The 57671-nt window shown below is 44.0% G+C and carries 42 protein-coding genes and 1 tRNA gene (2 of these 43 cut by a window edge); 29 read left to right on the top strand and 14 right to left on the bottom strand.

Annotated elements, in window-relative coordinates:
- Nucleotides 1–2, bottom strand: partial view of a beta-glucosidase gene (locus KUA46_RS13865; RefSeq protein ID WP_218487460.1) — a 2-nt sliver only. The gene continues 2353 nt to the left of window position 1, outside the view; a 2-nt sliver of its 2355-nt coding sequence is all that appears in the window; only part of the start codon is in view: it crosses the left edge, with 2 bases visible at nucleotides 1–2; the stop codon falls past the left edge of the window.
- 413 nt (nucleotides 3–415) lie between these two features.
- Here KUA46_RS13865 and rhuM point away from each other — a divergent pair, with 413 nt between their 5' ends.
- Nucleotides 416–1417, top strand: a complete 1002-nt coding sequence (gene rhuM / locus KUA46_RS13860) for a RhuM family protein (protein WP_218487454.1) — start codon at nucleotides 416–418, stop codon at nucleotides 1415–1417.
- A 260-nt stretch (nucleotides 1418–1677) separates the two neighbouring features.
- On the opposite strand, the gene trmB is transcribed toward rhuM, so the two are convergent.
- From trmB to KUA46_RS13825, 7 genes are all read right to left on the bottom strand, one after another.
- On the bottom strand, nucleotides 1678–2448 hold the full coding sequence (gene trmB / locus KUA46_RS13855; RefSeq protein WP_040553112.1) for a tRNA (guanosine(46)-N7)-methyltransferase TrmB: 771 nt from the start codon (nucleotides 2446–2448) through the stop codon (nucleotides 1678–1680).
- A gap of 95 nt (nucleotides 2449–2543) precedes the next feature.
- Entirely contained in the window at nucleotides 2544–3254 is a 711-nt protein-coding gene (locus tag KUA46_RS13850; RefSeq protein WP_153139644.1) for an ABC transporter ATP-binding protein, read from the bottom strand.
- A gap of 36 nt (nucleotides 3255–3290) precedes the next feature.
- The gene (locus KUA46_RS13845) at nucleotides 3291–4691 is read right to left on the bottom strand and encodes a DUF5687 family protein (protein WP_153139642.1); all 1401 of its coding nucleotides are present in this window, start codon (nucleotides 4689–4691) and stop codon (nucleotides 3291–3293) included.
- Nucleotides 4692–4970: 279 nt separating this feature from the next.
- Nucleotides 4971–5933, bottom strand: a complete 963-nt coding sequence (locus tag KUA46_RS13840) for a glycoside hydrolase family 43 protein (protein WP_118085853.1) — start codon at nucleotides 5931–5933, stop codon at nucleotides 4971–4973.
- A gap of 46 nt (nucleotides 5934–5979) precedes the next feature.
- Complete coding sequence (locus tag KUA46_RS13835; protein ID WP_153139639.1) at nucleotides 5980–7104, bottom strand: endo-1,4-beta-xylanase; 1125 nt, start codon at nucleotides 7102–7104, stop codon at nucleotides 5980–5982.
- Nucleotides 7105–7141: 37 nt separating this feature from the next.
- Entirely contained in the window at nucleotides 7142–8575 is a 1434-nt protein-coding gene (locus KUA46_RS13830) for an MFS transporter (RefSeq protein ID WP_022121255.1), read from the bottom strand.
- A gap of 65 nt (nucleotides 8576–8640) precedes the next feature.
- On the bottom strand, nucleotides 8641–9843 hold the full coding sequence (locus KUA46_RS13825; RefSeq protein ID WP_153139637.1) for an SGNH/GDSL hydrolase family protein: 1203 nt from the start codon (nucleotides 9841–9843) through the stop codon (nucleotides 8641–8643).
- Nucleotides 9844–10099: 256 nt separating this feature from the next.
- Here KUA46_RS13825 and KUA46_RS13820 point away from each other — a divergent pair, with 256 nt between their 5' ends.
- The 11 genes from KUA46_RS13820 to KUA46_RS13770 all read left to right on the top strand — a co-directional run bounded on the left by KUA46_RS13820 (nucleotide 10100) and on the right by KUA46_RS13770 (nucleotide 28745).
- On the top strand, nucleotides 10100–14020 hold the full coding sequence (locus KUA46_RS13820; RefSeq protein ID WP_218487453.1) for a hybrid sensor histidine kinase/response regulator transcription factor: 3921 nt from the start codon (nucleotides 10100–10102) through the stop codon (nucleotides 14018–14020).
- An 83-nt stretch (nucleotides 14021–14103) separates the two neighbouring features.
- The gene (locus KUA46_RS13815; RefSeq protein WP_218487452.1) at nucleotides 14104–16110 is read left to right on the top strand and encodes an alpha-glucuronidase; all 2007 of its coding nucleotides are present in this window, start codon (nucleotides 14104–14106) and stop codon (nucleotides 16108–16110) included.
- A complete protein-coding gene (locus KUA46_RS13810) occupies nucleotides 16103–17749 on the top strand; it encodes a DUF5597 domain-containing protein (protein WP_218487451.1) in 1647 nt (548 codons plus the stop codon). The genes KUA46_RS13815 and KUA46_RS13810 overlap by 8 nt, the downstream gene beginning before the upstream one ends.
- A gap of 305 nt (nucleotides 17750–18054) precedes the next feature.
- Complete coding sequence (locus KUA46_RS13805; RefSeq protein ID WP_089543290.1) at nucleotides 18055–18492, top strand: transposase; 438 nt, start codon at nucleotides 18055–18057, stop codon at nucleotides 18490–18492.
- A 2-nt stretch (nucleotides 18493–18494) separates the two neighbouring features.
- Complete coding sequence (locus KUA46_RS13800; protein ID WP_218487985.1) at nucleotides 18495–19397, top strand: IS3 family transposase; 903 nt, start codon at nucleotides 18495–18497, stop codon at nucleotides 19395–19397.
- Nucleotides 19398–20466: 1069 nt separating this feature from the next.
- Nucleotides 20467–21852 (top strand): transposase, encoded by a 1386-nt coding sequence (locus KUA46_RS13795; protein WP_094420941.1) that lies wholly within the window; start codon nucleotides 20467–20469, stop codon nucleotides 21850–21852.
- A gap of 186 nt (nucleotides 21853–22038) precedes the next feature.
- Nucleotides 22039–25200 (top strand): SusC/RagA family TonB-linked outer membrane protein, encoded by a 3162-nt coding sequence (locus tag KUA46_RS13790; RefSeq protein WP_218487317.1) that lies wholly within the window; start codon nucleotides 22039–22041, stop codon nucleotides 25198–25200.
- A 58-nt stretch (nucleotides 25201–25258) separates the two neighbouring features.
- On the top strand, nucleotides 25259–26818 hold the full coding sequence (locus tag KUA46_RS13785) for a SusD/RagB family nutrient-binding outer membrane lipoprotein (protein WP_334650062.1): 1560 nt from the start codon (nucleotides 25259–25261) through the stop codon (nucleotides 26816–26818).
- A gap of 137 nt (nucleotides 26819–26955) precedes the next feature.
- On the top strand, nucleotides 26956–27738 hold the full coding sequence (locus KUA46_RS13780) for a hypothetical protein (RefSeq protein ID WP_218487316.1): 783 nt from the start codon (nucleotides 26956–26958) through the stop codon (nucleotides 27736–27738).
- 240 nt (nucleotides 27739–27978) lie between these two features.
- A complete protein-coding gene (locus tag KUA46_RS13775) occupies nucleotides 27979–28122 on the top strand; it encodes a hypothetical protein (RefSeq protein WP_006847677.1) in 144 nt (47 codons plus the stop codon).
- 2 nt (nucleotides 28123–28124) lie between these two features.
- Nucleotides 28125–28745 (top strand): hypothetical protein, encoded by a 621-nt coding sequence (locus KUA46_RS13770; RefSeq protein WP_119237196.1) that lies wholly within the window; start codon nucleotides 28125–28127, stop codon nucleotides 28743–28745.
- 613 nt (nucleotides 28746–29358) lie between these two features.
- On the opposite strand, the gene KUA46_RS13765 is transcribed toward KUA46_RS13770, so the two are convergent.
- The gene (locus KUA46_RS13765; protein WP_218487315.1) at nucleotides 29359–31116 is read right to left on the bottom strand and encodes an ATP-binding protein; all 1758 of its coding nucleotides are present in this window, start codon (nucleotides 31114–31116) and stop codon (nucleotides 29359–29361) included.
- Nucleotides 31117–31997: 881 nt separating this feature from the next.
- On the opposite strand from KUA46_RS13765, the gene KUA46_RS13760 reads away from it, so the two are divergent.
- The gene (locus tag KUA46_RS13760) at nucleotides 31998–33488 is read left to right on the top strand and encodes an ATP-binding protein (protein WP_218487314.1); all 1491 of its coding nucleotides are present in this window, start codon (nucleotides 31998–32000) and stop codon (nucleotides 33486–33488) included.
- A 103-nt stretch (nucleotides 33489–33591) separates the two neighbouring features.
- Nucleotides 33592–33858, top strand: a complete 267-nt coding sequence (locus KUA46_RS13755; protein ID WP_420377586.1) for a DUF7724 family protein — start codon at nucleotides 33592–33594, stop codon at nucleotides 33856–33858.
- A gap of 112 nt (nucleotides 33859–33970) precedes the next feature.
- Here the strand turns inward: KUA46_RS13755 and KUA46_RS13750 are convergent, their stop codons facing one another.
- Complete coding sequence (locus KUA46_RS13750) at nucleotides 33971–35728, bottom strand: ATP-binding protein (RefSeq protein WP_334650063.1); 1758 nt, start codon at nucleotides 35726–35728, stop codon at nucleotides 33971–33973.
- 714 nt (nucleotides 35729–36442) lie between these two features.
- On the opposite strand from KUA46_RS13750, the gene KUA46_RS13745 reads away from it, so the two are divergent.
- The 7 genes from KUA46_RS13745 (at nucleotide 36443) to KUA46_RS13715 (ending at nucleotide 44422) form a co-directional block, all read left to right on the top strand.
- A complete protein-coding gene (locus KUA46_RS13745) occupies nucleotides 36443–37666 on the top strand; it encodes a site-specific integrase (protein ID WP_117663903.1) in 1224 nt (407 codons plus the stop codon).
- Nucleotides 37667–39160: 1494 nt separating this feature from the next.
- Nucleotides 39161–40615: a hypothetical protein gene (locus tag KUA46_RS13740; RefSeq protein ID WP_089545425.1), complete on the top strand. Its 1455-nt coding sequence runs from the start codon at nucleotides 39161–39163 to the stop codon at nucleotides 40613–40615.
- 725 nt (nucleotides 40616–41340) lie between these two features.
- Nucleotides 41341–41484, top strand: coding sequence for a hypothetical protein (locus tag KUA46_RS13735; protein ID WP_022120754.1), 144 nt, complete (start codon nucleotides 41341–41343; stop codon nucleotides 41482–41484).
- A 2-nt stretch (nucleotides 41485–41486) separates the two neighbouring features.
- Nucleotides 41487–42107 carry a hypothetical protein gene (locus KUA46_RS13730; RefSeq protein ID WP_022120755.1) on the top strand — a complete coding sequence of 207 codons (621 nt, stop codon included), beginning with the start codon at nucleotides 41487–41489 and terminating at the stop codon, nucleotides 42105–42107.
- 213 nt (nucleotides 42108–42320) lie between these two features.
- On the top strand, nucleotides 42321–42587 hold the full coding sequence (locus tag KUA46_RS13725) for a DUF2442 domain-containing protein (protein ID WP_218487312.1): 267 nt from the start codon (nucleotides 42321–42323) through the stop codon (nucleotides 42585–42587).
- Between the two features lie 122 nt (nucleotides 42588–42709).
- On the top strand, nucleotides 42710–42949 hold the full coding sequence (locus tag KUA46_RS13720) for a DUF7723 family protein (RefSeq protein ID WP_022120757.1): 240 nt from the start codon (nucleotides 42710–42712) through the stop codon (nucleotides 42947–42949).
- A gap of 279 nt (nucleotides 42950–43228) precedes the next feature.
- Nucleotides 43229–44422 carry an SGNH/GDSL hydrolase family protein gene (locus KUA46_RS13715; protein ID WP_420377694.1) on the top strand — a complete coding sequence of 398 codons (1194 nt, stop codon included), beginning with the start codon at nucleotides 43229–43231 and terminating at the stop codon, nucleotides 44420–44422.
- Nucleotides 44423–44473: 51 nt separating this feature from the next.
- On the opposite strand, the gene xpt is transcribed toward KUA46_RS13715, so the two are convergent.
- Nucleotides 44474–45040, bottom strand: coding sequence for a xanthine phosphoribosyltransferase (xpt, locus tag KUA46_RS13710; RefSeq protein ID WP_022120760.1), 567 nt, complete (start codon nucleotides 45038–45040; stop codon nucleotides 44474–44476).
- A 125-nt stretch (nucleotides 45041–45165) separates the two neighbouring features.
- Here xpt and KUA46_RS13705 point away from each other — a divergent pair, with 125 nt between their 5' ends.
- From KUA46_RS13705 to KUA46_RS13695, 3 genes are all read left to right on the top strand, one after another.
- Entirely contained in the window at nucleotides 45166–45327 is a 162-nt protein-coding gene (locus KUA46_RS13705) for a hypothetical protein (protein ID WP_153093583.1), read from the top strand.
- Nucleotides 45328–45443: 116 nt separating this feature from the next.
- Entirely contained in the window at nucleotides 45444–46901 is a 1458-nt protein-coding gene (locus tag KUA46_RS13700; protein WP_218487311.1) for an AAA family ATPase, read from the top strand.
- Nucleotides 46902–47087: 186 nt separating this feature from the next.
- Nucleotides 47088–48074 (top strand): YqiA/YcfP family alpha/beta fold hydrolase, encoded by a 987-nt coding sequence (locus KUA46_RS13695; RefSeq protein WP_153081262.1) that lies wholly within the window; start codon nucleotides 47088–47090, stop codon nucleotides 48072–48074.
- A gap of 100 nt (nucleotides 48075–48174) precedes the next feature.
- Here KUA46_RS13695 and KUA46_RS13690 read toward each other — a convergent pair whose 3' ends face one another.
- Nucleotides 48175–49482, bottom strand: coding sequence for a nucleobase:cation symporter-2 family protein (locus tag KUA46_RS13690; RefSeq protein WP_119229427.1), 1308 nt, complete (start codon nucleotides 49480–49482; stop codon nucleotides 48175–48177).
- A gap of 206 nt (nucleotides 49483–49688) precedes the next feature.
- A complete protein-coding gene (locus KUA46_RS13685) occupies nucleotides 49689–50156 on the bottom strand; it encodes a nucleoside deaminase (protein WP_006847694.1) in 468 nt (155 codons plus the stop codon).
- Between the two features lie 277 nt (nucleotides 50157–50433).
- Here KUA46_RS13685 and KUA46_RS13680 point away from each other — a divergent pair, with 277 nt between their 5' ends.
- From KUA46_RS13680 to KUA46_RS13670, 3 genes are all read left to right on the top strand, one after another.
- A complete protein-coding gene (locus KUA46_RS13680; RefSeq protein WP_218487310.1) occupies nucleotides 50434–53919 on the top strand; it encodes a DEAD/DEAH box helicase in 3486 nt (1161 codons plus the stop codon).
- Nucleotides 53920–54107: 188 nt separating this feature from the next.
- Nucleotides 54108–54575, top strand: a complete 468-nt coding sequence (gene greA / locus KUA46_RS13675) for a transcription elongation factor GreA (RefSeq protein WP_022120765.1) — start codon at nucleotides 54108–54110, stop codon at nucleotides 54573–54575.
- Between the two features lie 185 nt (nucleotides 54576–54760).
- Complete coding sequence (locus tag KUA46_RS13670) at nucleotides 54761–55162, top strand: HIT family protein (RefSeq protein WP_022120766.1); 402 nt, start codon at nucleotides 54761–54763, stop codon at nucleotides 55160–55162.
- An 80-nt stretch (nucleotides 55163–55242) separates the two neighbouring features.
- Here KUA46_RS13670 and KUA46_RS13665 read toward each other — a convergent pair whose 3' ends face one another.
- Complete coding sequence (locus KUA46_RS13665) at nucleotides 55243–56331, bottom strand: mannose-1-phosphate guanylyltransferase (RefSeq protein WP_218487309.1); 1089 nt, start codon at nucleotides 56329–56331, stop codon at nucleotides 55243–55245.
- A 229-nt stretch (nucleotides 56332–56560) separates the two neighbouring features.
- Between KUA46_RS13665 and KUA46_RS13660 the strand changes: the two genes are divergently transcribed.
- Together KUA46_RS13660 and KUA46_RS13655 are read left to right on the top strand one after the other, a co-directional pair.
- Nucleotides 56561–56645 (top strand) — tRNA-Leu (locus KUA46_RS13660).
- Nucleotides 56646–56877: 232 nt separating this feature from the next.
- A protein-coding gene (locus KUA46_RS13655) for a glycoside hydrolase family 28 protein (protein ID WP_218487308.1) crosses the window boundary here: on the top strand, nucleotides 56878–57671 show its 5' portion. The gene runs 781 nt beyond the window's last position; 794 of the gene's 1575 nt are visible here — the first part of the coding sequence; the start codon lies at nucleotides 56878–56880; its stop codon lies off the right edge, out of view.

The raw sequence follows: 57671 nt of genomic DNA, 5'->3' as shown, positions 1-57671 counted from the left end.
ATCATTTTGTCGTTTATTTCGTTAGTTATTACTTTTCTGTTCTTTTAGTCGTTTCGTCAGTTCCATGCAGTCCCTGAGAATACTGCATTTCTTCAAAAACTTGCTGCAAATATAATAAAATAAGGTGGAAACGCCAAGCATTTCCACCTTTTTTTCTTGAATTCAACAAGATTATTCCCGGATTTAACAAAAGGTATAGGAAGAACATAACATACTATACATATCCCCAACCTAAGACTAGTCCTGATATTTAATCTGGAAGTAATCAAAAACAAGACATTCCTTCCATTTCAATCTTTCGCAAATTTCGTCAAAAAGAAGAAAAAATACTCGAAAACCTTGTAGGAATCATATAATAATCGTATCTTTGCCAAATTATCCAAAAATTGGGTACTAGAGTAAGGACATTTAAATAATGAAAGGTATGGAGCAGAGAAAATCTTCCATCGAAATCTATCGTTCCCCAGAGGGAAACATAGAGCTGAATGTAAAATTAGAGAATGATACCGTTTGGCTTACACAAAGCCAAATGGCAGAGTTGTTTGCTGTTGACAGAACATCTGTTACACGACACATTCGCAACATTTACAAGAGTCAAGAACTAGACGAAAAGTCAACTTGTGCAAAAAATGCACAGGTTCGTTTTGAGGGTAAGAGACAAATCATTCGTGATATTCCTTATTATAATCTTGACATGATTATTTCGGTAGGGTACAGAGTGAATAGCAAGAATGCGACCTCTTTCCGCCGTTGGGCAACCTCTATCTTGAAGCAATACATTATCAAGGGTTACGCCATCAACCAGAAACGCCTAGACAATTACAACGAACTGAAAGAAGTGGTTCGTTTGATGTCACGTGCGATTACATTACAAGATCAGGATTCAGAAGGCGAATATAACGGACTGTTCAATGTCATCAGCGACTATGTTTATGCCCTGGATACTCTCGACAAATATGATTATCAGACATTACTCATAGACAAGACGACTCAAGCCGAGCCGTTCCATGCCACCTACGAAAATGCAATGGAAGCCATCAATGCTTTGAAAGAAAAGTTTGGAGGCAGTAAATGGTTTGCCAATGAGAAGGATGATTCATTCAAGAGCAGCATAGGTCAGATTTACCAAACCTTCGGCGGTGAAGAACTCTACGCTTCGGTAGAAGAAAAAGCAGCCATGCTGCTCTACCTTGTCGTAAAAAACCATTCATTCAGCGATGGCAACAAGAGAATTGCGGCCATGCTTTTTCTTTGGTTTATGGAGAAGAATGGCATTCTGTATGCAGAAAATGGACATAAGAGAATTGCCGACAACACACTCGTTGCCCTGACTCTGATGATTGCAGAAAGCAGAACTGAGGAAAAAGATGTTATGGTAAAAGTAGTCGTCAACTTGATTAACAAAGACAATCAATAAGAATTGCTATTTTAAAACCGCACAACAGCTGTTCTACGCATGCACAACAGCTGAAAGACAAGCGCACAACAGCTGATGTGCGACCGCATATCAACTGTTGTGCGCTTCGAGATACTTACTGTTCCAACAACTTCTATTGTATCTCCGAACAACTTCAGTTACTTCTTTCAGATACTTATGACGCATTCTTCAAACGCCAATAACGCTTGAGGAAAGGCATTCAAAGCATTGCGGAAGCTTATTCAAAGCATTGTAGAAATCTACTTCGCTGTATCCTTTGAGCTTCGCTTATCACGGCGATAACTGCGATAATCATCCAGCGGAATCTCAATATCAGGTTCCACCAGCTCACCCTCACGTGGCAAAGCGAACTTCTGATACTTGATGTTCAAGCCACGCTCTATCCACATACTCTCATAATAGGTCTGGATAGAGAGAATCTTACGGGTTTCCTCATCGATGCCCTCCTGATGATAGAGGTCCTCTGTGCGGAAGAGCACAGGCAGATGGTTGCCATCCACCATATAAGTGGTATAGGTGAAGAGGAAGTTGGAGTCCGTCTTCAGATGGATGATGCCGCCATCCACGAGGAAATGGCGATAACGGTTCATGAAATAAGTAGATGTAAGACGCTTACGAGGATTCTTCATCTGCGGGTCAGAGAAGGTGAGCCAGATTTCCTGCACCTCATCCGCAGCAAAGAAGCGGTCGATAATCTCGATGTTGGTACGGAGGAAAGCCACGTTCTTCTGTCCTTCCTCTATCGCCTTCTTGGCACCGGTCCACATACGTGCGCCCTTGATATCCACACCGATGAAGTTCATTTCAGGATAGAGTTTGGCAAGTTCCACGGTATATTCACCCTTGCCACATCCCAACTCCAGCACGATAGGGTTATCATTGTGGAAATACATCTCACGCCACTTGCCCTTCATATCGAAAGGCACGTCATCTACTACACTATATGGATACTGGAACACGTTCTCGAAACGCTCCATATCCGCAAACTTAGCTAATTTTCCTTTGCTCATTGATTCTTTTTTCTTCGTTTGGGTGCAAAGGTAAGCATTTAACGATAATTATACAAATCATATCATGGAATTTGTATAATATTAACGGAAAAAGTTTATTCCGCCTGAATACCGAAGTACTCGTTGAGTTCGGCGATGGCAGCACCATCGGCATTAGGAAAATCCTTCACCAGCTTGCCTTTCTCCAGCAGGAGGATGCGGGTAGAGATGTCGGCAACGAAGTTGAGGTTATGGCTGGAGATGATGACCGTGATGGCCTGCTCCTTGCAGATGCGCTGAATCATATGGGCGATAGTCATCTGAGAAGATGGGTCGAGATAGTTGAACGGCTCATCCAGAAGAAGAACCTTCGGATTAATAATCATCGCTCCAATGATACCAATCTTCTGGCGGTTGCCCTGAGAAAAATCACGGAGATACTTTTTGGTTCCCATGATTTCATCGTGCATAAAGCCCTCAAACTGAGCCAATCGCTCCTGCAGGGTTTCATCGTCAATGTGATAAACATCAGCGATGAAATCGAAGTATTCCTCAGGGGTGAGGAAGTCGATGAGGAATCTGCCGTCGATGTAACTGCCGGTATATTCCTTCCAGGTCTCACTCTCGTTCACCTTTTGTCCATTGCTTTCCACGAAACCGTCATCAGCCTGAATCAGGTCGAGAATCAGGCGGAGCAAGGTGGTCTTGCCCGCACCATTATTACCTACGAGTCCTATCAACTCACCCTTTGCAACACCCAGATTATCAATATCGAGTACAGTATTGCCATTATATATCTTTTTGAGATTCTGAATCTTGATATCCATTATTCTAATGTTTAATGTGTAGTGTTTAATGTTTACTTAGCTTTCCATAAACTTCTCCATGCGCTTATACTTGTTCTTCTCGAAGATGGCAGCAATCTTGGCGATGAACCATTTGTGGATGGCGATGCTGATGACTGCCAGCGTTACGCAGGTGATAAACCATGCTGTCTCACCGAAGAAATAATAGACTGCACAGACACCAGCCAGCGGGAAGAGAAAGGCGATGGCATAAAGATTAATCTTCAGATTCGCTCCCTGCATGCTGAACATGGAAGTCTGGAATATCTCCAGACGGGAAGAGAAGAGTGCCGTAGGCAGATTGAAGAGATTGATGAATACTGCCAGACAGAAACCGCTGATAAGCACCAGAATTCCGATTCCTGCCTGCAGGAAAAGGAACGGAAGGGTAAGCAGCAAAGCGACAGCACTCACCACCATATAATAATAGAAGCAATTCTGCAGCATCTGTTTAACCTTGACAGGCTTGGTCATCAAACCATGGAAGAAGTTTGCCTCTATGCCAAAGGTCCATTGCGACAACACCACCGATGGCAGCAGGATGGCACCCGCCACATAGAGGGTAGTCATAGCCACCTTGTCCCCCATTTCCTGTCCCGCTTCTGCCGGGAGCAAGGCAAAGAGATAGGCATCGAAAAGGAAGATGGCAGTAATCATAATCACCATCGTACGGACACGCTTTGCTCTCAATGTGCCGATATATTGCAGACTGAAGAGGTTGATATGGCTGAAACCACGGAACCTGGAAACCTTCTGCTTCTGCTCGTTATAAATCTTTTCGTGATAAAGATAGAAGGTAAGTCCGGCGAATACCGCTCCGGCAAGGAAGAAGATACCCACCCATCCCATCCATACCGGGAAGAAGGAAGCCACAAACATATACCCTATCAGCACGGCAAACATTCCCATCCATCCCAATATCAAGGGCCATTTCAGAATCCACTCCGTAGCCTTGCGGTAACAGGTGATGTAGATGCCGTTGACAAAAGAGAACTCCAGGAACAGGAAGAAGCTGGCTACAACCTCACTTGCCGGCAGGAAATAGATAAATACCGGAAGCATAAGCACCGGAAGCACATAGTTCCAGAAACTCACGAGATTGGTAGTGAGCAGGAACTTGTTCCAGATTTTCTCCGGCACAGGGCGCGACTTCACATAATCATCCATCGCCGTAATATCCCGCTTCATCACCATCTTCATGATAATGTCTGGAATCAGCATACCGACAACGATACCGGCTCCCAACAGGGCAGGCATGTCTTCGCCCCCAAGTTCTCCCCCATTCTCGGTGAAGCTGAGAAAAAAGCTCACGCCCATCACCACATACAGGAAGATGATGTAGCACGCCACGAAGGCATCTCGCTTGTGGAAGTTACGGCGCTGCTGCAACCACCAAAGCCTTAAAAGTAATCTCAACATAAATTATTCTTTTTATGGTTTACGGGCACAAAGGTAAATAAAAATATCCGAAATCTCCTACAAAATGATAGAAATAACTTAAAAATAACATTAGATGAAAAGTAAGAGAAAACAGAAAGAGAAGAAAAGAAAGAATAGGAACATACGCAAAAACGGCATCTCCTCACGAAGATGCCGTTTCTTCCAAACTAACATTAACTTATATATCAACTATTCATCAAAACTATTATAAACCTAAAAGTCAACTCTAGCGTATGTCATCTAATACTTATAATACTCTTATTCAGGCTGAACCGGCAAGATGTTATCATCCTCATCATAGAAGAGAGGAGCCACCTTTACGCTGCGAAGCCAGGTTGTATCATTTGATGGCACACAGTCGTGATGGAACAAATACCACTGTCCCTTGTACTCACAGATACTGTGATGGGTTGTCCAACCTACTACCGGTTCCAGGATGACGCCCTTGTAAGTGAACGGACCATAAGGATTATCACCTACAGCATAGCAGAGATAATGAGTATCACCGGTAGAGTAGCTGAAGTAATACTTGCCCTTATACTTATGCATCCAGCTGGCCTCGAAGAAGCGATGAGGATCATCAGCTGGCAATACATTACCCTCTTCGTCAACGATGACAACAGGCTTTGGCATTTCTGCAAACTGCTGCACATCATCAGTCATCATGGCTACACGAGATGGTAACGGATTCTCCTTGCCCTCTGGAAGATGCTCATCCTTCAGTGCCTTGTTGTCCTTGTACCACTGAAGCTGACCGCCCCAGATACCACCGAAGTAGCAGTAAATCTTGCCATCATCATCCTTGAACACGCAAGGGTCGATGCTGTATGACTTGCGGATAGGGTCGGCATTCGGAACGAAAGGACCTTCAGGCTTATCAGCCACAGCCACACCGAGATGGAACACGCCATTATAATCCTTGGCAGAGAAGATGAGATAGTACTTGCCATCCTTCTCTACAACATCGTTGTCCCACATCTGCTTCTCAGCCCATGGCACATCCTTCACATCGAGAATCACACCATGATCGGTTACCTCACCATCCATCACATCGTCCATAGAGAGAACATGATAGTCTTTCATCTGGAAGTGACCGCCATCATCGTCGAAGCTTTCGCCGCTATCCCAGTCATGAGATGGGTAAACATACAGGCGACCGTTAAACACATTGGCAGATGGGTCTGCCATATAATCCTTTGGGAACAAATATCTTGCTTTCATTGTTGTTTATTATTTTAAGAGATGTACAATATTATCTAAAGAGATTTTACTTAAAGAGTTTTACGATTTCCTTCACCACTGGCTTCACCTCGTTGTTGCGGTCGATGAGCAGTGGATAGTTGGTTCTGCCAGGGATAGGCCAGCCATTCAACCAAGAGTGACCATCGTTGACACCCCAGAAGGTAACACGACTGATAACATCCTTATGGCGCTCTACAATCTTAAAGAGATCGAGATAACGCTGGTTGAAGAGTTTCTGCGCCTTCTTGTCAAGTCCCTTCACGTATGGATTGTACTTCTTCTGAAGTTCAAACTTCTGGCTGATTTCCGCTCCGCCGAATCCTTCCGGATTAGGAAGCATATTCATATCCAGCTCAGTCAGCATCACCTTCACGCCTTCACCAGCAAAAGCCTCGATGCTCTTCTCATACTCAGCATAGTCAGGATAATCGAAACCATTGTGGCTCTGCATACCTACTGCATCGATACGGAGACCCTTAGCCTTCAAATCGCGAACCAGCTTGCAGATAGCCTCTCGCTTGGCTGGCTTCGAAGTAGAATAATCATTGTAGTAGAGTTCTACGTTTGGATCAGCCTCATGAGCAAAGCGGAAAGCCAGTTCTATGAACTCCGGACCGATAATCTTATAATATAGAGACTTGCGGTAAGAGCCATCATCCTCGAAAGCCTCGTTCACAACGTCCCAACCCTTTACTCTACCTTTATAATGAGTAACCACATTCATAATATGGTTATACATTCTGCCGATAAGCACTTCACGGCTTACCAGATTACCCTTATCATCGGTAAACATCCACTTAGGTGGCTGAGAATGCCAAACCAGACAATGACCTATCAAGGTCTTGCCGTTCTTCTCTGCCCAGTCAGCGAGTTTATCGCCATCAGTGAAATCAAAGCGATTCACCTCCGGATGATTCTTCTCACCCTTCATACAGTTTTCGGCAACTACCTGGTTAAACTGTTTCTTCACTACTTCCTCACCTGCAGGGTCTTGTCCATTAGGCAAATCGGTATTAATGGCAGCACCTACCAGGAAGTACTTACCCATAGTTTCCTGGAATGTTGGGATTTGAGCTGCTGAGTTCGCTTTTTGAGCGAAAGCTGTTGAAGCAAGCATCAGCCCCAGTGCCAGAGTTGTGATCTTTTTCATATCTTATATCTATTTTTCTCGTTAATAATTATAGTCTCTAGTTTTCTTCCTTGTGTCGGGCCTCAATCTTCTTGTTGATGTCGTCGATGACCTCATCGGTCAACTCATATTTAGAGATGATGAACATCGCCAAGCCCAGCAAGATGGCAGGGATTACGCATACCAGCCAGCGGATACCTTCCTGTGCCAGAGGAGTCTGCTGCTCCAAATCGTTCATGAAGTAAGCACCGGCAGCATTACCTACCGACATCATGGCGAAGGCTGTAATGAAGAAGAGCGCCACGATACGGAGAGGACGGTTATGGAAGAATTCTGTCCACAGGTCACTCACCTTAACATTCTTGGTTTCCTTCTCATCCATTACCACACGTTCCTTGGTTTGGGTAAAGCAGAATACCAGAAGGGCGAAACCTACCAGGGCAAAAATCAGCATGGCAACAAACCAAGCATTACTGTCGGTAGGAAGAGAGTTGCCCTCCTGAGCAGCTGCAGCCTGATAACCGGTCCATGCAAGAACTGCACCAGGAATAACACCACCCAGAGCCATACCTGCCTTATAGAAGATACCGGTCAGGGCATTGACGATGCCGGCAATACGCTTGCCGCTGGTAAATTCTGCAAAAGAGATAACCTCCGGAATCAGAGCCCACATATATCCTGTAGCTACGATTACGCCTGTTGATTTGATAAACTGAGCGATATAAACCAGCGTGATATGATCCTTTACAGGTCCCATCTTGCTGATGATATAAAGCATCGCCATACCCACGATAGCCACAGTAAGGAAGATGTAGAACATATTCTTCTTGCCCACCTTTTTCTTGATGGCAGGAACCAGTGGCATAAAGATGAAAGATGGCAAAGAGCCCAAACCCATGAAGAGCGCCATTTCGATAGGGAGATCCTTGGCTGCAGCGAGCATCGCTACCAGGATTGGAACACCTGCCGATACACAGAGTCCACCCACATTTGCCATGAACATACGTACAGAGGTAAGAATGGTTATCTCGTCTGTATCGCGAGTCAGCGAAGAGTTCAAGGCTCCGTAAGGTACATTAATCAATGTATAGAGCATAGACAAGCCTACGTATGTTACATAGGCATAGATAAGTTTGATGGTTTCTGTCTGTCCTTCCATACCATTCCAGAAACAGAGGATGGCAAGTACAGTGAGTGGCAAACCCGCCAGGACGAGATATGAACGATACTTACCCCAACGCGGATTATGCTTATCTACATAAGTTCCCACCAACGGGTCCCAGAGTACATCGACCAAGCGAACCACCAAGAACATGGTGGCAGCAACACCAGGATTAAGTCCATAGATGTCGGTGTAGAAGAACAACAGATACATGCAGATGGTCTGGTAGATGAGGTTTTGCGCCAAGTCTCCAGATCCGAATCCGATGCGTTGTAGCCAATTCAGTTTGTAGAATCCTTTAGATTCCTGTGTTACAGATGTCTGTTCCATATTTTATTCTGTCATTAAGTTTACACCTTATTATATATATAACATAAAAGATGCATATAATATATTTACTTCAATTTCTCTGCGGCAAACTTGCCCATTGCCTCATATCCCTTCGGATTGAGATGCAGCCAGTCGTCAGAATACTCAGCCTTCAGACGCTGAGGGTCTTTCGGATCGCGGGTCAGCTCATCGAAATCGATGACCTCGTCGAAGGCACCACTTTTTCTGATCCATTCGTTCACGGTCTGTCGCATCGCCTCATGCCAGAAAGAATACCAGCCGTTTCCCTTGGTTGGGGTGATGGTTCCGCCATACACCTTGATTCCCTTAGCCTTGGCTTTCGCTATCAGCACCTTGTAGCAGGCAATCAGGGTATCTGTTACATGCTCATAATTTCCGCTGCAGCTACCGATATCGTTGGTTCCCTCGAAGATGATGAGCTTATCTACGCCTGTCTGTCTCAGGATATCACGGTCGAAACGTTTCATGGCTGGTTCGCTCAATCCACCTTGCACCACGCAGTTGCCACCGATACCGAGATTCAATACGCCGTATGGCTTCTCTGCATTCAGGGCATCCGAGAGGAAATCGGTCCAGCGGTTCTGGTGGTTAGTAGTACTTCCACGGCCATCGGTAATAGAGTTTCCGAGGATAGCTACCACAGGGGTAGCCTTATCGGTCTTCACATCAATTGCAGAAAGATTGTACCAGTGGTCCACCTCCTCGCCATCATCAAAACTCTTATCCATCGGTTTAGGAGTACTATGCAAACCGTTTACTATATAAGATGTGGTACGTGAACCACGATGGGATGTTGCATTCACTGGAGTCTGCTTGCCATAGTCGATGGTAATCGTGAGGCGCTGTCCACTCTTCAAGGCATATTTCAAATCATCTGAGAAGATAGCCTTGCCAGGAGCAATGGTTACATTCTTCTTGCCATTAAACTTGAGATACTTCACGGTCTTACCATTCACAAACCAGTTGCTGTTCTTATCGGTATCTGCAATATACACCGATTTGATTTCTACCGGCTCCTTACTCTGCTCGTTGCTGAGCTTCACTCTGAGTTCCTCTCCGCCAAAAGATACATGAACCACCTGTCGACAAGAACGGTTGCTCAAGCTTTCCTTAGGCATATCTCCTTTACCAGTCCATTCCACTGCAGTAGCCCAAGATCCTTTCCATACCTTCTGGGCAAAAGCTACAGAACTTGACGTAGCCAATACGAGCGCCAGCGATAATATTTTGATTGCTTGTCTATTCATTTCATTGTTATTATGATGCTTTTAATGTTTCTATTGTTGTTGACGATGCAAATTTACTAATAAGTAATGAAATAACAGGTATTTAATAGTTACCATTACTTTTCTATTTGTTTCATACCTGCAAAAAGGGCACAAAAAGATAAAGAAACAAAAAGAAATGAAACATTTTGTTGCATTAGAATTTGTTTCTTTCATTGTTTTTTGTTACTTTTGCAGCCGTAACAACCTATTTTAAACAAGAAAACGGACAGGAAATATGAAGCATATCAGACATTGCCTAACGGCACTCTTCGCTATCACCATCTCGCTCATGGTATGGGCTGACAGTGGTGAGCTCTTCACATCGGGCAAACTGTCAAGTTCGCTTATCAACTGCATTGTGCAGGATAAATACGGATATATCTGGGTGGGAACCGAATACGGACTCAGCAAGTTTGACGGCTACCGCTTTACCAACTATCTGCACAACGAAGAAGACACAACCTCCATTACTGACAACATTATCTCCGACCTGCTGGTAGATAAGAAAGGTAATCTGTGGATAGGTTGTGCCAAGGGACTGATGCGCTATAATTATGAGACGAACGATTTCGCCCGTCTCCAGTTTCCTGATGGCAGAAAGCCACGTATCTATTCTATGGTAGAAAGTCACAATGGCGATATCCTGCTGGGTACTGCAGGATATGGTCTCTATTCTGTAAAAGACAGAAATACCCAGAAAGGAACAGACGACCTTTTCACTATCAGACAGGAAAGGCAATACGCTGAGCGCGATTCTGATGTATTCTTTACCCATATCTACGAAGATAAGCATCATTATCTCTGGCAGAGTAGCCACCTTTCTATCTTCACCCGTTTCATCAAGAAACAAGGCAAGGTGCAGCGCAAAGACTTCAAATCGCCATGCGGAGCACCTGTGGCTTTCATCCAACATCGTCCGCAGACCATGCTCATCGCCTGTATGTATGGCATCGTCTATTATGATTACCGCACAGGCCGCATCGCTGATGCCGGCTACGACTTTGGCGGTTATCAGAATAATGTAACCATCAACAATGCTACCTTCGACCACGAAGGCAACCTCTATATCAGCACCTCTGAGCACGGTGTCCTCATGATCAGAAAGGGAAGCAACAGGGTAGAACAGTTGGAGAACAGCAACAGCAGTTTCAATCTGGCTACCGCCTTCGTCAACGAAATCATCGAAGATAAGGACAACAATCTCTGGATAGGATGTTACAACAAAGGTCTGTACCTGATCAACCAGCGCCAGCAGGCTTTCAACAGCTGGAGTTTCTCTGCACAGAACTACATCATCGGCAGTAGCGTTTCATCTATTGCACAAGGCGAAAATGGTGAAACATGGTGTACTGTACAGAACAGTGGTGTGTTCTGTTTTGATGCTTCAGGCAAGATTATCGCCCACCCTCAGTCACCTGCAGGTACCGGCATCATCTATAAAGACCGACGTGGCGATTACTGGATCAGCAATGGTAGCGCACTCTACAGCTACAACCCTCATACAGGTACATACCAGCAGAAACTCACCTTTACCAGCGCCGGCATCTACTGTATGACTGACGATGCACAGGGCAACCTTTACATTTCTGTATACAGCAAAGGCCTATATATATATAATGTGGAAAGCGGCAAGGTTACCATTCTGAATATGCAGCAAAGAGGCGATAAAGGATTCCTCTGCAACGACTGGGTGCGAAGCATGGCACTCGATCATACAGGCCATTTATGGATAGGAACCTCTAATGGAGTTTCCTGTCTCAATACCCGAACGCTCAGTTTCAAGGATTTCGGATGGCTCAACATTCTGAAAGACAAACAGGCGAATGGTATCTGCGAAGGAAAGAACGGCGATATAATCATCGGTACCGAAGAAGGACTCTATCTGTTTGACAGAAAGAGCAACAAGACGAAGAACTTCCCTCATGCGGAAGCGTTGAAAGGCAAGCAGGTCTGCAGCATCATCAAAGACCAGAAGGGTGACTTGTGGGTAAGTACAACCATGGGCATCTGGCAGTACGAACAGAAGAACAGACAGTTTATCGGGCACATCAACGGCAACGGACTTACTACCCGTGAGTATGTACTGGGCTCTTCCATGCATACCGCCAGCGATCTTATCGCCTTCGGAACCAGTGATGGTATCACAACCTTCTATCCTGACGTAGTCAGAGCCAAGAAGATGGAATTGGGAGATGTACATCTCACCAACTTCATCATCGACGGAAAGCCAATCAACTGTATGGTCAAAGACTTCAGCATTCCTTACTCCCAGAATTCATTCACTCTGGAGTTCTCGCTGCTCAACTACAGGAACACCGATAATATCAGTTTCCAATACCGCATCAACGACGGCAAATGGAACAGCACCAATGAGGGAGCCAATGCCGTAGCATTCAACAAGTTGAAACCGGGCGACTATACGCTGGAGGTGAGAGCTACCAGCAATGGCAGATATTCCAAGAATCCTACCATCATCAACATCAAGGTATGCGACCCTTGGTATGCATCACCCGAGGCATATCTCCTCTATCTCCTGATCATAGCAAGCGTCATCCTATATGTTATCTATACATACGAGCGCCGCCGCAAGGCAGACCTGGAAGAGACCAAGATGCAGTTTCTCATCAATGCCACCCACGATATCCGCTCGCCGCTGACATTGATCATGGGGCCGCTCAACAAGCTGAAAACAAGATTAACAGATGCCGAAAGCAAACAGGATATCGATACCATCGACCGCAATGCCCAGCGCCTCCTGCTTCTGGTAAACCAGATACTTGATGAACGAAAGATAGACAAGAACCAGATGCATCTCCATTGCCAGGAGACTCCGCTCAAGGATTTCCTGCATGGCATCGTATCGCTCTACCGCTTCAATGCACAGGAGCGCAACATCACCCTTGAGCTCAAAGAAGACGAAAGCCTCAACAGCGATAAAGGCAAGCTGAAGGTTTGGATAGACCGCATCAACTTTGACAAGGTTATCTCCAACCTGCTCTCCAATGCCATGAAGTATACCTTTGATGGCGGCGAGATTACTGTTATCATAGGTAAAGACGAAAAGAATGCCACCATCAGGGTAGAAGATACAGGCATCGGACTGAAGGAAGAGAAGACCGACCGCCTCTTCGAACGTTTCTATCAGGGAAACAACAGCAGCGGTCTCCATATCGAAGGAACCGGTATCGGACTCAACCTCTGTAAGGCATTTGTAGAAATGCACGGAGGCAAGATCAAGGCCTACAACCGTACCGACGGCATCAAGGGTTCCTGCTTCGAAGTAAGCATTCCGCTGGGCAACAGCCATCTGCAGCCAGGCGAGATACTGGAAGAAGAAGACAAGAAGGAGCAGGAGATTACCAAAAAGAAAGTACAGGCCAACCGTAACTTCAATATCCTGATAGTTGACGATGACAGCGAGATTGCCCAATACATCAAGACCGAACTGAGCGACTGGTACCGCTTTGAGCGTGCCTGCAACGGCAAGGAGGGTTTGAAGATGCTGCTCACCGGCAAGTACGACCTCGTGATAAGCGATGTGATGATGCCGGAGATGGATGGAATCACCATGCTCAAGAGCATCAAGAGCAACAGCAACATCAGCGATATCCCTGTCATCCTGCTCACCTCAAAGAGCGAGGTGGAACACCGGTTGGAGGGACTTCGCAGAGGAGCCGATGCTTTCCTGGCAAAGCCTTTCGACATGGAAGAGTTGCATATCCTTATCGACAACCTGGTGGATAATGTGCGACGCATCCGCGGCAAATATAGCGGAGCACAGGGCCAGAAGGCGAAGATTGAGCAGATTCAGGTAAAGGGCAACAACGATGCCCTGATGGAACGCGTGATGAAATATATCAACACCCACCTTGCCGATCCCGACCTCAATGTAGAGAAACTTACCGAGGAGGTAGGTATCAGCCGTGCACAGCTCCACCGTAAACTGAAGGAGATTGCTGGTGTTTCTGCCGGAGAATTTATACGTAACCTCCGACTGGAACAGGCGGCACGACTCATCGAAGAGGGGCAGATTAATATCACGCAGGTAGCCTACTCTGTAGGTTTCAACAACCAGACCCACTTCTCTACCGTGTTCAAAAAACACTATGGCATGTCGCCTAGCGAGTATGCTGAAACAAAGAGAAATGAAAAATAAACGACCGCTATACATATAAAAGGTATTTTTTCGTATCTTTGCAGCAGAAACAATAACAATACAAACTAACGATCTGCAAAGATATGAAGAAATACCTCATTTTATTATTTACGGTACTTACATCACTCCATGTTTCTGCACAGAGTGATGGTTCACAGTTATGGCTCGGAAAGCAGTATGCTAACTCATGCCAAGTCATCTCACAGTTGCCTGATGATGCAACAGCCAAGATTGCCAAGCAGGAGTTGGAAAACAACTGGCGTGGCAAGAAAGTTGAGCTCAAGATAGACAAGAGTCTCAACCTGGGCGAGGGCTATAACATCTACGCCCGTCCTGCCCAGCAAGGCGACAACATTCAGTACGAAGCAACTATCACCGCCAGCAATCCTATCGGTTTGCTCTACGGTGCCTACGAGTTAATTCGACTTCAGAACACCGATGCCTACAACACAGGTAGCGGCAATCAGCAGAACTTCAGCAAAGCTATCGATGAGACCGAGAAACCAAAAGTGGGTCTCCGCATTCTCAACCATTGGGATAATCTCGATGGCAGCATCGAACGTGGCTATGCCGGAAAGAGCATCTTCAAATGGGAAGAAATCAAACTCGGCAAAAACGGTAAGGGCGGCAGCATCAGCAAGAGTCTGCACGACCGTCTCATCACCTACGCCCGTGCCAACGCCTCTTTGGGCATCAACGGCAGCGTGCTCAACAATGTGAATGCATCGCCAAAGATGATGACTGCAGAATATATTAATAAGGTGAAGGTCATCGCCAACATCCTGCGTCCTTATGGCATCCGGGTATACCTCAGCATCAACTTCGCTTCGCCTATGGCTTTAGGCTACACCAAGACTGCCGACCCACTGGATAAGAAGGTTCAGCAGTGGTGGAAGAAGAAGGCAAAAGAGATATATGCTACCATCCCTGACTTTGGCGGTTTCCTCGTAAAAGCCAATTCTGAAGGACAGCCTGGTCCTGGCGACTACCACCGCACACATGCCGATGGAGCCAACATGCTTGCCGATGCTGTCAAACCATACGGAGGCATCATCATGTGGCGAAGCTTTGTATATGGTGCTAACCATAAGGGAGAAGACCGTGTAAAGCAAGCTGTCAGCGAATTCAAAGGTATGGATGGCAAGTTCCGTGACAACGTAATTCTACAGTCTAAGAATGGTCCGCTCGACTTCCAGCCTCGTGAGCCATACGCTCCTATCTTCGACAACATCAAACAGACTCCACAGATAGCAGAACTTCAGATTACCCAGGAATATCTTGGTCAGTCTAAGCACCTCACCTATCTCGCTCCAATGTGGAAGGAATTCTTTGGCTTTGTTAATCCAGACAGACTGGTTGGAATCTCAGGTGTAGCCAATATCGGTGATGATGCCAACTGGTGCGGTCATCCGTTCTCTCAGGCTAACTGGTATGCTTTCGGCAGATTGGCATGGAATCCTTCACTTACAGCCGAGGAGATTGCTCACGAATGGCTCGTACAGACCTACGAAAACCAGGACGAGCGATTCACCAAACCGGTAGAGATGATGATGATGACTTCGCGCGAAGCTTGCGTCAACTATATGATGCCTTTGGGTTTGCACCACATCTTCAAGTTCGACCACCACTACGGTCCGGAGCCAGATGGTTTCATCGCAAGTTATCCTTTGGAATGGTGTCCGGTCTACTATCACAAGGCTGATGCTCAGGGTGTAGGTTTCGACCGGTCATCCAAAGGTACAGATGCTGTCGGTCAGTACCCAGAACCATATCGCAGTCTGTATGATAACATCGAGACCTGTCCTGAAGAATATCTTCTCTGGTTCCATCATGTGCCTTGGACTTACAAGATGAAATCAGGCAGCACCCTCTGGCAGGAACTCTGCATGAAGTACAACATGGGTGTGGCGATGGTAGAAGTTTACCGCGACTTCTGGCATACCTCAGCCAAGCAGTATATGAAGGGGCACGAGCAGGAATGGCAACATACAGATTCTCTGCTCAATGTACAGTTGGAGAATGCAAAGGAATGGCGCAATACCTGTCTCAAGTATTTTCAAACCTTTTCTAAAATGAAGATTTATGAATAAGATTGTATTATCTTTTCTTGCATTATTATGCTGCATCAACATACAAGCTGGAGTGAAACTGCAGAAGCAAGGCTCTGCAACCCAGCTTGTTGTCAATGACAAGCCGATGCTTCTCCTGGCTGGTGAGTTGAGCAACTCTGCCGCAACGAGTCCTGCCGACATCAGGAAAGCATTGAAACAGATGAAGAATAGCGGAGTCAACTCTGTCTTCGTTCCTGCATATTGGGAATTTGTAGAACCTAATGAGGGCAAATATGATTTTGCACTCGTAGACAGCGTCATCACAACTGCCCGTAAGCATGACTTGAAGATTGTCTTCCTATGGTTTGGTGCCTGGAAGAACTCCATGAGCTGCTATGCTCCACTATGGGTAAAGGAAAACACCAAGCGTTTCCCTCGTTCACTCACAGAGAATGGCAAGCCATTAGAGATATGCACAGCCTTCAGCGATAACCTGCTTCAAGCAGACAAGCGAGCATTCTGCGAACTGATGAAGCACATTAAAGCAGTAGACAGTCAGGAGAATACCGTTATCATGATGCAGGTAGAAAACGAAATCGGCATGCTCGAATCTGCCCGCGACCACTCTCCTCTTGCCGAAAAAGCTTACAGACAACCCGTTCCTGCTTCATTGCTCAAGGCACTCAAGCTCAAGAAGAAAGGTACATGGGCAGAAGTTTTCGGAACAGACCGTTATGCTGACGAGAAATTCCAAGCATATTATTATGCCAAGTATGTAGAGCAGCTAGCCTCAGCAGGCAAAGCCATCTACAATATTCCGATGTATGTAAATGCAGCAATGAACAGTCGTGGCAGAAAACCAGGCGAATATCCATCTGCCGGACCACTTGCCCATCTGATTGACATCTGGAAATGCGGTGCACCAAGTATCGACATCTTTGCACCAGATATCTATGATACCGGTTACAAGGGATGGGTAGAGAAATACAAGCGTGCCGACAATCCTTTCTTCACTCCAGAAGTGAAATGCGATATCAATAGCGGCGTAAAGGCATATTATACCTTCGGCGAAACAGATGCCATCAGTTTCAGTCCGTTTGCTCTCGATGAAGCTAACTACAAGGTGAAGAACAATCTCAGACGTTCATATAAGGTTATCGACCAACTCTCTCCTATCCTACTTCAGCATCAGGGAAAGGGAAAAAACTGGGGTTTACTCTTCGATCAGGAAGATAAAGAGCGCATCATTGAAGATGGAAATATTACCATGACCTGCCGTCATTTCTTCACGCTACCATGGGATCCTCGCGCTACAGATGGAAGTAAATGGCCAGAAGGCGGTGGCTTAATCGTGAAACTAGCCAAGAACGAATACATCATAACAGGTAATGGAATCGTCGTAGTTTTCCAGAGCAAGACAGAAAAAGCACAAGCTGAAGAAAAGAAACTTGGTGAGGACGGATTTGTTGACAACGGTGGAACCGAAACAAAGAAACGAACCGCTACTTTCAAAGGCAAGCGTATCGGTATCGGATATGTAGACCAGGTTGAAGTAGACAAAAACGGCAAATTACAGTTTATTCGTCGTGATAATGGCGATCAGAACCACCAGGGGCGCCATGCCCGCATCTCATGTGGAGACAACAAAATACTTCACATCAAGCTATACGAATACTAAATATATATATAATAAGGTATAAAGGGAATCTGCACTGGACAACTTCCGCATCGTGCCTATCACAGCCGTAAGCGTTTCTGATTTCTAATCCATCCACAGATTAGTAAAGACGAAACAAGATAATTAATCTTTTAAAGAGAAAAATCATGAAAATCTGTCGTAATCTCACTTTTTTCCTGAGATTACGACAGATTTCTCGTTTAAAAGTTGTCGTAATCTTGCTTTTTTTCTGAGATTACGACAGAATTCTCGATTTATGTACTTCCCTGAAAAAGGTTGTCACTTAGGAACAAACAGAAGTGACAATGAAACGTAAGACAAGAATTGAACGTGTGTATAATGAGGACACTGGTTGGTTTGAGACCCGTGAGGTAGAGTTGAATAGCTACTCTTTTACAGATGATGATCGTATCATGATAGTTCGAGAGTATATGGAGAGTGGGCTCCCAGCAGAAGAAATCATCAAGAAATACTATATAAGCAGTCGTACAGTGCTATTTTCTTGGATGGATAAGTTCTTAAATGAAAAAGATTTGTTATCTTTGCCGCCAGAAGACCAAAACCGTGACGATATGGCAAAGACAACAAATGAACAGTTGAAAGAGAAAGATGCAGAGATTAAGCGTCTCCGCAAGGCTTTGGAGTTAGAGAAGCTTCGCTCTAAGGCATTCTCCACCATGATTGACCTCGCAGAAGAAACCTTCAATATTCCTGTGAGAAAAAAATCTGGTACCAAACAGTAAGCTTGCTCCGCACAGAGTGCCAGAGCCAAGGTTTAGGCACTCTATGCGGGCTGTTTGGTTTCACCCGGCAAGCATATAATAAGCGCAATGTCTCTGACGGCTTTGCTGAAGAGGCCATTGAGTCTATCATCATTGAAAAGGCACGTGAGTATCGTAAGTCGAATCCTGGCTTAGGAGCTGCAAAGTTGCATGCCATATTGAAACAGATGTTTGAGGATACTGGCTGCTTCCCTGGTCGTGACGCATTTATTGAGATGCTGCGTAAGCATGGACTCATGGTACGTATAAAGCGCCGTAGGCGCTATAAGACAACAGATTCCGACCATAATTATCGCAAATACCCAAACCTGATTAAGGGAGTAGTTCCTACCCATCCGAACCAGATTTGGGCAAGTGACATCACCTATGTTGAAACCAATGAAGGTGTGTGCTATCTCTCGCTTATAACAGACCTGTATTCCCATAAAATCGTTGGATGGGCTGTTGGTCCAACATTAGAAACTGTATATCCATTAGAAGCGCTTAAAATGGCATATAAAAGCATTGATGAAGAAACTGCAAAAGGACTCATTCATCACTCTGACAGAGGAAGCCAGTATTGCAGTCAGAATTATGTATCTATCCTAAAAAGTCATGGCTCACAAATATGTATGACTCAAACAGGAGATCCTTTGGAGAATGCTATAGCAGAACGTGCAAACGGCATTTTAAAAACAGAATGGCTTTATAGAATGACAATTCCTACTCGTAAAGTATGTAAGAAGGAACTGACCAGGATTATTGCGTTTTATAACGACGAAAGACCGCATATGAGTATCGGTAATCAAACACCATCAGTTGCACATACTCAAGTGGGGCCACAGCAGAAAATGTGGAAAAATCCTTGGGAAAATTCTTCTAATTAGTTGAAAATGTGTATCTTTGCATTTGAAAGAATATCATCACCGTAACCTTTCTAGGGATAGCTCCTTAAAAAGAGTAACCTAGTTAGGTATAATGGGTATCCGCTGACAACCCATATAGTGATAAAAATAAAAATGCGTAACTCATTTAGTGATAAGAAAAATAGATAGTAACAAATTTAGTTTAACCATCCTAAAGGTGACAACTTTTTCACGTATAAGACATTAAGCCCCTAAAAGTCCTTAGGAAAATGTGATGATTTAACAGAAAAGTCCTTAGGAAAATGTGATAAATATACTTAAAAGTCCTTAGGAAAATGTGATTTTCCTTGCGTAATTCACTGTTTATTAGCATCTTTGCCAAAACATAATTTTTAGCGTATGGAAAGACTACTTATATCCCAATTGTTAAAATGGAAAGACAGTCACGGAAAGAAGCCACTCATACTGAAAGGTGCAAATCAAGTTGGTTCGCACCAGTCTCTTGCCATACGAGAGAAACAATAGTTCAAAAACCATCAACATCCCCCTCTATATGCTCTTTGTTCTAGACAAAGAATTAAAGGCAGGAAGTTAGTATTTCAGCGAAAGCGGCAGTTTTTGACAAAACTGCCGCTTTCGCTTGTTTTTCATAAGCAAATGTGTATAAAAACCGCATATTTATAATAAAATGTCGAGCAAAGTGCAACTTTTCTAGAAAAAAGTTTGGTGATTTCCTAAAAAATGCTTATTTTTGCAGCCGATTAAAAATATTATTAAATTTTAGTGAAGTTTGAGATACTTCCCTATATATAATAAGGTATCGCAACATACCCACCCCTACCAGTTCGGGATAAGAGTTGGAGACAAGAAATGAGCCCCCACGCTCAATAAAAGTTGGGAGGATATGTAGTGAGAAAGAAATATAAAACATTATATATTTATTAATTAGGGATGCTCGTAAATCAGTCAAAAACAACCTAACGATCTAATTGTCAGTGTTATAAGAATTTTGTATCTTTGCATAAAATAATAAAAAATCCCCCAAACTGCTTTGACCGGCCTGTTTTGGGGGAAACGAAAAATAATCGTCATGGCAAAGGTACTACAATTTTCTGAAATAACACCAGGTCTTGCGTTCACAGAGTTTGATTTTTACAAAGATTATGAAGAGTCGTTCAAAAAGAGTGAACTCGGACGCTTTCATGCCCTCCTTCCGTTGCGTGAGATGGCCATTAGATTCGGTTTGATTGACTCTGTTCCACGCAGAAAAGTCGGTCGCAAATCTTACTTCAGCCCTGAAGGCAAGGTGGCACTCATGTTCCTCAAGTCGTATACCGGATTGTCTGCCCCAAAACTTATGGAGCAGCTCAACGCCAACATACACTATCAGATATTCTGTGGCATCCGAATAAGTTCAGCCAATCCCCTGACCAACTACAAGCTCATAGATGATATTATCCTTGAACTGTCCAAGCGCCTGAAGATCCAGACTCAGCAGGAGTCATTGGCAGAAACATGGAAACCATACATGAGGAATCTTGATACAATCTATACCGATGCAACGTGCTACGAAAGCAGCATGCGTTACCCCACTGACACAAAGTTGCTATGGGAATGCGTAGAGAAGGTATATACAATGATGTGTGAGGCAAGTAAGGAACTCGGCATTCACCGCATGAGAACGAAGTACCTTGATGTTGCCCACGACAACATGGCCTATGTGAAGCAACGCCATCACACCAACAAGCGTACTCGCAGGATGATCCGTCGACAGTTGGATCTGTTAGGGAAGATTCTCAAAGAGTTAAGAAGACTCGACAGAGAAAATCCCTGCGCAGGAATCTTCTCCGATAAGCAACTCGCAGAAATAGAGACGATAACGAAGATATACCGTCAGCAGCATAAGCATCACGAGAGTGGCAATGCCAAGGAGAGCATTCCTAATCGTATCGTAAGCGTCAACAAACCATACATACGTCCAATCGTCCGTGGCAAGGAAGTAAAGAAGGTCGAGTTTGGAGCCAAGTGTAACAACATACAGGTTGATGGCCTGTCGTTCATCGAGAAGCTTTCGTTCAACGCATTCAATGAGGGTACTCGTCTTGTGCATTGTGTAAAGCTTGCAGAGAAACTCTTTGGAGAGAAGATCACCAAACTGGCTGGCGACTGCAGTTATTCTGGTAATGCCAACCGTTCTTTCTGCAGTGAACAAAACATAGTGACTTCATTCTCGCAGAAAGGCAGGAAGCGAGAAACCACGTCCACTGTCAGCATGGTCAAGAAAGAACTTGCCCGTGTACGAGCCACAGCAATGGAAGGATCCTTTGGAACGCAGAAGGAACATTACGGACTCAAGCGGATAAGCGGCCGAATCAAGAAGACAGAAATCCTAATCATCTTCTTCGGCATCCACACGGCTAATGCAGTACAACTGGCAAGAAGAATTGCAAAAGCGGAACTCCATCAGGCTGCTTAACCTCATATAGCATTATCCTCCATGCAAGGGATAACTATGCCCTGACAAGACAAGAATCGACTAAAATTACGATAAAACTCCGGAAATAAGCAGACGATGGCAACCTCGGAAGGCATACCCTCGTCTATAGATATTGAATTCTTAGAATTAAACGACAACCCCTAATTAATTAAACGAGAGAGATTTATGGAAAAAAGACTCATGACGTTTATTGCCTGCCTCTTCCTTAGTTTAGGAATGGCGTTGGCGCAAACTCAAGTTTCCGGTAAAGTAACCTCTGCAGAGGATGGTGAACCTATCATTGGTGCATCTATCAAAGTAGCAGGTACCAATACCGGTACAGTTACCGATGTTGATGGTAACTTCTCATTGAATGTTCCAGCTGGTGCAAAGTTGGAAGTAACATACCTCGGCATGTTGCCTCAGACTGTAAAGGCTGGACAAAAGATGAAGATTGTATTGGAAGCGGACAACAAGACTCTTGACGAGGTTGTGGTTACCGCAATGGGTATCTCCCGAGACAAGAAAGCCCTCGGTTATGCATCACAGAAATTAGGTTCTGAAGATTTGAACATTGCTGGTACTAGCTCTTTGGCTAGCGCTATGCAGGGTAAGTTGACCGGTGTTGATATCCGTCAGTCTTCTGGTGCTCCTGGTGCATCTGCTCAGATTGTCATCCGTGGTGCCCGTTCATTCTCAGGCGATAACACTCCTCTTTATGTTGTAGATGGTATGCCTATTGCTTCTTCTTCAGACTATGATACTGGTGCTTCTGTAACTGGTGCAGATAATGCAAACCGTTCTATCGATATCAACCCAGACGACATCGAGAGCATCGATGTATTGAAGGGTCAGGCAGCTTCTGCCCTCTATGGTATCCGTGCATCTAATGGTGTCATCATCATTACCACCAAGCGTGGTAAGGCAAATGGTGGTCGCCCTCAGATTACATTCTCTACCGACTTGAGTGCTCAGACTGTCAGCAAGAAGTTTGAGCGTCAGGATATTTATGCCCAGGGTAATGGCATAAATGCTTACAACCCATCATCTTCTATGACTTGGGGTCCTAAGATTGCTGATTTGGCTAACGATGCTACTTATGGTGGTAATACCGACAATAAATATACTCAGGCTTATGGCAAGCACGAGGGTATGTTCTACAACCCTAAGTATGCAGCAGCAGGTCTTGACGGTTGGGCTACTCCACAGATTTATGATAATGTAGGTGATTTCTTTGATACAGGTTTCACCCAGAACTCAAGCTTGAGTATTTCTCAGAAGAATGGCAACTTGGCTTATTCTTTTGGCATCGGTGATACATATCAGAAGGGTATCATTCCTTCTACAGGTATGATGCGTACCACAGCTCGTGGTGCTGTAGACTTCGAGATTAGCAAGGAGTGGAAGACAGGTTTCTCTGCTAACTACAGTTCTACCAAGATTACATCAGCTCCTGGTGCTAACAGTGGTATCATCAACGTGGTATACTCTGCACCTGCAGAATACAACTTGAAGGGTACTCCATATCATGTACCTGGCGACCCAACATCACAGGTATTATTCCGTTCTACATCATTCAACAACCCATACTGGTGGGCAGACAATGATGAGTATCGTCAGCACACCAACCGTGTGTTTGGTAATGCTTACGTAGAGTATCGTCCTAACTTCAACTGGGACAAGGAACGTTACAACCTCGTTATCCGTGAGCAGGCTGGTCTTGATGTATATACTACAGACAATGCTACTATCGCTGAGGTAGGTTCCGCATACAACAACAAGGGTGAGGTAGAGAATTATGGTGTTCAGCGCAACATCTTCAACAACCTCTTCACTGCCAACTTCACTGCTAAGTGGGGTGCTAACCAGGAGTGGGACTTCGGTGCATTGCTCGGTTCTGAGTTCAATCATGACTATGCTCGCACTTGGGATTACGATGGTACCAACTTCGTATTCTATGGTCAGCCTACAATGTCAAATACTACAGTAAAGGCTTATACATCAGAGTACAAGTCTCAGGAGCGTACCGTAGGTTTCTTCGGTCAGTTGTCTTTGAGCTACGCTAACCAGGTTTACTTGACTGTAACTGGTCGTAACGATATCGTATCTACCATGCCGCGTGGCAATCGTAGCTTCTTCTATCCATCCGTATCACTCGGTTGGATTTTCACAGAGCTTCCTGCGTTGAAGGGTAATCACATCCTCTCTTACGGTAAGCTTCGTGCCTCTTTCGCTCAGGTAGGTCAGGCTGGTCACTACTATGCTAACTACTATACTGTACCAACATACGGCAGCGGTATGTATCAGTTCACTCCTATCAGCTATCCTATGAATGGCGTAAGTACTTATGCTCCATACTATGTGAAGTATGACCCTAACTTGAAGCCACAGAACACAGTGAACTGGGAGTTTGGTGCCGACTTGAACTTCTTCGACAACCGCATCCGCTTGGAGTATACAGCCAGCTACCAGGACATCAAGGACCAGATCTTCGATGTACCTACAGCAGGTTCTACAGGTTATCAGTACCTCCGCACCAACGCTGGTGAGATGACTACATGGTCACATGAGTTTGCTATCAACGCAAGCATCATCCAGACCAAGGATTGGGATTTGGACTTGGGCGTTAACTATACACACTTGAACAATAAGGTTAAGTCTTTGGCTGATGGTGTAGAGAGCATCATGCTGGGTGGTTTCGTAGAGCCACAGATTCGTGCACAGGCAGGTTATACTTATCCAAACATCTATGGTGTAGCATTCCAGCGTGATGAGCAGGGCAGACTTTTGCTTCAGAATGGTCTTCCTATCGGTACAGCAGGTAGCCAGAACTTGGGCGAGTGTACTCCAGACTTCAATATGGGCTTCAACTTGAAGGCTCGTTGGAAGCGTCTTACTTTGACTGCAACCATGGATTGGCAGAAGGGTGGCAAGATGTACAATGGTACTATCTTGACATTGAACTACTTCGGTGCAACTAAGGAGTCTCTCCCATACCACGAGGGTACTATGGTAGCTGAGGGTATTGATATTGCAACAGGCAAGCCTAACACCATTGAGGTAAACAAGCAGGATTACTGGATGGCTTACAATAACGTGACTGAGGCAGGTATCTACGATCGTAGCTTCTTGAAGCTCCGTGATGTAACCTTAAACTATCAGTTACCTAAGTTGGGGCACTTGGACATCTCTGTATATGCTTTTGCACGCAACGTGCTCCTTTGGTCTAAGATGAAGGAACTTGATCCAGAGAGTTCTCAGGGTAATGGTAACATGAGTGGTTGCTTCGAGCGCTTCTCTTTGCCTAATACTTCTAGCTTCGGTGGTGGATTTAAGATTAACTTCTAATCTCTGAGCATTCACTCCCGAAATCATTAAAGTATCAAATAAAATAATAGATAAGACTATGATGAAATTTAAAAATATATTTGGTATTCTGGCTATCTCAGCAGTATCTATGATGACTGTATCATGCTCTGATGATATAATGGACAGAATCAACAGAGACGAAGCTCACCCAGGAGGGAACGCTGTAACCGCTAATATTCAGTTGAGTGATGCTATCGTTGCTAGTATTTTTACCACAAACTGTGGTAACTTTGCTTGGTATGCATCAATCTATACAGAGCAGACTTTCGGTACAGGTAATAACCAGGCAAAGAATGCAGAGTTGCGTAATGTCAATGAGATTGCCGCTAGCTCTACATTTGATAATGAGTGGAATGGTACATATCTGAACCTCAACAATATCAAGCAGCTGATTGCTAAATGTGATGAAGGTGGTGTCAGTGTTGGTCAGTCTGACATTCAAGGTATGGGACAGGTTCTTGCTGCCTACAACTGGTCTATCTTGACTGATTTGTTTGGTGACATTCCATGCTCTAAGGCTTTGACCGATGGCGTTTCTGCTCCAGCACTAGACAAGCAGGAGGACATTTACAATCACTGCTTCACCCTTCTTGATGCTGCCATTACGAACTTTGATAAGGCGATCGCAGGAAAGATGAAAAATGCTGGCGCTCAGGATGTTCTTTTTGCAAACGATAATGCAAAATGGCGCGGACTTGCTCATGCATTGAAGGCACGTCTTTACCTCCATGAATTGGGTCGTGCTACAGACAAGAACGCTCAGCTTACCAATGTGTTGACAGAAGCTAACGCTGCTATTGCGGATGGTTTTGATGGTGCAACTCTTAATGTATTTGATGGAAATGCCAATGTAAATTCATGGTCTGCATATTGGAATAGCCGTGACTATATTGCATCAACAACAACTGTTAACGATTTGTTGACAGCTCGTCAAGATCCACGTGAGCCAATTTATCACTATGACATTTACTATAATTTCTATGGTCCTAAAAATGGTTTCCAGCCTAGTACAACAATCTGTACTCCAGGTAATGAGTCGCAGGCAATGAGTCAATACTACAATGCACCAGAATGGTTGAGCTATGGTTGTGATGGTGGAGCAGTTGGTAGCCATATGTTCAGCAAGTCTGAGTTGTACTTTATCATTGCTGAGGTAAAAGCTCGTTTGGGGCAGGATGCAAAAGCTGATTTTGAGACAGCTGTTAAGGCATCTATGGAAGATTATGCAGCATCTAGCGGTGAGACCATCTCTGATGATGCCGTTTCTGTTTACCTTGCAGGTGAGACAGCAACCAAGTTTGCTGCTAATCCTTTGAACGAGATCTTGGTACAGAAGTATATCGCTCAGACTCGTGACGAGCAGTTGGAGACTTACAATGATATGCGCCGCTGCAATTATGTAGATGGTAGCTATCCAGTAGCTATGACCAACCCTAAGAACACTCAGGCTAATGCTAACCGTTGGCCACTCCGCTTGCCTTACGGCTCAAGCGATGTTCTTTCAAACCCTAACGTGAAGGAAGCTTTCGGTTCAGGAAATGATGCTGGTAAGTATATCTTCACCGAAAATGTATGGTGGGCTGGTGGTAACCGCTAATGCAAAAATATAAAAACAACAAAAGGTGTATCTTTCTTGTCCATCTAGGGGACTTTTAAGATACACCTTTTTAGATAATTACAAATCCATAAGCAATGAATTTTCTATCGAAACTTTCTTTATATGACATCTTGGCGATGATTGTACCAGGATTCATTATCCTTTTAGGGGGATTATCTATGTGTAAATTGTCATGGATGCCAAATACTTTTGAAGTTGACAATTCTATAATCTGGGCAATTTGGCTTATTGCTGCTTACCTTATCGGCATTATAAACCATGTACTAACATCACGAATATGGAATAAGACAAGAAATAGCCATGACTTTTTAGCTGAGACTTTACAGAATACAAAAAAAGAGATAAAAGACTATAAATACCTTCCTCAAAAAGAATATTCTTACACGAAGCAGTTACATGTTACCATTCCTTGCATTTATTTGCTAGCAGCTATTGTTGTTGCTTGCTTTTTACAAGCTAGCAGCATTAAGGTCGAAAACGTTTACATCTATATTCCGGAATTGCTTTCGTTGGCAGCATTTAGCTTTCTCTTATATTTTAGTTTTAAGGGAATAGATACATCGGTAGCTCCAAGTAAAGAAAATCACGAAATTTTAAATCGATATTACGAAGCCTATTATTACGCAAGCAAGAATGGATACAATAATGACGTTTCAATTATTGAAGGACAAGTCGCATTTATGCAAAGTATGATTATACCGATTTCATTATTTCTTATTTTGCCCAAAAGCTTATATCCATATATGCCTTATCCTGAATTCATCTGTATATTGAAAGGATTTTTGCTGCTGTTATGTATAGTGTTGATACTAGTTATACCTAACAGAGTTAAGAAAATCCATTACCTTATATGGTGCAATTTTGAATATCTCAAAAGGCTACCAGACGTAGCCCCCTAAAAAGGAGTTAAAACGCCTAGTATTATCAATAATTCCATTCTGATATACTAGGGAAAAGATAAACCCAACCTTTAAAGTCAAAGTTGCATCCTTGCCGCCCCATCACTGGTCAGACAAGGAAGCGACTTGCCTTTTATAATCCTCATTCTCAAACATTTTTCAATAATTCCTTGGAGCTTTCAGAAGAAAAGCGTATCTTTGCAGCACGAAAGTTGAATTATTAAAATAAGGAGGTAGAATATGGATTTATTTGATAGCAAAAGACAAGAAAGATTAGAGGCAGCAAGAAAGGCTTCTACTGCCAGTAAAGAAGCAGCACGCGCCTTTTTAATTAGGGCAGGAATTCTTTTACCTAATGGAGAAGTTGCACCACATTTGAGATAATTATGGATAAGTCTTTATATTCAAGGCGCTCCAACCTAGTAATAGGATTTCATGGCTGCGACAAGTCTGTTGTTGATGCCGTAGTTGCTGGTAAGACCGATCTTCTTTCCAGCACTAATGACTATGACTGGTTAGGTAATGGCATCTATTTTTGGGAAAATAATGAGGAACGAGCTTGGCAATGGGCTAAAGATTTAGCCAAAAGAAAGAACTCACAAATCAAAGAGCCTGCAGTTGTTGGTGCAATTATAGACTTGGGGTATTGTTTTGACTTAACAGATAGCACATATCTTCAGGAATTAAAGGCTGCTTATGAGTCTATGGTTACTGTTTATAAAGAATCAGGGATTGAATTACCGAAGAATACATCTATCGGAAATTCTACAGATTTATTGATTAGAAAATTGGATTGTGCAGTTGTACAAACTGCTTTAACATACAATCAGGATGCCAATGCCCATCCATACGATTCAGTAAAAGGAGTATTTTGGGAAGGACAGGAACTATATCCTAATGCAGGATTCAGAGAAAAGAATCATATTCAGATTTGTGTCTGCAATCCTAATTGCATCAAGGGTTATTTTCTTCCTAGAGGTATCAATCAGGATTATCCTAACCCATAATATAAAAAGGTGTATCCTTCTTGCCCCATACATCGGGCAAGCGAGGATACACCTTTTTTATTTTTATCTCCTTCACCCTCAAACATTTTCCAATAAATCCTTGCTTCTTTCAGAAGAAAAGCGTATCTTTGCAAAAAAAGGATCACCTGCAAATGCGTGTGGGCTCGAATAGATGCCTCTACTTAAAATTTCTGGCACATGTGCCACTTTTTTTAAGTGCAAAGATATGCGAAAGTAGAGTTCTAACCAAAAATTTTTAGATTTATTATACTAAAAAGGTGTGCGCACTAGCCGCTCTATCCTTAGATTATAGGGCATTCTTGCTATTGGACAGGTAACAAACCTGACCTCCCAGTTATCTGTCTTTACAAGCAAAAAGTGGTAGTTTTACCACTTTTCGTCACTTTCCCATTTTCTCGTTCCCCAAAAATGACATAAATGGGCTCAGGAGAGATTGTCTATACACGGACAATCTCCCCTGAACCGAAATACTATAAATGAATTGTGACTTTGTAATCACTGCATGTAGATCGAAAGGTCAAACAATAGAGGTCGTCGAAAAATTTCTTTTTATCTCTCTCAAACATTTTCGACCAATATGGTTGAAATAGTTTTATATCTCCTCGCAAGCCACCATTTCCGCTCCGCGGTAGATAACCACCAGCTTGTGGAGCTTTGTAGTCTTTACTGCCTCTCTGACCATATCACTGTCCGCATAGCGAGAGATTTGAGCTGAAGCCTCCTTGAAGAGCTTTTTTACTTGCTCATCTGTGGTTTGGCTCTTGCAATATTTCAACTCGATGATGTATGAATCTACCATGTCCTTGTAGATGTCACAGAGCGGAGAGAGGAAGATGTCGGCATAGCCGCCGTCATTGTCCAGCTCAGAGATAGGGCGATAGAACTTGTTCTGGCTTGTCATCGCCAAGGTGAAGCCATGCACGAAAGCCTCTCCCTTCTGCTTGTCTCGCTGGGAGGAGTACTTCTTCAGGCAGTCGGCTATATACTCAAAGTATGGCTTGAATTGTCCATCGTATGCCAGTTTGCTCTCCAGTTTACCCTTGCTATATCTATCATATACCAAATCGTTCTCCTTGTAGGTGTCGAGCAGGTAGGTGTACATCTGGTCTCGCACCACCTCATTCGGGATGATGAACTTGGTCTCACCCTTGTATGTTCCGTCTATCGTCACCAAGCCGAAATAGAACAGCAGGCTGAGGAAGTTGTCTGGGTCGTTGATTCGCTCGGCAGGGAAGTTCTCGTTGAGCGTGCCTATCACGAATCCCTGGGTTACCAACTGCTGGATGATACTAGCGTCGTGGGCGAACTCCTTGTCGTGGCGGATGAGCATTCGCAACTTGTCATAGTCGATACGGATGTTGGTCTCCACCATCTTTTTAGGGATTTGGTAATTGCTTCGGATGTAATTATCTACGAAGTTGAGCACCATTACCGAGTTGTACATGGTGGTCTCACCATATCTATCCTCTGCAAAGCAATAGTTGTCGTACCAAGGCTTCATCACCTTGATCAGCTCATCGGTAGTGTGATTGAATGGCAGGACGCTGCCGTAATAATCCAGCATCTCTCTCACTTCTTCCTCGGTAAATCCCGTCATCTCATTGAAGTCAGATGAGAGCGAATAGTTGGTTCCGATGTTGAATCCGCTGGTCAGGTCATCCATGGTCACAGGGCTTACTCCCGTGACGAACACTCTGCCCAGAGTATTGCCAGCCGCACCCTTGATGGTGTTGAAGAACTGGCGCAAGTATCCCTCTCCGTGAGTCTGGTTGCGATACCTCATAAGATGCTCCTCATGGGCGAGAATCATGTTGGTGAAGTTGTCGTACTCATCGATGAAGAGATAAATCTTCTTTCCTACCTCCTGGCATTTCTGGCAAAGAAACCTCAGTTGAGACACTGCATCTGTTAACTTTTCTAATCCTTCCTTGGTATTGGCAGGAAGAATATGTACATAGATGTCACAAAAGAAATTGAACACAAGGCTACAATGGTTGTCCAGTCCATCCTTATAATCATCCAATCCTGCTGCCACCTCGGCAAAATTGAGGTGGATGATGAGATATGTATTATGCTCTGGTGTAGGATTCTGCCCGATGTATAGCTTGCCAAAGATTTCCTCAAACTTGTCTTTCTTGTTGATGTCATAGTAATTCTCAAGCATGGAGAGGGTAAGGCTCTTGCCGAAACGGCGAGGGCGAATATAGAAGAAATACATATTGGATTCTTCTATTTGTTCGATGAAAGGAGTCTTGTCCACATAGTAACAATCTCTTTCTATAATATCCTCAAAATTCTGCATGCCGTATGGTATGCGCTTGCGATAAATGCGCTTTGGTCTTACTATCATAACTCAGTTTGATTATTCGTTTTTGAATCTGATGGCAAAGATAATACTTTATCTCCTAATCTCCAAAACTTTTCCCGAAAAACTTCTACCATACAGCTAGAACATTTTCCCAAGGAGAAACGATGGCAATAGTATTTATACCTATCGGATTTTGATGGAATGTTTGAGAAACAAAGATCCTTTACGCATAGTAACATGTTTTCTCAAATTTATTCCCACATTTGCCACGCTTATTATAAGTAGCTGATAATAAGAGAATAACGGGTGGCAGCAATGGGCTTTTCTATTGTCACCTTATTGCCACCTATTGCCACGTATTGCAAAAAGCAGCGTTTTTCGGGTGCTTTAGAGGCGTTTTGGGAGCTAAAAGGTTGAAAATATTGAGCAAAAACGCTTATTTTCTATTCAATTTTTAGTGTTTTTCTATGCTTTTTATCGAAAAACCTCCCACGATGCAGCAAAAATTACGTCCCGACGTAGCATTTCCTACGTCCCGACGTAGCAACAAACGCGTCCGGACGTAGCTACAGATACGTCCGGACGTAATTTTTCGAAAAGATCTTTGGTATATTCCATTTTAATTATTATCTTTGCAGCATGAAAGGTAAATCATTAAAATAAGGAGGCAGAATATGGACAAAAAGAAAAATGAAAACTTCTTTCTGAAACTTATTAAGATTAAGAAAGAGATACGTGATTGTGTACAAAATGGAAGAGACCTGAAAGATGTAGAGAAAAACTATGGTATCAGATTCTCTAAACCCCTATAGCATTAAAAGATGACTGACCTGCTGAAGATTGAATCAAGAAACTCATCGTAAGTGAGTATGACGCATTTCTTCGGGAGAAAATGAAGAAGACAAAGAAACAAAAAGGCAACTATGAACATAGAGGAACTTGAAAGGCTTATAGCCAACGATGAAAACGTACATTTGGAGTTGAAAAAAACTACAGGTGAGTTGAAGGATGGTATGCACACTGCCTGTGCATTCCTCAATGGTGCTGGCGGTTGGCTGGTGTTCGGTGTAGCCCCTAAGTCTCTTAAGATTCTCGGACAGGAGGTTACGGATAATACACAAAGAGAGATAGCCCAAGCGTTGAGTGGTCTCGAACCAGCAGTTTCGATTGACATTCAATACATTGACGTGCCCGATAGACTAGGCTGTCAAGTCATAGCAATGTATTTCGAAGCATTCGTTTGGGGAACGGCACCTTATACCTATCATGGTAGCCCATATTATAAGGTTGAAAGTACCACGAAGCTGATGCCTCGCAATATGTTTGAGGAACGGCTGCGTGCCAACAAACCAAACTATTATGCCTGGGAGAGACAGTCAGCTGATGACATAACCATTGATGATATGGACGAGAAACTCATCAGGGGAGCTATACGGCTCGGCGTGGAGAAGAACCGCATGCCAGCCACAGCTTTGACAGAGCCTCTTTCGGATGTACTCAGAAAACTTGAACTAATGAACGATGGCGTTCCCAATAACGCTGCTGCCGCCCTGTTTTCCACCAAATTAAGGGGCTACACGCAGATGCAGCTGCGTTTGGCTCGTTTCCGCGGAATCAATAAGATAGAGTTCATCGACAACCAAAGGGTGGAAGGAAATTTCTTCCAACTGCTTGATGCCGGTATGGCTTTCTTCTTGAAGCACCTGAACATGAGTGGCAAAATTGTTGGCTTCCGTCGTGAGGAAAATATGGAGGTGCCAGCCGAAGCGTTGAGGGAAGCCCTTACAAACAGCCTTTGTCATAGGCAGTTCGAGAAGTTCAACCTTACGCCAAGTATTGCCATATATGATGACCGCATAGAGATTGAGAATCCTGGTGTATTGCCGCCACAACTCAACACAGAAACAATCAAACAGTCACACAGTTCCTATCCATACAATCCCATCATGGCGGAAGTGCTTTACCGCACCACTTTCCTTGAAAGTTGGGGGTCTGGCGCATTCCGTATCATGGAGGCTTGCAAGGCACAGAATGCTCCAGAACCGAAGTGGAGCATCAACGGTGGCTTCATTTGCGTGACATTCGTGCGGCCTGTAACCGATCCGATGAAGACTCCTGTGGGGATGCAACTGGGATTAAATTTGAACCAAGTACGAACCAAGTACGAACCAAGTACGAACCAAGTTAAAGATTTAATTCTAGCTGTTTCTGAAGATTATTTATCAACAGGGGAAATGATGAAAACTTGTGGATTAAAGAGCCGACTGAGATTTAGGACAACCTATATTTTGCCAGCCCTCGACGAAGGGGCTATAGAGCGTAAATATCCTGATATCCCAAACCATCCTCGCCAACAATATAGGTTGACAGAACAGGCCATAGAATGGAAACGTGGACAAAAGAAAAGTTTATAGACTTTTTGGCCTTATTGAAGAAAGCGCAATCACGAATTGTGATTTTGAACGCAGGGCAATGAAAAATAAATAATGCTGAATAATTTAAAATAAGGAGGTAAATATGGACAACAAGAATCTTTCATCAGAAGCGTTGCTCTCTAACAACGGAGATATGACTTCTTTTCGATATGGCAATAGTAATATCCGATTTCGTACTCCAAAATGCCTCAAACGATACACAGAGGTCAAGGAATGGGATAATGAATATATTGTTTGTATAGGGCATTCTTGCTATTGGACAGGTAACAAACCTGACCTCCCAGTTATGGGCTCAGGAGAGATTGTCTATACACGGACAATCTCCCCTGAACCGAAATACTATAAATGAATTGTGACTTTGTAATCACTGCATGTAGATCGAAAGACCAAACAATAGATGTCGTCGAAAATTTTCTTTTTATCTCTCCCAAATATTTTCGACCTGTATGGTTGAAATAGTTTTATATCTCCTCGCAAGCCACCATTTCCGCTCCGCGGTAGATAACCACCAGCTTGTGGAGCTTTGTAGTCTTTACTGCCTCTCTGACCATATCACTGTCCGCATAGCGAGAGATTTGAGCTGAAGCCTCCTCGAAGAGCTTTTTCACTTGCTCATCTGTGGTTTGGCTCTTGCAATATTTCAACTCGATGATATATGAATCTATCATGTCCTTGTAGATGTCACAGAGCGGAGAGAGGAAGATGTCGGCATAGCCGCCGTCATTGTCCAGCTCAGAGATAGGGCGATAGAACTTGTTCTGGCTTGTCATCGCCAAGGTGAAGCCATGCACGAAAGCCTCTCCCTTCTGCTTGTCTCGCTGGGAGGAGTACTTCTTCAGGCAGTCGGCGATATACTCAAAGTATGGCTTGAATTGTCCATCGTATGCCAGTTTGCTCTCCAGTTTACCCTTGCTATATCTATCATATACCAAGTCGTTCTCCTTGTAGGTGTCGAGCAGGTAGGTGTACATCTGGTCTCGCACCACCTCATTCGGGATGATGAACTTGGTCTCACCCTTGTATGTTCCGTCTATCGTCACCATGCCGAAATAGAACAGCAGGCTGAGGAAGTTGTCTGGGTCGTTGATTCGCTCGGCAGGGAAGTTCTCGTTGAGCGTGCCTATCACGAATCCCTGGGTTACCAACTGCTGGATGATGCTGGCATCGTGGGCGAACTCCTTGTCGTGGCGGATGAGCATTCGCAACTTGTCATAGTCGATACGGATGTTGGTCTCTACCATCTTCTTAGGGATTTGGTAATTGCTTCGGATGTAATTATCTACGAAGTTGAGCACCATTACCGAGTTGTACATGGTGGTCTCACCATATCTATCCTCTGCGAAGCAATAGTTGTCGTACCACGGCTTCATCACCTTGATCAGCTCATCGGTAGTGTGATTGAATGGCAGGACGCTGCCGTAATAATCCAGCATCTTTCTCACTTCTTCCTCGGTAAATCCCGTCATCTCATTGAAGTCAGGTGAGAGCGAGTAGTTGGTTCCGATGTTGAATCCACTGGTCAGGTCGTCCATGGTCACAGGGCTTACTCCTGTGACGAACACTCTGCCCAGAGTATTGCCAGCCGCACCCTTGATGGTGTTGAAGAACTGGCGCAAGTATCCCTCTCCGTGGGTCTGGTTGCGATACCTCACGAGATGCTCCTCATGGGCGAGAATCATGTTGGTGAAGTTGTCGTACTCATCGATGAAGAGATAAATCTTCTTTCCCACCTCCTGACACTTCTGGCAAAGAAACCTCAACTTGGATACCGCATCAGGCTCCTGTTGTAATCCTGCCTTGGTATCAGCAGGAAGAATATGTGCATAGATGTCGCAGAAGAAATTGAATACAAGGCGACAATGGTTGTCCAATCCATCCTTATAATCATCCAATCCTGCTGCCACCTCGGCAAAATTGAGGTGGATGATGAGATATGTATTATGCTCTGGTGTAGGATTCTGCCCGATGTAAAGCTTGCCAAAGATTTCATCAAACTTGTCTTTCTTGTTGATGTCATAGTAATTCTCAAGCATGGAGAGGGTAAGGCTCTTGCCGAAACGGCGAGGGCGAATATAGAAGAAATACATATTGGATTCTTCTATTTGTTCGATGAAAGGAGTCTTGTCCACATAGTAACAATCTCTTTCTATAATATCCTCAAAATTCTGCATGCCGTATGGTATGCGCTTGCGATAAATGCGCTTTGGTCTTACTATCATAACTCAGTTTGATTATTCGTTTTTGAATCTGATGGCAAAGATAATACTTTATCTCCTAATCTCCAAAACTTTTCCCGAAAAACTTCTACCATACAGCTAGAACATTTTCCCAAGGAGAAACGATGGCAATAGTATTTATACCTATCGGATTTTGATGGAATGTTTGAGAAACAAAGATCCTTTACGCATAGTAACATGTTTTCTCAAATTTATTGCCACATTTGCCACGCTTATTATAAGTAGCTGATAATAAGAGAATAACGGGTGGCAGCAATGGGCTTTTCTATTGTCACCTTATTGCCACCTATTGCCACGTATTGCAAAAAGCAGCGTTTTTCGGGTGCTTTAGAGGCGTTTTGGGAGCTAAAAGGTTGAAAATATTGAGCAAAAACGCTTATTTTCTATTCAATTTTTAGTGTTTTTCTATGCTTTTTATCGAAAAAGAATGACTAAAAAAGCAAAAAATAGCAGATTTGAGCTTTTGTTTTGAGTTTCAAGTGGTTGTGGCAGTCGTTGGCTTTTTGTGGCATTCGTGAGGAAATGCGAAAATGGCGGATTTGAGAAGTAGAAACGCTTTCAAGTCATTACCTCAAAGAAACGCTCTAATAAGCATTTTTAACGGCTTCGGTTTTTACTTCTCAATTCTGCACAGGTTGTGAATTTGCCATGCAACTCTCATGATTTAATTTTGCACAGAACAAAAAGCAAGGAATTATGAGAAGTACATTCAAGACAGTCTTCTATGTAAACGGAAGCAAGGAGAGAAACGGAATTGTCCCTATCATGGGACGTGTGACAATCAACGGAACTATCGCACAGTTCAGTTGCAAGCTGAGCGTGACCAAGGCGATATGGGATGCCAAGGGCAACAGAGCCAAAGGCAGAAGCAAGGAAGCCAATGAGGTGAACTTTGCGCTTGATAACATCAAGGCTCAAATCGCTAAGCATTACCAACGGCTTTCCGACCGTGAGGCGTTCGTTACCGCTGAAATGGTGAGAAACGCATATCAAGGCATAGGTACGGAGTATGAGACATTACTCAGAGCTTTTGACAAGGAGAACGCAGCCTTTGCCCAACGCGTGGGAAAAGACCGAGCTGTCCGAACCTACCGCAAGTATCTGACGGTAAGAAAGTACGTTGCCGAGTTCATCAAATTTCAGTACAAGCGCAGCGATATGTCCATGAATGAGCTTACCGAGGAGTTCATCCGTGATTTTTGTCTGTATTTGAAGAATGTCATTGGACTCACGCAATCTACCATTTGGATATACTCCATACCATTGAAGCATATCGTCACGGCAGCACACTACAACGGCAAGATACAGAGAAATCCGTTTGCCATGTACCACGTTGACCCAGACCACAAGGAGCGTGAGTTCTTGACAGAGGAAGAATTGGACATATTGGCAGGAATAGAGTTGGAAAATCCCAACTTTGCTTTTGCGAGAGACTTGTTTATGTTTGGTTGTTGGACAGGTATCTCTTTCGTTGACATCAAGAATCTTACAGAGGACAATGTTGCCATTATAAGTGGGTCTCCATGGATAGTTTCTCAGCGTCAAAAGACAGGCGTACCATTCAAAATTAAACTGATAGATGCAGCCATACAGATAATTGAACGTTACAAGCCATTGAGAAAAGATATGCACTTGTTTAATATTGGCTCACTTGACATGGTAAACAAGCGTATAAAGAAAGTGGCAAAAATGTGTGGCATCAAGAAGCGAATTTCATTTCATGTAAGCCGGCATTCGTTCGCAGTTTTGGCTTTAAACTACGGTATGCCGATAGAGAGTGTAAGCAAGATACTGGGACATACGGACATCGCCACAACACAAATTTACGCAAAGGTGACAAGTACTAAATTGGAGCATGACATATCAGCTTTTGAAAGTCGAATCAAGGGGCATATGCCGACAATGGGGGGAATGGCATGAAAAGGACTGTAATCACCGTGGACGGAAATGGAATGTTATCCATTCCGTCCAACTTGCAAGACTTGTGGATGAGTGAGGGTGAATTGGTTGATATGCTTCATGTCACCGCCATGAAACTCCATGCTGTGATAAGGTCAATATACAAGGATGGTTTATTGACGGTGTCGGAAGTCCAACAGAAACAGGAAACTTCCAATGGCATTTGGCAAACGTTGTATGGCTTTCCGATGATTGTTGCCCTTTGCTTCCGTATAAACTCATACGGGGCAGCTCGGTTTCGTGCCACCATCTTCAAGAGATTGTACGGGGCAAAAGAGAAAAGTAGTGTCATTATCCTACAACTCAATAGAAGAACAACCGCCTTTAGTTGAATGTCCTCTTGCTTGTTTGTTGGCTTGGCGCTGTCGTACTGTCGTGAATAAGTACTGAAGCATAAGCGTGACATTCTTACTTGTAGGGGGATGAGTTCTGTTCATAAAAATGACGGACAAAACACCCCTTATTTTTGTTGAATTGTTGAATATGATGAAAGAAGTATTGAACATCAGGCATTTACGGCTCAACATATTCTCAACAAATCTCTCAACAAAAGAAAGATAATGTTGAAAAGAGAAAACCATGAACACCATTCCTTTCTTTCTTTTTTGCCCAGTAATTTGTTGTGTAGAGCTATTTGTTGAGAGTTTGTTGAGGGTATAAGTGGTTGGTTCTCATAAAGATAACACCTATCTTCAACAATTCAACGTTTTACATGCCCTCACTTGGTACGCTGTAAAATGTGCTTGTGGATTAATTGGCAACCGCTCTATTCTCCGAAATGGTTGCAGCAACGTTCCTTGGAGGCTTTGCGCCTCCAGCCACTTGGGCGAACCTCCGCAGTGTTTTAGCATGGCATTAGATTTATGCAGACTATACCGAGGACACACAGCACACATAACACACTCGGCATAGTTCACAAAGGAAATCAACAACACACAACTGAAACACTTGGCAAGTTTCACACTGAAAATATCACCTTTTCCTTTGCAAACTCCATGTACAAAGTAGCTTGTGTCTGTGACCTTGTTCTTTCAATGTGGCAGCTTTGATGTTTGGCGCAAATTGAGAGAATTAAGGTCTGCAACCTTGGGCATGGAAAGCCGAAAGGCAAATATCTCGTCTTTTGTTCTTAGAGGAGGGAGCGAGGTTATGTTTTGGGAACCCCAAAACGCCTCGCTCCACCATGAGGGCGAAGAAATTTTGCTCCCAACGGTTGCAGAAAGTGAGTGTACCAACTGTAGGCAGTGCATAGAAATATGTAAATAGATTTGTCAGGTGTAGTTTATTCTTCCTTTATTTGCACAAAAGTATGTTTTGAGTGTTATAAAAAATAAAAAAATGCACTATTACGTTGATACTTTTGTATTTTTGCACTCAGTTATCTTGGACAGCAGAATTTGAAACACTGAAAATCCGTAATCTGTCTATATGTAAAATCTTTAAATTTGGATTATTATGACTAAGAAGTTTTGGTTAATAGCACTCATCGTAGCTTGCACTGTTGTATTTGGCAGTTGCGATAAGTCTGAGGAATTGAGTGTTGAGCAATGTAAGTTGGATATGAATCTATTCAACCAAACCTATACTGTTAATGATGAGGGGTGCTGTGTGCTAAAAGGGAGAAAGCCAATAGCAGCAGAAGAAATACAGAGTAAGGTCAAGGGCTATGGTTGGGAGAGTATTGCCACTTATGAGGTACAGGAAAACGGAAAGTTGAGCAAGGAGGAATTTTGGAAAGACAGATTTGGTGGCAGCCCTACACACTTTTGGTTTGAGACATCACAGCAAGCTTTTAGTTATTTTTATAGTGATGCCTTGCCAGCCTTTTGTTTCAGTCGTGTATCATGGACTTATGACATGGACAAAGGCTTCATACTGTTTGGCAGCAACAAGCAGACAACAGACAGCAGATACATGCAGATTCTTAAGCTTGACGAGTCGAATGGCAAGACCTTAATGTACACCATACAAAAATTGGGAGCGACGAGTGATGGCAGCAATGGTTACAAGTCTATATATGGCATGATTGTATATAAACGCATGACCGAAACCGATTTGGAAATGATGAAGAAAAGTTACACGTATGATACGGATATTGACCGTTCTGTTCCCGACAACTGCAAGTTTAAGATTAAGGCATACTATGCAGAAGACGACAAAGACAACACAGACCCTGTGTTTCAGACCTTCTGCCTTGTAACATTTGAGCTTACCGATGAATATGGTTTCAACTCTTCAGATAATGCCTATTACAACTACTACGATTCAATTACTTGGACGAGTGATTGTCGTGATATGCCAGATAGCTTTGGAATCATGGAACGTAAGACAAACTGTTTGAATACTTCCTATTGGTGGAGCACATACTTCTTCACGCCTCATGACAATACTATTGTCTATGCCAATGGCTATAAAGATGGCCGTATTGTCTATCAAGCCCGAAAGAGGCTCTATTTGGTGAATGATGGATTCTTTGGTTACGATTGGGATAACGTAAGGTATAATTCCAAGAACCCCGAACTAACAGAATATTGCTTGCTGGACAAGAGCCGTGAGTTTATCCTAACTCCACCTACTGCCTACAAAGAAGACATTACAAAACCGTATGCAGAGTTACGTATTGTACTGAAAGGAGCAAAAGACAAAAACGACAAGGAATATATGTTAGGCGTGCTTGAACGTGAAAGAGAAGGTCTGTTGAAGATTATGGACCAGTACTATGAAGCACATAGTACTATAAAAGAAACAGAAAAGGCTTCGCTGTGTAAAACGTTTAAGGCACTACCCGAAGATGCTGATATTAAAGCATATTGGCGTACAAAACATTCTCGCATGGTACTGATACTTAAAACTGACGGGGAAGACCCTATAAACAGTGAATACTATGTGCATGCGGAACCAATTAAATGATAAATAAGTTTAATGTGGACAACAATAGTCATAAGGCGAAGTTAATCTTTGTTTTATGACTATTGTTTTTTTGCACCAACATAGTGTGGTTTCATTTTTATTTTGTATTTTTGCAACTGTAAAGAGTTGTTAGGCAAAGCAAACATATGCATATTGCTGAAGTTGTGACTATTGCCAAGTCATTACCTCTATTGAGGTTGAACACTTATAAATCGCTCATTTTAAGCTATTCAGTAGATTATAGAAGAATTTTAGGGAAAAACCTCCCACGATGCAGTAAAAATTACGCCCCGACGTAGCATTTCCTACGTCCCGATGTAGCGACAGACGCGTCCCGACGTAGCTACAGATACGTCCGGACGTAATTTTTCGAAAAGATCTTTGGTATATTCCATTTTAATTATTATCTTTGCAGCGCAGTCCCGGTAAGGCCCTCTCCCAGATTATTCGATGCTGGTGATGACCCCGGGTTTTTAATTCTTCTGTTTATTTCCCTCATTCTCAAACATTTTTCAATAATTCCTTGCATCTTTCAGAAGAAAAGCGTATCTTTGCAGAAGATTAGTGGCGCTCGGCAATCTGAAAGTAAACTTTCATTGCACTCGCTGGCATAATCTTTGCAGAAGATTAGCTGCACTCGACAATCTGTAAGCAAGCTTACATTGCGCTCGTTTGCATAATCTTTGCAGAAGAAATGTTCAACTTTTAAAACAAGGAGGTAGAATATGGATTTATTTGATAGCAAAAGACAAGAAAGATTAGAGGCTGCAAGAAAGGCTTCGGTTGCCAGCAAAGAAGCTGCAAGAAAATTCCTCATTGAGGCTGGAATATTATTGCCGAACGGAGAAGTTGCACCACATTTGAGATAATTATGGATAAGTCTTTATATTCAAGGCGCTCCAACCTAGTAATAGGATTTCATGGCTGCGACAAGTCTGTTGTTGATGCCGTAGTTGCTGGTAAGACCGATCTTCTTTCCAGCACTAATGACTATGACTGGTTAGGAAACGGCATCTATTTTTGGGAAAATAATGAGGAACGAGCTTGGCAATGGGCTAAAGATTTAGCCAAAAGAAAGAACTCACAAATCAAAGAGCCTGCAGTTGTTGGTGCAATAATAGACTTAGGTTATTGTTTTGACCTTACTGACAGTTCCTATCTTCGGGAATTGAAAGATGCTTACGAGTCTATGGTTGAACTCTATAAAGAGTCAGGATTAGAATTACCACAAAATACAACTATAGGTAAATCTACAGACTTACTGATTAGGAAATTGGATTGTGCTGTAGTTCAAACTGCACTAACATACAATAAAAAGGCCAATGCCCATCCATACGATTCAGTAAAAGGAGTATTTTGGGAAGGACAGGAACTATATCCTAATGCAGGATTCAGAGAAAAGAATCATATTCAGATTTGTGTCTGCAATCCTAATTGCATCAAGGGTTATTTTCTTCCTAGAGGTATCAATCAAGATTATCCAAACCCATAATATAAAAAGGTAGAATATGGACAAAAAGAAAAATGAAAACTTCTTTCTGAAACTTATTAAGATTAAGAAAGAGATACGTGATTGAGTACAAAATGGAAGAGACCTGAAAGATGTAGAGAAAAACTATGGTATCAGATTCTCTAAACCCCTATGAAATTGATGAGGAAGAGTCATTAGACTATACCTTCATCACTAAAGACGGAATAAGATATTATGGAGCAATATAGAGTAAATCGCGTTTGGGTGGACGATGCCCATATTTGGGCAGAAACCCAAAATGGCTGGAAGGCTAACTATCCTTTCAGCCGTTGGAGCCGTTTTGCTAACGCCACACCTGCCCAGCGTAAGGCTTTCGTATTGAGCAGATATGGTATCCATTGGCCTGAATTAGACGAAGATTTATGCTTTGAAGGACTATTCGCAGATGCTGGCATATACAAACCGTCAAATGCAGAAGATACTATTTATTATCAAGCATAATAAAAGTATTTTTTTGCAACAGAAGGATAAGTGAATCATTAAAATAAGGAGGTAAATATGGACAACAAGAATCTTTCATCAGAAGCTTTACTCTCCAATCAAGTCAGTAAAAATAGATTATCATGAATGAAGAAGAGATTAAAATCGTGGCAGAAAATGCTATGATGATAGTTTGCGGATATGCATTTTCGAAAACCGAAGAAGGCCTTATACGTGTAGTGTATCTACATCCGCCATATCATGCTCTTGTAATGACAAGCGAGGGTGAAGTAACAGAAACCAATATGGATGATATAGAAATCAGCATCGTTCAAAAGTATTGGAAACGAAACAAAAAATTAATGGAGCAAGCTTATGCCTAAATATTACGACTTTATGATATGTGGGTATAAGCTGAGCAAGCATAACAATGCGGCTGAATAAACGTAACGAGACGCCTCATCTGGCGCAAGGATACGACTGCGCTGGGTCAAAGATATAGATTAGGAGGTTCAAGCAGTCAGTATCTGAGGTTCAACCAGATTGTATCTGAGGTTCAAGCAGACTGCTTCTTGATGATTCCCACTAGGCTCGATAGCTCTGCTGAGCCTAGTGACAACACCTCATTAACATACAAATATATACTTTTAAAATACAACAAGGTGAAAAGATTTATAATGATACTATGCTTCATCTGCACATACACACTACAGATGGCGGCACAAACATGGATTGGAACTTGGGCTACGGCACCGCAGACTGTCGTGAAAGCGTTTATGCCCTATAATAACAACATGACAAACCGTTCGGTTCGCCAGATAGTAAAGGTAAGCGTGGGAGGCGACGTGATAAGACTGAAACTGAGCAATATCTACTCGATGCAACCCGTAGTGATACGCTCCATCTATATCGCCCACGCCAAAGACTCCTTCAAGATTGATGCCAAATCGGCCCAATACTTCAAGTTCGGCAACAGCTACAAGGCTACTATCCCTGCCGGCAGACAGATAGTGAGCGATGCGCTGAAGTTCAATCTCAAGAACCTGGAGCGCGTTGCCATCACCATCAACTACACCTCGGCTCCCGATGTGCCTACCGTCCACATGGGCTCACGTACCACCTCTTATATCATGAAGGGAGTAACCAATGCCCACTCCAACTTCGAAAAGGCTTTCCGCGAGAACCACTGGTACAACATCAGCGGCATCGATGTGTATACGATGAGCACCAACATGAGTGCCATCGCCATCATGGGCAACTCCATCACCGACGGCAAATGTTCTACGGATAATGCCCAGAACCGGTGGCCCGATGTAATGTCAGAGATGCTGCAGTTGAAGCATAAGATAACCAACCAGGGTGTACTGAACCTGGGCATCGGCAACAACCGCGTAACCGTGCCGGGCGGTTTCGGGGCACTCGCCAAGGAACGCTTCGACCGAGACATTCTGATGCAGAGCGGCGTAAAGAAGGTAATTATCTTTGAAGGCATCAACGACATAGGTGCTGCCAAGAGCGGCAACAGCGAGACGGTAGCCCGCCAGATTATAGAGAGCATACAGGGAATGATGAGGAAGGCGAAGGCCCGGAAGATGAAAGTTTATCTGGGCACCATCACGCCTTTCAAGGGTGCCGGCTACTACAGCCACTTCCACGAAGCAGCCCGACTCTATGTAAACGACTGGATTCGAAGTCAGGCAAAGAAAGCAGATGGCATTTTAGACTTCGCCAAGCTGCTTCAAGATCCGAATGATGACAGAAGGATGAAGCGGGAATATGCCAGCAACGACTGGCTCCACCCGAACCCTGCAGGATACAAGGCGATGGGAATCTATGCCGCTGATATCGTCAAGTAAGAAAAAAGCCGCCCTATTATAGGCGGCTTTTACTATATATAATAAGCTGTTTTACTTCAAGACAATCTTGCAATCGTCCAGGCTCTCTACTGTGGCGAGTGCCTCATAACGGATTCCCTCCTTACGCAGGAAGTCACCACCATGCTGGAATGCCTTCTCGATGATGAAACCCATCGCCTCAATCTTGGCACCAGCCTTCTCGCAAAGGTCCATCACACCCTTAGACGCATTACCATTGGCAAGGAAGTCATCGATAAAGATAACATGGTCCTCAGGAGTAAGATAACTGTTGCTCACACAAACCGTATAATCGCGGTCCTTTGTAAAAGAGTGAACCACAGAGGTAATCATACCCTCCATCGTCTTAGGCTGCTTTTTCTTCACGAACACAACAGGAAGATTGGTCAGATAACCTACCATGATGGCAGGCGCGATGCCCGAAGCCTCGATAGTAATAATCTTGTTGTACTTGATGTCCTTGAAAAGGCGCACGAATTCCTTAGCTAAGTCCATCATCAGAATAGGGTCCATCTGATGGTTTACAAAGCTGTCTACTTTTAAGATTCCACCAGGAAAGCATCTGCCCTCCTGCATAATTCTTTCTTTCAGTAAATCCATTATGACTTGAACTTTAATATGGTTATTGGGTGCAAAATTACTACTTTTTTCGCAAACAAGGAAGTTTATCGCCCAATAATTTTGTTTTGTCTGCAATTTAGCGTAATTTTGCAGCAGAAATCATCGTGCAAGAGCAAGGAGTCACGGTCAACGAGAACTCTCCTCTCGTCATGAGCGCAGAAAACATGGACACTTATACCTACTGGTTGCAAAGTTTCATCTATTATGACGATGCCACCCTCGCCGAGAAAAGCAAAACCTATAAGAAAAGTGTTATTCATTTCTAGAAAATCAGCGAAAAGCAAGAAAATTCAATCGTTTTCGCTGATTTTCTAAGTAGTTTTCTTGGTGTTATCCTAAAAAAAACGTATCTTTGCAACCAACATTATAAAACTATCTTACAATGAGTTACGCAAATATCATAGGAAGAAATAAAGAGATAAATATACTCGATAGAATATACAAGTCAAAGAAATCTGAACTTGTAGCCATTTATGGCCGTCGAAGAGTAGGCAAATCTTATCTCGTAAGCGAATGCTTTGGAAAGAAGATTCTCTTCAAAGCAGTAGGTACTTATATTAAAGACGGAGACAAGGACTATGAGTCTTACCGTCAACTTCAACTTGCGCATTTCTATGATTCGCTAGTGATTGCAGGATTATCGCCAAAGGAGTCCAAACCCACTTGTTGGAGAGAGGCATTTTTACTTTTGAGAAAAGTTCTGGAAGGAAAAAGAAACAGAAGGAAAATCATCTTTATCGATGAACTTCCATGGCTTGCAGGACCGCAATCATCAGAAATGATAGCAGAACTGGGATATTTTTGGAATTCATGGGCAGACAGTGAACGAAATATTATACTCATTGTCTGTGGATCGGCTACAAGTTGGATGCTTGATAATGTGATACATGACTATGGAGGTCTGCATGGAAGACTCACGGAAACCATCAAACTATTCCCTTTCACTCTAGCAGAATGCGAAAAGTACTACAAGAAAAATGGTTTTCATCTCTCACGCTATGAAATGTGCGTGAGTTATATGGCTATAGGTGGAATCCCCTATTATCTGGATAAGCTCCGCAACGACAGAACAATGACAGACAACATAGACAGCATATTCTTTGCAGACGAATTGATTCATCAGGAATTCAAAGATGTTTATACAGGACTGTATTCCAGCAAAGAGAAATACGTCGACATCGTTAAAGCTATTGGCAGTAAGTTCTATGGAATGACACAATCAGAGCTTTCCAAGGCTACAGGTATCAAAACCGGGGGTACCCTGACAAAGCTACTTGACAACCTTAGAGAATCAGGAATTACGAGAGAGTATCCCCGCTATGGAAAGGAAAGAGTCGAAACTGTATATCAGCTAAAAGATTTCTTTTCTCTATTCTATCTGAGATTTGTTCATGGCAAACAAATCAAACAAGGAGGATGGAACGCTATCCATGGGACAGCCACATTCTACACATGGGCTGGAGATACGTTTGAACTTTTGAGCATAGAGCATCTGCAAAACATACAAGACACTCTACGTATCCATTCGGTTGAAAGGAACTACAGTTGGTGTGGGAAAGCTGAAGACGGAAAAGGTGCTCAAATAGATTTAGTCATGGAGAGTAAAAGTACTCAAACAGATTATCTCTGCGAAATGAAATTTTCAACAGGTAATTTTACTGTCACACAAGATGTCGAGGAGAATATACGTCACAAGATAGACGCTTTCGCAAATAGCAAGATGCATAACAAGACTCGCTCAATACAAACTGTTTTGGTGACAACAATGGGACTTAGTTCCAATATGCATGCAAGTATCATCAATCACCTGATAACTCTTGAGCAATTATTTCAACGATAAAATAGAAGAATAATGAAAGAGGACTGCCAGCGATGGGTGGTCCTCTTTTTTTAATGACCTCCAATGGTTAATTATCAATAATTATAAATACCTTTATTATATGCGTATTTATAATTTTAGTATCTTTGCACCACAAACTTAGTACAAATCGCTTAAGGAAATAGCAGTACATTAAACTATAAGAATATGAATCCATATATCAAACAATTCCCCGACCTCATGGCGGGCAAGAAAATCATGTATGTTCACGGTTTCCTCTCTTCTGCACAGAGCGGCACCGTAAAGATGTTGCAGGAACTGATGCCGAATGCCACCCTCGTGGCTGAAGACATCCCGGTACATCCGGAAGAGGGCATAGAGATGCTGCAGAAGATGGCGGAGACTGAGAAGCCCGACCTCATCATCGGTACCTCGATGGGAGGCATGTATACCGAACTGCTGAAAGGATTCGACCGCATCCTCGTAAACCCAGCCTTCAAGATGGGCGATACGATGAGCAGCATGACCGGCAAGCAGGAATTCCAGAACCCGAGAAAGGACGGAGTGAACGAACTGATGGTTAACAAAGGCCTCATCAAGGAATACCGTGACTTTACCGAGCGTTGCTTCCAGAACATTACTCCCGAGGAGCAGCAACGTGTTTACGGTCTCTTCGGAGATGCTGATCCGCTGGTCCATACCTTCGACCTCTTCCATGAGCACTATCCGCTCGCCATCCCATTCCACGGCGAGCACCGACTTATCGACAAGGTAGCATTCCACTATCTCTGTCCGGTTATCCGCTGGATTGACGACAAGCAGAACGGCAAGGAACGCCCTATCGTATACATCGACTTCGATGCCCTGCACGACAGTTACATGAAGGCAACCAGTTCGATGCACAAGGCTTACGAGATGCTGATAGAGCATTACAACGTATATATCGTAGCCCCAGCACCAACCAACGATCATGAATACATGGCGAAGGTACAGACCTGGGTGGAGGAATATCTCTCTACCCCAGCCTACAACCACATCATCTTCTGCAACCAGAAGAACCTGCTCTACGGCGATTACTTCATCGACCCTAGCCCATGCGATGGTTTCATGGGTACGACGATAGAATACGGCAGCGATGAATTCAAGACCTTCGAAGAAATCATCACCTTCTTCGAAAGACTGGGAGGACAGTGATTTAGTTAATAGTTTATAGTTAACAGTTTATAGCAAAAAAGGTGCAACTCACTTTCTTACTTGTGAGTTGCACCTTTTTATCTATAAATATCTTTGATTCTTATGCCTTATCCAGATTCTTCGGCAACACGAGGTTCAGGATAACGGCGAGCAGGAAGACTACTGCCACACAGTTATCAGCAAAAACGGTGCGCACAATCTCTGGGAAGATGTTGAACATACCTGTTGCAGATGTGAATCCGAGACCTACGCTGAGCGAAAGGCTCACGATGACCATGTTACGCTGAGAGAAGCCGGTACGCGCCATCATGCCGAAACCGGCAAAGAGGATGCTACCGAACATCATGATGGTACAGCCGCCCAATACAGCCTGAGGAATCGTAGTCAATACATAACCGATAGCTGGGAAGATACCACCGATAATCATGATGATGGCACCCATGGCAATGGTAAAGCGGTTCACCACTCCCGACATCGCTGCCAAACCCACATTCTGACTGAAAGAAGTGATAGGAGTACAACCGAAAAGACCGGAAACCGAACTTACGAAACCATCGCAGCAGACTGCCGCACCCATCTCTTTAGTCTTAGGATCACGCTTCAACGCACTGTTGCAGAGCGCAGAAGTATCACCAATCGTCTCTGTGGCAGAAACCAGATATACTGCTACCACCGAGAGAATAGCACCGATATTAAACTCAGGTGTAAATGGAAGAAGCTTTGGCAAAGCTACGATAGAGAGACCAGAAAGTCCACTGAAGTCTATCATTCCCATAAACAGAGCCAGGATGTAACCAACCAGCAGTCCTACCAATACAGAGAGAGAACGCAAGAAACCCTTGGCGAAGATCTGACAAAGCAGACAAGCCAGCAAAGTGACAGAACCCACAACCCAGTTGTGCATGCTACCGAAATCAGCTGCACCCTGACCACCCGCAAAAGAGTTGGCACCAACAGGAAGGAGCGAGAAACCGATGGCTGTTACCACGGTAGCGGCTACTACAGGCGGAATGAGCTTGATCCAATACTTGGCGAAAAGTCCGAGTGTTCCTTCTACCAGACCACCAATGATGACAGCGCCTATCAATGTACCCATACCATGAGCACCGGCAATGGCGATGGCGAGCGAAAGGAAGGTGAAGGAGATACCCATCACGATAGGAAGGCGAGAACCGATACGCCATACCGGATAAAGCTGCACCAAGGTACCGATACCGGCGATGACCATACAGTTCTGGATAAGCACGGCGCTCACCGAACTGTCCAAACCTATCGCACCAGCGAGAATCATGATTGGCGCAATATTGCTGACGAACATCGCCAGCACATGCTGAAGACCAAATGGGAGTGCTTTACCTACGGGCACTCTGCCGTCTAATTTGTAGAGATTTTCTATTGACTGTTCCATTGTCGTTATAATAATTAGAGAATTTCCATTATCCATCAATTCAGTGTCTTTTCTGAATTTGGCGGCAAAATTACAAAGAAAATCTGAGAAATCGTTCCTTTTCTCCATTTTTCTCTATCCCGCATGATAGAATACAAGAAGAATCTACGAAAAAAGGAAGGCTGCGGTTCATATTCCGTGCAACCTTCCCTTTTTATCTTATCTCATTAATACTCCGTCTTTTCCGCATTTTCCTCCCACATGCGGAAAGCACCGAGCGCCTCATCGCGCATCAGGGCAATCATCGGCTTGTGGCGGTCTTCTATCTTGCGGTCTATCTCCTCATAGATAAACTCATCATCGAAACCTATCTTTGCCGCATCCTTCCGGTCGTTGGCATAATAGATACGGTCGAGATGTGCCCAATAGATGGCACCCAGGCACATCGGGCAAGGCTCGCAGGAGGTATAAATCTCGCAACCTTCCAGATTGAAGGTCTTCAGTTTGCGGGTAGCCTGTCGGATACAGTTCACTTCGGCATGAGCCGTAGGGTCGAGGTCGATGGTTACACTGTTGGAAGCCTCAGCGATGATAATACCATCCTTGGCAATCACAGCACCAAAAGGTCCGCCCCCCGTCTTCACGCTATTCTTTGAGAGCTCAATGGCTCTATGCATCAATTCTTCCTTTGTCATTGTTTAATATTTTTAGATTAATAATACCCCTTCTTTTCAATTGGGGGCTACAAATATACAAAAAAGAAATGATACGGCAAGCATTTCTTGCATTATTTTTTAGTACTTTTGCTGCAAAGATACACTTTTTCGCACGAATATCCGACACTTTACTACATTTTTTTGCACGAACGCCCTAAATTTCCTTAAATACGCATTCCTGTTCAACAGTTAATTATCAATAATTATAAATACCTTTATTATAAGAGTAGTTATAATTTTCGTAACTTTGTAGCCTATGAATCAAAACAATATCAGCGCCGCAGAACTCTTCCTTAGGGTAAGAGAACTTTTGATACTCCCCGAACTGGAGCCGAAGACACGCAACAAGATGATGCACGATACGCTCATCCTCTGCTGCCACGAAGGAGTGAAGGATACCAAACAGGCTTTCGGTAACCTTTTCTCCCAGGTGGATTATCTCTGCAAGACTCACGGCATCAAGGTGGCAGACAAGATTGCCATCCAGACCATGCGCCGGCACAGTAATTCGCAGGAACCGCTCTCAAGCGAAGATTTGAAATATGATGCACGTGCCCTAGCCATCTTCATCTCTGCCGTATTCGGAGTGGATGTTCCCCACGAGCTGAACGTGCTCATTCCCCATGCCAACCGCCCTTATCAGAAAGGACTGGAAATCAACAACCGCCGCATCCGCTGCATCGTGAAGAATTGGGACAGCGATTTCATCCGCGTGGATATTGACCAGGATGCTGACGAAGAGGAATATCTCGTTCAACTGAAAGATGAAGAGAACCATATTGACCATACCTACCTCTGGGATATCCTGAAGGAAGGTATGCAGCTCAACCTGCTCGACTGTCAGGTAAAACAACCCATCATCACCCCCCGACTCATCGTGGTGGAACCCGATTATCTGGTAGATATCAGTAGTATCGCCACCTGCTTCACGGCTTTCGGTCATCATCCCCTGCTCTATCTGCTGAACCAGATGAAACCACGTGCCAACACCCAGGCTACCCTGCTCGGTAACTTTGCCGGTGCGGCGCTGGATGACATCATCAATACAAACGGCAAATACCAGATGAACGAAACCATAAAGACGAATTTCAGGGAGAAAGCACTGGAGTTCTGCACCTGTCCCTGGTTTGATGCCAAGAAATTCTATACCGATGCCAACCAGCAGGCATTCAATCTGCAGCAGGTAGTGGATATTCTCTTTCCCCGCACCGCATCGCAGGCACAGATGTCAGCCTTCCGTGGCGAAAGTTTTTACGACAGGAAGAAAGCCATCCTTGAACCTTCGTTCGTCTGCGAAGCACTCGGCATACAGGGACGTGTGGACCTGATGACCACCGACTGCAAACTGCTGGTGGAGCAGAAATCGGGACGCAACATGAATATTGAAACCCATCAGGTAGATCCGGGTTATCACAGTTATCAGCTGGAGCCACACTATGTACAGCTGCTGCTCTACTATGGCGTATTGCAGCACAACTTCAAGCTGAGCAACGACCGCGTGAATATCCGTCTGCTCTACTCCAAGTATCAGCCGCAAGACGGACTGATGGTAGTAGCGTATTACCACAAGCTCTTCCAGGAAGCCATAACTTACCGCAACCAGCTGGTAGCCGCTTCTTTCGAAATAGCCAAGGAAGGTTTTGAACATGCACTCAACGAGTTTACACCCGATGTGCTCAATGTAGCCGGCACACAGGACTTCTTCTACAACAAGTATCTGAAGCCGCAGATAGAAGCCATCACCAGTCCGCTCCACAACCTCACCCCATTAGAGGAGGCTTACTTCTGCCGCATGATGACCTTCGTGTTGCGGGAACAGATGATCAGCAAGGTGGGCGCACAGGAAGGCACCAACACATCAAGTTCCGACCTCTGGACCATGCCACTCGCCGAAAAGAAAGATGCCGGCAATATCTATACCGACCTGCACATCATCCGAAAGGAACAGAGCAGCGCAGGAAGCGGATATGATACCATCACCCTGAGCGTGCCCGACCAGGGAAAGGACTTTCTGCCCAACTTCCGTATCGGCGACATGGTGTATCTCTATACCTACAAGCTGAAGGAAGAACCCGACGTAAGAAAGGCTATATTATATAAAGGTGTACTGCAGGAGATTCACAGCGATGAGATTGTGGTGCATCTCACCGACGGACAGCAGAATGCCGATATCTTCGAGATGAATCTGCCTTACGCCATAGAACATGGTACGAGCGATGCATCAACAGGCGGAAGCATACGTAACCTGCACCAGTTTATCTGTGCACCCAAGGAGAAACGCGACCTGCTGTTAGGGCAGCGTGCCCCGCAAAGAGATGCCTCGCTGTCATTGACCAGACATTACGATGATGTACTTGACGACATCATTCTCCGTGCCAAGCAGGCACAGGATTACTTCCTGCTCGTGGGACCTCCGGGAACAGGAAAGACCAGCCGTGCCCTGAAGTTTATGGTAGAAGAAGCATTGAACGATGGAACGGGAATGCCGACAGCAGAAAGCATCGCCTCGGGAGGCAAGACGGCTCAGCAGCCTGCATCCTCCATCCTCCTGATGAGCTATACCAACCGAGCCGTAGATGAAATCTGCGAGATGCTGGTAGATTCGGGCATTCCATTCCTTCGCCTCGGCAGCGAGTACTCCTGCGACGAGCGGTTCCGCCCTTATCTGATAGAGAAAGCCATCAGCGACTGTCCGAAACTCGAAGCTATCAAACAATATATAATAGGTACGCGTGTAATCGTGGGCACCACTTCGATGATGACCTCCAAGCCGTTCATCTTCTCGCTGAAGCACTTCAAGCTTGCCATCATCGACGAGTCGAGCCAGATACTGGAGCCTAATCTCATCGGTCTCTTATCAGCAGTAGATAAGTTCATCCTCATCGGCGACTACAAGCAGTTGCCAGCCGTGGTACAGCAGAGCGAGCAGGATTCAGGCATTCCTACCATCAACGACAGTCAGAAAGGTGGCATCATCGACATGAGCATCCTGCAGGACATCTGTCTTACCAACTGCCGCAACTCCCTCTTCGAACGTCTGATTCATTGGGAAGATCACGAAAAACGCAGCGAATTCATCGGCATTCTGCGCCGCCAGGGAAGAATGCATCCCGAGATTGCAGAGTTTCCTAATCGGATGTTCTACCGCCGGGAGAAGCTGGAACCCGTGCCATGTCCACACCAGTTGGAGACGGAGCTGTCATATACTCTCCCATCAGAAGATGCGCTCGACGACCTGCTGAAGGAGCACCGCATGATATTCCTTCCATCCAAATTCTGCAAGGAACCGAATGTATCTGATAAGATCAATGCCAACGAGGCAGCAATCGTGGTAGACCTGCTTCGCCGCATCCACCGCTTCTATGGAGAGCGTTTCGATGCCAAGAAGACGGTAGGCGTCATCGTTCCTTACCGCAACCAGATAGCCATGGTGCGCAAAGGCATCGAAAAGCTCGGTATTCCGGAACTGGAGAAAATCAGTATCGATACCGTAGAGCGGTACCAGGGCAGCCAGCGAGATGTCATCATCTACAGTTTCACCATCCAGAACATCTGGCAGCTCGACTTCCTTGCAGGCAACAGTTTCGTAGAAGACGGCGCCATCATCGACCGCAAGCTGAACGTAGCCATCACCCGTGCCCGAAAGCAGATGATTATGACAGGCAACCCGGAGATATTGCGCAATAATCAGATTTTTAGCGAATTAATGAACTATGTGAAGGAAAAAGGAGGATATTTTTAAAATTTCCCCCAAAAAGTTTGGTGATACGGAAATAAAGTCCTATCTTTGCATTCAAATTATACACAAAAGGATAAACAAGAGACATAAACACAGATATAGGATTCCGGTGCTTCACTGGCACTGGAATTCTTTATTTTTTATGCTACTTGCCAACCGATTATTAATAACATTAAAACAACAAGAAAATTATGGCTTACATGTCACAAGAAGGCTACGACAAACTCGTAGCTGAGCTGAAACAGCTCGTATCTGTAGAGCGCCCTAAGGCATCAGCCGCAATTGCTGAAGCCCGCGACAAGGGTGATTTAAGTGAGAATTCTGAGTATGATGCCGCTAAAGAGGCACAGGCTCATCTGGAAGATAAGATCAATCGCCTGAAGCTCACTATTGCCGAGGCCAAGATTATCGATACCAAGCAGCTCAGCACCGACAGCGTGCAGATTATGTCGAAGGTAGAGATGACCAACATGGCTAACAAGGCAAAGATGACTTATACCATCGTGAGCGAGAGCGAGGCAAACTTGAAGGAAGGAAAGATTTCCATCAAGACTCCTATCGCACAGGGATTGCTCAACAAGAAGGTAGGTGAGATTGCAGAAATCAAGATTCCTCGCGGCACCATCAACCTTCGCATCGACAAGATTTCATTTGAATAAAACGGAATAAAAGGAACTATCATATCGGCAGCAATGCCCGTATGACGGTTCCTTTTATGTTATATGTAAGCCTACCCGATATACTCTACAGAAAATGAAAGTAGCCGATGCAACGACATCAAAAAGAGAATAAGATAATATGTATTGTAAATTATAAATTATTAATTATAAATTGATTAGCGATTATGGCAAGCATTTTTTCAAAGATTGCAGCAGGAGAGATTCCTAGCTACAAGTGTGCAGAAAGCGACAAGTTCTATGCTTTCCTCGACATTAGCCCTATCGGCAAAGGTCATACTCTGGTAATTCCCCGTAAGGAGGTGGATTACATCTTCGATATGGAAGACGAAGACCTGGCTGAGTTTGAGGTTTTCGCCAAGAAGGTAGCCAAGGCTATCAAGGCAGCCTTCCCATGCAAGAAAGTGGCGCAGGTTGTTTTGGGTCTGGAGGTTCCTCATGCCCATATCCACCTCATCCCAATGAACAGCGAAGCTGATGTAAACTTCCGCAAGGAGCATCTCAAACTCACAGAGGAAGAGTTCAAGGAAATTGCTGATAAGATTTATACAGAATTCAAGAAACTTTAAATGCAAGAAGTTTCAAACAGAAAAAGAGCTGCGAATATGCTTCGCAGCTCTTTTTATATCTTTATTTCATAAGCTCTTGCTTAGACGAACTCATCGCCTTTCTTCATCTGCACCTCGTTTACATATTTACGCACCAGGGCAGAAGAATCTTCTTTCTTGCATATCAACAATACATTGTCATTCTCGGCTACTATGAAACCATTCAGTCCGTTCAATACAGCCAGCTTTCCTTTAGGCAACTTGATTACATTGTTGTGACAATTCTCCATCATCACATCGCTGTCAATAACCACGTTGTCATCGCTGCTCTTCTGCATCGCCTCATAGATACTGTGCCAGGTACCCAGATCAGCCCAGCCGAAGTCACACTTCATCATATAGACATTGCTAGGTTTGTCAAGCACTCCGAAATCTACTGATATATTAGGATAAGAAGAGAAGCTCTCTTTCATGTATGCATTCTCAGTCTCCACACTGAATTCGGGATACTGTTTATCGTAATCACGGAGTACAGGGGGCAGAATCTTGCAGAAACACTCACGCAGATACTTCACATTAGAAAGGAATAAACCCGTATTCCAATAGAATTCTCCACTCTCTACAAAAATCTTGGCAAACTCTCTTTCCGGCTTTTCTGTAAACGACTGTACCTTATATAATCCGTTGCCGATAGCTTCACCCATCTGAATATATCCATATCCAGGTTCAGGACGGGTTGGCTTCACACCCATCGTCAGGAAACGGTCATGTTCAGCCACAAAAGCCAGACCTTCCAATACGTTTTCCCGGAAAGCATCTTCATTGAAGATAGCCTGATCCGAAGGAGTGGCGATGATGCAGGCATCAGGATTGAGCATCGAGATGCGATGATTGGCCCATGCCATGCTAGGTGCCGTATTGCGATGAATAGGTTCCGCCAATATCCGTTCGGCAGGAACCTCAGGCAACTGTTCCTTTACCAGTTGAACATATTCTTCATTTGTGTTGATAAATATATGGTCGGCAGGCACGATCTTTGCCATACGGTCAAAGGTTTGCTGAAGCTGGGTGCGCCCCACTCCAAAGAAGTCGACAAACTGCTTCGGATAGTTGCTGCGGCTGCAAGGCCAGAGTCTGCGGCCCTTACCTCCCGCCAATATCACACAATAATTATTTCCGTTACTCTTCATATCTTGAGTCTAATATTTTGTTGGTTTTCAAAATTCATCTGTAAAGTTAGTGATTATCCGTGAAAGTGCCAAAGATTTTCTTGAAATTTAATAAAGTGGACTATAAAAACAACAAAAATTTAATGTTTCTGCATTAAAAATGCATTTTTAGAAAAAAAAGTCACCAAAAAGTTTGTCAGTTCAAAAATTATTAGTACCTTTGCAACCGCAAATAAGCAAGGTGGTATTTGCCCAGATGGCGGAATCGGTAGACGCGCTGGTCTCAAACACCAGTGGAGCAATCCATCCCGGTTCGATCCCGGGTCTGGGTACCAAGATGGAGAGAAGTTTTACTTCTCTCCTTTTTTCGTTTATATACCTTGTATATATACACATTTATCCCTGCATATCTACCCACTTACATCCTATCATATCCCCCACTTCACGAAAACGTTTACAACGATTTATTTAGAATAAGCCTTACTATTTTTGGCTCTTCAAAAGATAATATTTATCTTTGCAGAAGAAATAGCTTATATATAATAACCCAACAAACCGAAAAAATAGATGAAGAAATTTTTTAGCATGGTATGTGCTTGCTTGTTGGCGCTAAGTGCCCAGGCAACCGACATCAAGAAGTATGATGCTCTTTACGAGAATCTACCATTCCAGATGGAGAAGGTGACCCGTCCGCAATTCCCAGCCAATGAGGTAAACCTCAAGGACTTTGGCGCTATTGGAGATGGCTCTTCTCTCTGTACCACAGCCTTTGCCAAGGCTATCGATGCGCTGACACAGAAAGGCGGTGGCAAACTCATCGTTCCACAGGGCGTATGGTTCACAGGTCCTATCGTTTTGAAGAGCAATATCAACCTGCATCTCGAAAAAGGTGCAGTCATCCTTTTCTCACCAGATGATGCCCTCTATCCTTTTATAGAAACATCGTTTGAGGGTTTGGATACACGCCGCTGCCAGTCGCCTATCTCTGGTCATCATCTTACCAACGTGGCTATTACCGGTCAGGGTTGCATTGACGGAAACGGAGAATACTGGCGCCCATTGAAGAAGCAGAAGGTTACCGATGTCCAGTGGAAGCAGATTACTTCACGTGGCGGTGCGTTCAAGAGAGCCGACTACTGGTTCCCATCAGAAGGTGCATTGAAGGCAGACAACAGTGCCAACATGAATGTGCCTAAAACTCCAGCTTCAGAAGAAGAATGGAACGAGATCAAGCGTTTCCTCCGCCCTGTAATGATCAGTCTCGTAAGCTGCAAGAACGTTTGGCTCAATGGTGTTATCTTCCAGAATTCACCTGCATGGAACATCCATCCGCTGATGTGCGAGAACGTTCTTATAGAAGA

The organism is Segatella copri (genome assembly GCF_019249765.2).
Classification (GTDB): domain Bacteria; phylum Bacteroidota; class Bacteroidia; order Bacteroidales; family Bacteroidaceae; genus Prevotella; species Prevotella copri_K.
Note: the sequence above shows the minus strand (reverse complement) of the source record. Positions and strands in the feature narration are given on the sequence as shown.

Excerpts from the sequence above, each read along its gene's own strand:
- rhuM (WP_218487454.1), top strand. The coding sequence starts at position 416 with ATGAAAGGTATGGAGCAGAGAAAATCTTCCATCGAAATCTATCGTTCC.
- trmB (WP_040553112.1), bottom strand. The coding sequence starts at position 2,448 with ATGAGCAAAGGAAAATTAGCTAAGTTTGCGGATATGGAGCGTTTCGAG.
- KUA46_RS13850 (WP_153139644.1), bottom strand. The coding sequence starts at position 3,254 with ATGGATATCAAGATTCAGAATCTCAAAAAGATATATAATGGCAATACT.
- KUA46_RS13845 (WP_153139642.1), bottom strand. The coding sequence starts at position 4,691 with ATGTTGAGATTACTTTTAAGGCTTTGGTGGTTGCAGCAGCGCCGTAAC.
- KUA46_RS13840 (WP_118085853.1), bottom strand. The coding sequence starts at position 5,933 with ATGAAAGCAAGATATTTGTTCCCAAAGGATTATATGGCAGACCCATCT.
- KUA46_RS13835 (WP_153139639.1), bottom strand. The coding sequence starts at position 7,104 with ATGAAAAAGATCACAACTCTGGCACTGGGGCTGATGCTTGCTTCAACA.
- KUA46_RS13830 (WP_022121255.1), bottom strand. The coding sequence starts at position 8,575 with ATGGAACAGACATCTGTAACACAGGAATCTAAAGGATTCTACAAACTG.
- KUA46_RS13825 (WP_153139637.1), bottom strand. The coding sequence starts at position 9,843 with ATGAATAGACAAGCAATCAAAATATTATCGCTGGCGCTCGTATTGGCT.
- KUA46_RS13820 (WP_218487453.1), top strand. The coding sequence starts at position 10,100 with ATGAAGCATATCAGACATTGCCTAACGGCACTCTTCGCTATCACCATC.
- KUA46_RS13815 (WP_218487452.1), top strand. The coding sequence starts at position 14,104 with ATGAAGAAATACCTCATTTTATTATTTACGGTACTTACATCACTCCAT.
- KUA46_RS13810 (WP_218487451.1), top strand. The coding sequence starts at position 16,103 with ATGAATAAGATTGTATTATCTTTTCTTGCATTATTATGCTGCATCAAC.
- KUA46_RS13805 (WP_089543290.1), top strand. The coding sequence starts at position 18,055 with ATGAAACGTAAGACAAGAATTGAACGTGTGTATAATGAGGACACTGGT.
- KUA46_RS13795 (WP_094420941.1), top strand. The coding sequence starts at position 20,467 with ATGGCAAAGGTACTACAATTTTCTGAAATAACACCAGGTCTTGCGTTC.
- KUA46_RS13790 (WP_218487317.1), top strand. The coding sequence starts at position 22,039 with ATGGAAAAAAGACTCATGACGTTTATTGCCTGCCTCTTCCTTAGTTTA.
- KUA46_RS13785 (WP_334650062.1), top strand. The coding sequence starts at position 25,259 with ATGATGAAATTTAAAAATATATTTGGTATTCTGGCTATCTCAGCAGTA.
- KUA46_RS13780 (WP_218487316.1), top strand. The coding sequence starts at position 26,956 with ATGATTGTACCAGGATTCATTATCCTTTTAGGGGGATTATCTATGTGT.
- KUA46_RS13775 (WP_006847677.1), top strand. The coding sequence starts at position 27,979 with ATGGATTTATTTGATAGCAAAAGACAAGAAAGATTAGAGGCAGCAAGA.
- KUA46_RS13770 (WP_119237196.1), top strand. The coding sequence starts at position 28,125 with ATGGATAAGTCTTTATATTCAAGGCGCTCCAACCTAGTAATAGGATTT.
- KUA46_RS13765 (WP_218487315.1), bottom strand. The coding sequence starts at position 31,116 with ATGATAGTAAGACCAAAGCGCATTTATCGCAAGCGCATACCATACGGC.
- KUA46_RS13760 (WP_218487314.1), top strand. The coding sequence starts at position 31,998 with ATGAACATAGAGGAACTTGAAAGGCTTATAGCCAACGATGAAAACGTA.
- KUA46_RS13755 (WP_420377586.1), top strand. The coding sequence starts at position 33,592 with ATGGACAACAAGAATCTTTCATCAGAAGCGTTGCTCTCTAACAACGGA.
- KUA46_RS13750 (WP_334650063.1), bottom strand. The coding sequence starts at position 35,728 with ATGATAGTAAGACCAAAGCGCATTTATCGCAAGCGCATACCATACGGC.
- KUA46_RS13745 (WP_117663903.1), top strand. The coding sequence starts at position 36,443 with ATGAGAAGTACATTCAAGACAGTCTTCTATGTAAACGGAAGCAAGGAG.
- KUA46_RS13740 (WP_089545425.1), top strand. The coding sequence starts at position 39,161 with ATGACTAAGAAGTTTTGGTTAATAGCACTCATCGTAGCTTGCACTGTT.
- KUA46_RS13735 (WP_022120754.1), top strand. The coding sequence starts at position 41,341 with ATGGATTTATTTGATAGCAAAAGACAAGAAAGATTAGAGGCTGCAAGA.
- KUA46_RS13730 (WP_022120755.1), top strand. The coding sequence starts at position 41,487 with ATGGATAAGTCTTTATATTCAAGGCGCTCCAACCTAGTAATAGGATTT.
- KUA46_RS13725 (WP_218487312.1), top strand. The coding sequence starts at position 42,321 with ATGGAGCAATATAGAGTAAATCGCGTTTGGGTGGACGATGCCCATATT.
- KUA46_RS13720 (WP_022120757.1), top strand. The coding sequence starts at position 42,710 with ATGAATGAAGAAGAGATTAAAATCGTGGCAGAAAATGCTATGATGATA.
- xpt (WP_022120760.1), bottom strand. The coding sequence starts at position 45,040 with ATGGATTTACTGAAAGAAAGAATTATGCAGGAGGGCAGATGCTTTCCT.
- KUA46_RS13700 (WP_218487311.1), top strand. The coding sequence starts at position 45,444 with ATGAGTTACGCAAATATCATAGGAAGAAATAAAGAGATAAATATACTC.
- KUA46_RS13695 (WP_153081262.1), top strand. The coding sequence starts at position 47,088 with ATGAATCCATATATCAAACAATTCCCCGACCTCATGGCGGGCAAGAAA.
- KUA46_RS13690 (WP_119229427.1), bottom strand. The coding sequence starts at position 49,482 with ATGGAACAGTCAATAGAAAATCTCTACAAATTAGACGGCAGAGTGCCC.
- KUA46_RS13685 (WP_006847694.1), bottom strand. The coding sequence starts at position 50,156 with ATGACAAAGGAAGAATTGATGCATAGAGCCATTGAGCTCTCAAAGAAT.
- KUA46_RS13680 (WP_218487310.1), top strand. The coding sequence starts at position 50,434 with ATGAATCAAAACAATATCAGCGCCGCAGAACTCTTCCTTAGGGTAAGA.
- greA (WP_022120765.1), top strand. The coding sequence starts at position 54,108 with ATGGCTTACATGTCACAAGAAGGCTACGACAAACTCGTAGCTGAGCTG.
- KUA46_RS13670 (WP_022120766.1), top strand. The coding sequence starts at position 54,761 with ATGGCAAGCATTTTTTCAAAGATTGCAGCAGGAGAGATTCCTAGCTAC.
- KUA46_RS13665 (WP_218487309.1), bottom strand. The coding sequence starts at position 56,331 with ATGAAGAGTAACGGAAATAATTATTGTGTGATATTGGCGGGAGGTAAG.